General features: G+C 67.0%; 43 protein-coding genes (1 of these 43 running past the window's edge). 23 read left to right on the top strand and 20 right to left on the bottom strand.

The annotated features are described in order from the left end of the window. From pks2 to QRN63_RS24205, 4 genes are all read left to right on the top strand, one after another. Window positions 1-4,160: the 3' portion of a sulfolipid-1 biosynthesis phthioceranic/hydroxyphthioceranic acid synthase gene (gene pks2, locus QRN63_RS24220; RefSeq protein WP_502888188.1), read on the top strand. It extends 2,086 nt beyond the left edge of the window; 4,160 of the gene's 6,246 nt are visible here — the last part of the coding sequence; its start codon lies beyond the left edge, outside the window; it ends in the stop codon at window positions 4,158-4,160. Between the two features lie 63 nt (window positions 4,161-4,223). Further along, entirely contained in the window at window positions 4,224-5,693 is a 1,470-nt protein-coding gene (locus tag QRN63_RS24215; RefSeq protein WP_267317374.1) for a condensation domain-containing protein, read from the top strand. Window positions 5,694-5,696: 3 nt separating this feature from the next. Continuing rightward, entirely contained in the window at window positions 5,697-7,106 is a 1,410-nt protein-coding gene (locus QRN63_RS24210) for a hypothetical protein (RefSeq protein WP_285033496.1), read from the top strand. Window positions 7,107-7,162: 56 nt separating this feature from the next. Further along, on the top strand, window positions 7,163-8,575 hold the full coding sequence (locus QRN63_RS24205) for a condensation domain-containing protein (protein ID WP_285033495.1): 1,413 nt from the start codon (window positions 7,163-7,165) through the stop codon (window positions 8,573-8,575). Between the two features lie 21 nt (window positions 8,576-8,596). On the opposite strand, the gene QRN63_RS24200 is transcribed toward QRN63_RS24205, so the two are convergent. After that, window positions 8,597-9,835, bottom strand: a complete 1,239-nt coding sequence (locus QRN63_RS24200) for a glycosyltransferase (RefSeq protein ID WP_267317377.1) — start codon at window positions 9,833-9,835, stop codon at window positions 8,597-8,599. 93 nt (window positions 9,836-9,928) lie between these two features. On the opposite strand from QRN63_RS24200, the gene QRN63_RS24195 reads away from it, so the two are divergent. Together QRN63_RS24195 and QRN63_RS24190 are read left to right on the top strand one after the other, a co-directional pair. Next, a complete protein-coding gene (locus QRN63_RS24195) occupies window positions 9,929-13,252 on the top strand; it encodes an MMPL/RND family transporter (protein WP_267317378.1) in 3,324 nt (1,107 codons plus the stop codon). Between the two features lie 150 nt (window positions 13,253-13,402). Beyond that, on the top strand, window positions 13,403-14,242 hold the full coding sequence (locus QRN63_RS24190; RefSeq protein ID WP_285033494.1) for an FkbM family methyltransferase: 840 nt from the start codon (window positions 13,403-13,405) through the stop codon (window positions 14,240-14,242). A 60-nt stretch (window positions 14,243-14,302) separates the two neighbouring features. Here the strand turns inward: QRN63_RS24190 and QRN63_RS24185 are convergent, their stop codons facing one another. From QRN63_RS24185 to QRN63_RS24175, 3 genes are all read right to left on the bottom strand, one after another. Continuing rightward, window positions 14,303-16,042 (bottom strand): AMP-binding protein, encoded by a 1,740-nt coding sequence (locus QRN63_RS24185; protein ID WP_285033493.1) that lies wholly within the window; start codon window positions 16,040-16,042, stop codon window positions 14,303-14,305. A gap of 166 nt (window positions 16,043-16,208) precedes the next feature. Continuing rightward, window positions 16,209-16,943 (bottom strand): hypothetical protein, encoded by a 735-nt coding sequence (locus QRN63_RS24180; RefSeq protein ID WP_267317381.1) that lies wholly within the window; start codon window positions 16,941-16,943, stop codon window positions 16,209-16,211. Between the two features lie 45 nt (window positions 16,944-16,988). Continuing rightward, window positions 16,989-17,342 (bottom strand): XRE family transcriptional regulator, encoded by a 354-nt coding sequence (locus QRN63_RS24175; RefSeq protein ID WP_267317382.1) that lies wholly within the window; start codon window positions 17,340-17,342, stop codon window positions 16,989-16,991. Between the two features lie 134 nt (window positions 17,343-17,476). Here QRN63_RS24175 and QRN63_RS24170 point away from each other — a divergent pair, with 134 nt between their 5' ends. Beyond that, window positions 17,477-18,121: a hypothetical protein gene (locus QRN63_RS24170; protein WP_285033492.1), complete on the top strand. Its 645-nt coding sequence runs from the start codon at window positions 17,477-17,479 to the stop codon at window positions 18,119-18,121. A 292-nt stretch (window positions 18,122-18,413) separates the two neighbouring features. Continuing rightward, complete coding sequence (ileS, locus tag QRN63_RS24165) at window positions 18,414-21,560, top strand: isoleucine--tRNA ligase (RefSeq protein ID WP_285033491.1); 3,147 nt, start codon at window positions 18,414-18,416, stop codon at window positions 21,558-21,560. Window positions 21,561-21,566: 6 nt separating this feature from the next. On the opposite strand, the gene QRN63_RS24160 is transcribed toward ileS, so the two are convergent. The 4 genes from QRN63_RS24160 to QRN63_RS24145 form a co-directional block, all read right to left on the bottom strand. Further along, window positions 21,567-22,808 (bottom strand): mannosyltransferase, encoded by a 1,242-nt coding sequence (locus QRN63_RS24160; protein ID WP_285033490.1) that lies wholly within the window; start codon window positions 22,806-22,808, stop codon window positions 21,567-21,569. Continuing rightward, window positions 22,801-23,997: a mannosyltransferase gene (locus tag QRN63_RS24155; RefSeq protein ID WP_285033489.1), complete on the bottom strand. Its 1,197-nt coding sequence runs from the start codon at window positions 23,995-23,997 to the stop codon at window positions 22,801-22,803. Before QRN63_RS24155 ends, QRN63_RS24160 begins: the two co-directional genes overlap by 8 nt. Window positions 23,998-24,118: 121 nt before the next feature. After that, complete coding sequence (locus tag QRN63_RS24150) at window positions 24,119-24,862, bottom strand: GAP family protein (RefSeq protein ID WP_285033539.1); 744 nt, start codon at window positions 24,860-24,862, stop codon at window positions 24,119-24,121. A gap of 29 nt (window positions 24,863-24,891) precedes the next feature. After that, window positions 24,892-25,110 carry an RNA-binding S4 domain-containing protein gene (locus tag QRN63_RS24145; RefSeq protein ID WP_267317386.1) on the bottom strand — a complete coding sequence of 73 codons (219 nt, stop codon included), beginning with the start codon at window positions 25,108-25,110 and terminating at the stop codon, window positions 24,892-24,894. A gap of 60 nt (window positions 25,111-25,170) precedes the next feature. On the opposite strand from QRN63_RS24145, the gene QRN63_RS24140 reads away from it, so the two are divergent. Beyond that, the gene (locus QRN63_RS24140; RefSeq protein ID WP_502888187.1) at window positions 25,171-26,505 is read left to right on the top strand and encodes a DNA polymerase IV; all 1,335 of its coding nucleotides are present in this window, start codon (window positions 25,171-25,173) and stop codon (window positions 26,503-26,505) included. Window positions 26,506-26,507: 2 nt separating this feature from the next. Here QRN63_RS24140 and QRN63_RS24135 read toward each other — a convergent pair whose 3' ends face one another. Beyond that, window positions 26,508-28,484, bottom strand: a complete 1,977-nt coding sequence (locus QRN63_RS24135; RefSeq protein ID WP_350224471.1) for an acyltransferase family protein — start codon at window positions 28,482-28,484, stop codon at window positions 26,508-26,510. A 159-nt stretch (window positions 28,485-28,643) separates the two neighbouring features. Further along, window positions 28,644-29,567 carry an asparaginase gene (locus QRN63_RS24130; RefSeq protein ID WP_285033486.1) on the bottom strand — a complete coding sequence of 308 codons (924 nt, stop codon included), beginning with the start codon at window positions 29,565-29,567 and terminating at the stop codon, window positions 28,644-28,646. Window positions 29,568-29,747: 180 nt separating this feature from the next. On the opposite strand from QRN63_RS24130, the gene lspA reads away from it, so the two are divergent. From lspA to rarD, 3 genes are read left to right on the top strand one after another with little or no spacing between them, the layout of a single operon-like run. Further along, a complete protein-coding gene (gene lspA / locus QRN63_RS24125; RefSeq protein ID WP_285033538.1) occupies window positions 29,748-30,326 on the top strand; it encodes a signal peptidase II in 579 nt (192 codons plus the stop codon). Next, entirely contained in the window at window positions 30,323-31,246 is a 924-nt protein-coding gene (locus QRN63_RS24120) for an RluA family pseudouridine synthase (RefSeq protein ID WP_267317390.1), read from the top strand. Before lspA ends, QRN63_RS24120 begins: the two co-directional genes overlap by 4 nt. After that, on the top strand, window positions 31,243-32,175 hold the full coding sequence (gene rarD / locus QRN63_RS24115) for an EamA family transporter RarD (RefSeq protein ID WP_267317391.1): 933 nt from the start codon (window positions 31,243-31,245) through the stop codon (window positions 32,173-32,175). Before QRN63_RS24120 ends, rarD begins: the two co-directional genes overlap by 4 nt. Window positions 32,176-32,181: 6 nt before the next feature. On the opposite strand, the gene QRN63_RS24110 is transcribed toward rarD, so the two are convergent. Further along, entirely contained in the window at window positions 32,182-33,327 is a 1,146-nt protein-coding gene (locus tag QRN63_RS24110; RefSeq protein WP_285033485.1) for a polysaccharide pyruvyl transferase family protein, read from the bottom strand. Window positions 33,328-33,803: 476 nt separating this feature from the next. Here QRN63_RS24110 and QRN63_RS24105 point away from each other — a divergent pair, with 476 nt between their 5' ends. After that, window positions 33,804-35,225: a glycosyltransferase family protein gene (locus QRN63_RS24105; RefSeq protein ID WP_285033484.1), complete on the top strand. Its 1,422-nt coding sequence runs from the start codon at window positions 33,804-33,806 to the stop codon at window positions 35,223-35,225. A 26-nt stretch (window positions 35,226-35,251) separates the two neighbouring features. Here QRN63_RS24105 and QRN63_RS24100 read toward each other — a convergent pair whose 3' ends face one another. Beyond that, window positions 35,252-36,022 carry an FkbM family methyltransferase gene (locus QRN63_RS24100; RefSeq protein ID WP_285033483.1) on the bottom strand — a complete coding sequence of 257 codons (771 nt, stop codon included), beginning with the start codon at window positions 36,020-36,022 and terminating at the stop codon, window positions 35,252-35,254. Window positions 36,023-36,065: 43 nt separating this feature from the next. Continuing rightward, window positions 36,066-37,049, bottom strand: a complete 984-nt coding sequence (locus QRN63_RS24095; RefSeq protein WP_285033482.1) for a glycosyltransferase — start codon at window positions 37,047-37,049, stop codon at window positions 36,066-36,068. A gap of 786 nt (window positions 37,050-37,835) precedes the next feature. On the opposite strand from QRN63_RS24095, the gene QRN63_RS24090 reads away from it, so the two are divergent. Both QRN63_RS24090 and QRN63_RS24085 read left to right on the top strand, forming a co-directional pair. Then, window positions 37,836-39,152, top strand: coding sequence for a UDP-glucose dehydrogenase family protein (locus tag QRN63_RS24090; protein ID WP_267317395.1), 1,317 nt, complete (start codon window positions 37,836-37,838; stop codon window positions 39,150-39,152). Between the two features lie 49 nt (window positions 39,153-39,201). Continuing rightward, window positions 39,202-40,119 (top strand): glycosyltransferase family 2 protein, encoded by a 918-nt coding sequence (locus QRN63_RS24085; protein ID WP_267317396.1) that lies wholly within the window; start codon window positions 39,202-39,204, stop codon window positions 40,117-40,119. 4 nt (window positions 40,120-40,123) lie between these two features. Here QRN63_RS24085 and QRN63_RS24080 read toward each other — a convergent pair whose 3' ends face one another. Genes QRN63_RS24080 through QRN63_RS24070 form a run of 3 tightly spaced genes read right to left on the bottom strand, consistent with a single transcriptional unit; the run spans window position 40,124 to window position 42,581 of the window. Continuing rightward, entirely contained in the window at window positions 40,124-40,918 is a 795-nt protein-coding gene (locus tag QRN63_RS24080) for an ABC transporter permease (protein ID WP_285033481.1), read from the bottom strand. After that, the gene (locus QRN63_RS24075; RefSeq protein ID WP_267317398.1) at window positions 40,915-41,652 is read right to left on the bottom strand and encodes an ABC transporter permease; all 738 of its coding nucleotides are present in this window, start codon (window positions 41,650-41,652) and stop codon (window positions 40,915-40,917) included. Before QRN63_RS24075 ends, QRN63_RS24080 begins: the two co-directional genes overlap by 4 nt. Beyond that, entirely contained in the window at window positions 41,649-42,581 is a 933-nt protein-coding gene (locus tag QRN63_RS24070) for an efflux ABC transporter ATPase subunit, DrrA-related (RefSeq protein WP_267317399.1), read from the bottom strand. Before QRN63_RS24070 ends, QRN63_RS24075 begins: the two co-directional genes overlap by 4 nt. A gap of 456 nt (window positions 42,582-43,037) precedes the next feature. Between QRN63_RS24070 and QRN63_RS24065 the strand changes: the two genes are divergently transcribed. The 3 genes from QRN63_RS24065 (at window position 43,038) to fadD11 (ending at window position 49,364) form a co-directional block, all read left to right on the top strand. Continuing rightward, window positions 43,038-43,646 (top strand): TetR/AcrR family transcriptional regulator, encoded by a 609-nt coding sequence (locus QRN63_RS24065; protein WP_285033480.1) that lies wholly within the window; start codon window positions 43,038-43,040, stop codon window positions 43,644-43,646. A gap of 67 nt (window positions 43,647-43,713) precedes the next feature. Then, window positions 43,714-47,247, top strand: a complete 3,534-nt coding sequence (gene dnaE, locus QRN63_RS24060) for a DNA polymerase III subunit alpha (RefSeq protein ID WP_285033479.1) — start codon at window positions 43,714-43,716, stop codon at window positions 47,245-47,247. 293 nt (window positions 47,248-47,540) lie between these two features. Next, a complete protein-coding gene (gene fadD11 / locus QRN63_RS24055) occupies window positions 47,541-49,364 on the top strand; it encodes a fatty acid--CoA ligase FadD11 (protein WP_285033478.1) in 1,824 nt (607 codons plus the stop codon). 3 nt (window positions 49,365-49,367) lie between these two features. On the opposite strand, the gene QRN63_RS24050 is transcribed toward fadD11, so the two are convergent. Beyond that, window positions 49,368-50,066, bottom strand: coding sequence for a hypothetical protein (locus QRN63_RS24050; protein WP_285033477.1), 699 nt, complete (start codon window positions 50,064-50,066; stop codon window positions 49,368-49,370). Window positions 50,067-50,145: 79 nt separating this feature from the next. Between QRN63_RS24050 and QRN63_RS24045 the strand changes: the two genes are divergently transcribed. Then, the gene (locus tag QRN63_RS24045; RefSeq protein WP_285033476.1) at window positions 50,146-51,657 is read left to right on the top strand and encodes a carboxylesterase/lipase family protein; all 1,512 of its coding nucleotides are present in this window, start codon (window positions 50,146-50,148) and stop codon (window positions 51,655-51,657) included. A gap of 1 nt (window position 51,658) precedes the next feature. Here the strand turns inward: QRN63_RS24045 and QRN63_RS24040 are convergent, their stop codons facing one another. The 3 genes from QRN63_RS24040 to QRN63_RS24030 are packed head-to-tail and all read right to left on the bottom strand — an operon-like array spanning window position 51,659 to window position 53,904. After that, complete coding sequence (locus tag QRN63_RS24040) at window positions 51,659-52,132, bottom strand: RDD family protein (RefSeq protein ID WP_267317405.1); 474 nt, start codon at window positions 52,130-52,132, stop codon at window positions 51,659-51,661. Between the two features lie 9 nt (window positions 52,133-52,141). Beyond that, window positions 52,142-52,951 (bottom strand): serine hydrolase, encoded by an 810-nt coding sequence (locus tag QRN63_RS24035; protein WP_285033475.1) that lies wholly within the window; start codon window positions 52,949-52,951, stop codon window positions 52,142-52,144. A 38-nt stretch (window positions 52,952-52,989) separates the two neighbouring features. Next, window positions 52,990-53,904, bottom strand: coding sequence for a LysR family transcriptional regulator (locus QRN63_RS24030; protein ID WP_267317406.1), 915 nt, complete (start codon window positions 53,902-53,904; stop codon window positions 52,990-52,992). A gap of 85 nt (window positions 53,905-53,989) precedes the next feature. On the opposite strand from QRN63_RS24030, the gene QRN63_RS24025 reads away from it, so the two are divergent. The 4 genes from QRN63_RS24025 (at window position 53,990) to QRN63_RS24010 (ending at window position 57,589) form a co-directional block, all read left to right on the top strand. Further along, window positions 53,990-54,811 carry an acyl-CoA thioesterase domain-containing protein gene (locus QRN63_RS24025; RefSeq protein ID WP_267317407.1) on the top strand — a complete coding sequence of 274 codons (822 nt, stop codon included), beginning with the start codon at window positions 53,990-53,992 and terminating at the stop codon, window positions 54,809-54,811. Window positions 54,812-54,932: 121 nt separating this feature from the next. Next, window positions 54,933-55,184: a hypothetical protein gene (locus QRN63_RS24020; RefSeq protein ID WP_323848817.1), complete on the top strand. Its 252-nt coding sequence runs from the start codon at window positions 54,933-54,935 to the stop codon at window positions 55,182-55,184. Between the two features lie 139 nt (window positions 55,185-55,323). Further along, window positions 55,324-56,208, top strand: a complete 885-nt coding sequence (locus QRN63_RS24015) for an EamA family transporter (protein ID WP_285033474.1) — start codon at window positions 55,324-55,326, stop codon at window positions 56,206-56,208. Window positions 56,209-56,212: 4 nt separating this feature from the next. Further along, window positions 56,213-57,589, top strand: a complete 1,377-nt coding sequence (locus QRN63_RS24010; RefSeq protein ID WP_285033473.1) for a purine-cytosine permease family protein — start codon at window positions 56,213-56,215, stop codon at window positions 57,587-57,589. The last annotated feature ends 82 nt before the right edge of the window (window positions 57,590-57,671 follow it).

Genomic DNA, 57,671 nt, shown 5'->3' with positions numbered 1-57,671 from the left:
TGGTCAAGGACTGGGACGAGCGGGGCGTCATGGCCCGCGAGGTCGCTGTCGACGTCGCGTCGCACACCCCACAGGTCGACCCGATCCTGGACGAGCTCGCCGACGCCCTCGAGGACCTCGAGCCCGACGAGCCGACGGTGCCGTACTACTCGGCCACGCAGTACGACCCGCGTGACCCTGCGGACTACGACGCGGACTACTGGGTCGACAACCTGCGCCACACCGTGCGTTTCGGTGCTGCCGTGCAGGCCGCCCTCGACGACGGCTTCCGGGTGTTCATCGAGCTGGCCCCGCACCCGCTGCTGGTGCACGCCGTCAACCAGAACGCCACGCACCAGGACATCGGCATCGCGGCCCTCGCCGCAATGCGCCGCGAACAGGACGTGCCGAACGGTCTGCGCGACGTCGTCGCCGATCTGCACGCCGCCGGCGCCGCCATCGACTTCTCGGCCATCTACCCCGACGGCGTGCTGGTCGACGTGCCGCTGCCGACCTGGACCCGCAACCACCTGATCCTGACGCGGGATCCGCACGAGCAGGCCCCCGGCGGGGCGTCGCTGGCCGTGCACCCGCTGCTCGGCGCACATGTGCGGCTCCCGGAGGAGCCCGAGCGGCACGTCTGGCAGTCCGACGTGGGCACCGGCGTGCAGCCCTGGCTGGGTGACCACCAGGTGCACAACGTCGCGGCGCTGCCGGGTGCGGCGTACTGCGAGATGGCACTCGGCGCGGCCCGCGAGGTGCTGGGCGAGGCCTCCGAGGTGCGCAACGTGACCTTCGAGGCGATGCTGCTGCTCGAGGAGGAGACCGCAGTGTCGGCGGTCGCCACGGCGGTTCCGTCGGGCGATATCGACTTCCTCGTCGAGACCTACCAGGACGGCGAGCAGGTGCGCCGCGCCGCGGCGACGCTGCACGCTGTCGAGGATGACGCGGCCCGCCCGGCGTACAACTTGGCCAAGCTGGTCGCCGCCCACACCGAAGACGTCGACGGTGGCGACCTGCGGGCCTGGTTCGCCGATCGCGGCATCCAGTACGGCCCGGCGTTCTCCGGCCTGACGGCGGCCCACACCACCGCGGGCACCACGGTGCTCGCCGCGGTCGCGCTGCCCGGTGCCATCCGGTCGCAGCAGAGCGCCTACACCGTGCACCCGGCGCTGCTCGACGCCTGCTTCCAGGCGGTTGCCGCGCATCCCGATCTGCACGGCGACACCACCGGCGCGCTGATGCTGCCGCTGGGCGTCGGCAGGTTGCGGGCCTACGAGTCGACCCGCAACGCGCACTACTGCTACGTCAAGCTCGTCGGACTCTCGCCGACCGCTGTCGAGGCCGACATCGATGTGCTCGACGAGAACGGTGCGGTGCTGCTCGCGGTGAGCGGCCTGCGGCTCGGCACCGGCGTGTCGGAGGAGGGCCAGCGCGAGCGGCTCCTCAATGAGCGCTTGCTGAACATCGAGTGGCGCAGCCAGGATGCCCCGGTCGCCAACGTGGTCGATCCGGGCCGCTGGCTGTTGATCTCGGCGGCCGCCGACGCGGACAGCCTGACCGAGAAGCTGTCCGAGGTGCTGCAGTCCGACGAGGCCGACGTCTCCACCATGGCGTGGCCGGCCGATGCCGACCATGCGTCGAACCTCGAGTCGCTGCAGGCCACGCTGACGGCCAAGCCCTTCAAGGGCGTCGTCATCGTCACGGGTGCGCCCGAGGGTTCGGCCGCTTCGGCTTCCGCTGCCACCGCACAGCGCGGTGTGGCGCAGGTCGAGCAGCTCGTACACATCGTGCGGGGCCTGCCGGACGTGCCGGGTCAGCCGGCTCGGCTGTACGTACTCACTCGGGGCGCCCGCACCGTGGCGCCGGGCGACGTGGCCAACCTGGAGCAGGGCGGCATCCGCGGCTTCATGCGCGCCATCGGCATGGAGTACCCGGCGATGCGGCCGACGCAGATCGACCTGGACGTGCAGGCCGACGTCGCGCACGTCGCCGCCGAACTGCTGTCCGGTTCCGAAGAGGACGAGACCGCATGGCGGTCGGGCGAGTGGTTCACCGCGCGCCTGAACCTGAGCCAGTTGCAGCCCGAGGAACGCCGCACCACCGTCGTGCGGCCCGAGACCGACGGCGTGCAGCTTCAGATCAGGACACCCGGCGACCTGTCGTCGGCGGAGCTGGCGGCCTACGAGCGCGTCGCTCCGGGACCGGGTCAGATCGAGGTGTCGGTCGCCGCGTCGAACCTCAACTTCGCCGACGTGCTGGTCGCCTACGGCCGGTACCCGAGTTTCGAGGGCCGGCTGCCGCAGCCGGGCGCGGACTTCGCCGGTGTGGTCACCGCCGTCGGACCGGGCGTCACCGATCATCAGATCGGCGATCGGGTGGCGGGCATCTCGCTGACCGGCGCCTGGAAGACGTTCGTCACCTGCGATGCGAACCTGGCGGTGAAGATTCCGGACGACCTGCCCGAGGGCAGCGCGGCGGCGGTACCCAGTGCGCACGCCACCGCGTGGTACGGCCTGCACAACCTGGCCCGGATTCAGGCCGGCGACAAGGTGCTGATCCACTCCGGCACCGGTGGTGTGGGCCAGGCCGCCATCGCCATCGCCCGCGCCGCGGGTGCCGAGATCTACGCCACCGCGGGAAGCGACGACCGTCGGAACCTGTTGCGCAGCTGGGGAATTCAGCACGTCTACGATTCCCGCAGCACCGCCTTCGCCGAGGAGATCCGCCGCGACACCGACGGCTACGGCGTCGACGTCGTGCTGAACTCGCTGCCGGGTGCGGCGCAGAAGGCGGGCGTCGAACTGCTGACCTTCGGCGGGCGCTTCGTCGAGATCGGCAAGCGCGACATCTACGGCGACACCCGGATGGGCCTGTTCCCGTTCCGCCGGAACCTGTCGTTCTATGCGCTGGACCTGGCGCTGCTGACGCTGACCAACCCCGACATCACGCGCGGCATGCTGGAGACGATCTTCGGACAGATCGCCGAGGGCGTGCTGCCGGTGCCGGACACCACGCACTACCCGCTGAGCGAGGCAGGCACCGCCATCCGCGTGATGGGCGCGGCCGGCCACACCGGCAAGCTCGTGCTCGACATCCCGCACACCGGGGAGTTCGAGGCGGTGCTGTCGCCGGAGCAGGCTCCGGTGTACCGCGCGGACGGCTCCTACATCGTCACCGGTGGTCTGAGCGGCCTCGGCCTGTTCCTGGCCGAGAAGCTCGCCGCCGGCGGTTGCGGACGCATCGTGCTCAATGCGCGTTCGGAGCCGAGTGCGGCGACGGCGAAGGCCATCGAGGCCGTCAGGAGCAAGGGCGCCGAGGTCGAGGTGGTGCTGGGCGACATCGCTGCCGCCGACACCGCCGCGCGTCTGGTCGCCGCGGCCGAGTCGACCGGAAAGCCGCTGCGCGGCGTGCTGCACGGCGCCGCAGTGGTCGAGGACGCGACGTTGCCGAACATCACCGACGAGCTGATCGAGCGCGACTGGGCTCCGAAGGTGTACGGCGCGTGGTACCTGCACGAGGCGACCGCGGGGTCCGAGCTGGACTGGTTCTGCTCGTTCTCGTCGGCAGCCGCCATGGTGGGTTCGCCCGGACAGGGCGCCTACGCCGCGGCGAACAGCTGGCTGGACGCGTTCACCCAGTGGCGCCGTGCCCAGGGGCTGCCGGCGACGGCCATCGCCTGGGGTGCCTGGGCCAAGATCGGCGCCGGGCAGGGCATGGCGGCCGACGAGGCCATGGCGATCGATCCGGAGGACGGCGCATACGCGTTCGACGCGATCATCCGCCACGATCGCGCCTACGCGGGCTACGCGCCGGTGGCCGGCGCCGACTGGCTGGTGGCTTTCGCCCAGACGAGCAAGTTTGCGGAGTCGTTCGCCAACATCGGGCGCGGCGGAGCGGGCACCAGCGAATTCCTCGCGGAGTTCCACGCACTGTCGGAGGAGGAACGGCCGGCTCGGCTGAGGCGCCTGATTACCGACGCTATGTCTATGATACTTAGGCGATCTGTCGACCCCGACCGTCCGTTGGCCGAGTACGGCCTCGATTCGCTCGGGGCGCTGGAACTGCGGACCCGTATCGAAGCTGAGACGGGAGTCCGGATCGGTTCGTCGGACATCACGAATGTCCGCGCACTGGCAGAACGCCTGGGGGAGGCGATTTCGACGGCGATTTCGACATGACGGGTCAGAGTAGGGCGTCACAGGAGCCGCGCGCTGAATTCACCGAAGCACAGGAGAGTGAGCATGGTTGCGATTAGGACCATCCATGACTGGATGGGTTCCTCGGGTGTCCTGACTTCCTGGAACCCTTCCTCTGCGTCGCTCACCAAGCTGCGCAACGCACCGGTCAGTCCGGTGCCGGTCAGCTACCAGCAGAGCCAGCACATCCGCGCGTTCCGTTCGCACGAGAGCAACGGCACGGACATGGCCCGGCTGAACATCGCCGCATGGGACATGCCGGGCAAGTGCGACGTCCGGGCGATGACCCACGTCATCAACGCCTACGTACGCCGGCACGACACGTTCCACAGCTGGTTCGAGCTGACGGAAGACGACGTCGTCGTCCGCCGGACGGCGAAGAGCCCGCGCGACATCAAGCTGGTGGCGACCGAGCACGGTGAGATGAACGCCCAGCAGTGGCGTGACCACGTGCTCGCAACGCCCGATCCGCTGCAGTGGGACTGCTTCCACTTCGGCATCATCCAGCGCGACGACCACTTCACCTTCTACTTCAGCATCGACCACGTGCATACCGATGCGCTGCTGATGGGACTGGTGCTCGTCGAGATCCACCTGATGTACGCGGCCCTGGTCAGTGGTGCTCCGCCGATCCCGCTCGCCGACGCCGGCAGCTACGACGACTACTGCGTCAAGCAGGCGGAGTACACCTCGTCGCTGACGCTGGAGTCGCCGGAGGTCAAGGACTGGATCAAGTTCGCCGAGGCCAACGACGGCACCCTGCCGTGCTTCCCGCTGCCGCTCGGCGACCCGTCGGTGCCGTGCGGCGGCGAGATGCTGACCGTTCGGCTGATGGACAAGCATCAGTCGGAGCGGTTCGAGTCAGCCTGCCTGTCCGCGGGTGCCCGCGTGATCGGTGGCGTCATCGCGTGCGCGGCACTCGCCGAGCACGAGTTGACGGGCGAGCCGATCTACAACGTCATCACCCCGACCACGACGCGCCGCACCCCGGCCGAGTTCATGACCACGGGCTGGTTCACCGGCGTCGTGCCGATCAGCGTCCCCGTGGTGCCGGAGTCGTTCGGCGACACCGCCCGCGCCATGCAGAAGGCGTTCGACGCCGGCCTGGACCTCGCGCACGTCCCGTTCGAGCGGGTGCTGGAACTGGCCGAGGGCAAGGTGCCGGGCATCCGCAAGGCGGACCCGGGCGTGCCGATGGTGTCGTACCTCGACACCAATCTGCCGCCGCTGTCGCCGGCGATCATGAACGAATGGGAACGGCTCAACGGCCGTGTGTACAGCGATGCCCGCTCGGCGTACCAGATCGGCATCTGGGTGAACCGTTCCGAGAAGGAAACCTCGGTCACCATCGCCTACCCGGACAACCCCATCGCACGTGAATCGGTGGACAAGTACCTGCACGCGATGCGCGCGGTGTACCTACGTGTCGCCGACGGAGGTTCTGGTGCGGGACGTTCGGATGCCTTGCGCCACAACGGTTGCCGCAGCGAACTGATTCGAGCTGTGAAGGGCTGACCTGTGACGACCTCCACGCGCCCGTCGCGTGTGCCTTTGCTGCGCCGCTGGCTGGCTGACGGCGACGACGATCAGAGCCGGGTGCTCGACTACGTCGACCAGGCGATGTTCCTGGGCCTGCGGGCGACCGGTCAGGCTGCCGTCATGCAGTTCGGCTGGGTGTACGAACACCCGGTGGACATGGATGGTTTGCGCCGGTTCCACTACAACTTCGGTCACGGCCTCGGCGGCCGCCAGATCGAGCCGTCGATCCTGCCGTTCGGCCGGCACCGCTGGGTGTCGGCGCTCGGACCGCCGGCGCCGATCCGGATGTACGACACCGTGCGTCCCCGGTCGGAACTCGGCGACTTCCTCGACGAGCACGCACAGATCCCGGTCGATCCGGAATTCGGGCCGACCTGGCACATGGGTGTGCAGCCGTTGGACGACGGTGCCACCGTCGTCAGCCTGGTGGGTTCGCATTGCATCGCCGACGGTGGCGGCGCCATGCTGACGGTGTTCGAGTCGGTGACGGGCCAGCGACGTGACCTCGGTCTGCCGCAGCCGCACTCCCGGTCCCGATGGGGTGCGATGCGCGCAGATCTGCGCCAGACCTTCCGCGATCTGCCTGAACTCGGTCGTTCGATCAAGTCGGCGGCGAAGCAGGCCTACCAGAAGCGCAGCGAGCTGCGGCGCTCCGGAAAGTCCGCGGCGGCCCATCTGGATTCGGCCAGCGCCAAGGAAAACCTGGTGGTACCGGCGATCTTTGCGTTCATCGACGCCGCCGAATTCGATACTCGGGCCAAGGCGCTGGGCGGAAACAGCTACGCGTTGATCGCCGGTTTCGCCGCGAGGTTGTCCGAGCGGATGGGCCGGTACAGCGAGGCCGAAGGTGTGGTACCGCTGGTGGTGCCGATCAACGACCGCACGCTGGAGGACACCCGAGCCAACGCGGTGCTGATCGGCGACGCCCGGGTCAATCCGAAGGGCGTCACCGAAGACCTGACCGAAACGCGGATGGTCATCAAGGAAGCCCTCCGGAAGATGCGCGAGGAGCCCGACGAGAAGTTGGAGCTGCTGCCGCTCACACCGTTCATCCCGAAACGAGCAGTCACCCAGGCCGCTGACATCGCGGTCGGCTTCGGCGAGCTGCCGGTGTTCTGCTCGAACCTCGGGGTGCTGCCCGACGACCTGGCGCGCGTCGACGGCACCCAGGCCGAATACGTCATGGCTCGCGGGGTGGACGGCCAGGTGCCCCGCGGGGTGCTGGAGCACCGCAAGGGCATTCTGACCGTCATCTCGATGCAGATGATCGGCCGGGTTTCGATGGCCGTGATCGGCTACCAGCCCGGCGCCGAGAACACCAAGGCGACGCTGCGCGCGCACGTGGAAGCGACCCTGGCCGAGTTCGGCCTCTCCGCGGTATACGAATAATCCGCGTAATCCCCAGTCCCACAACCGAATAACCGAAGTGAAGGGCCAGGTCTATTTTGTCCACTGATACCCGGTCGAAGAGGATCGGCCGCGGCCGGTTCGGCACGCTGCCGCAGGAGCTGGACCGTCCGCAGGACCGTCTGGACTACATGGACGAGGCGACCTTCCTGTCGTACCGGGCCAGTGGCCGGGTGCAGGTGATGCTGGCGCTGTGGTTCTACGAAGGGCCGGTCGACATCGACGGTCTGCGCCGTTTCCACGCGAACTTCGGCCGGAGCCTGGCGGCCCGGCGCATCGAGCGCTCGCCGCTGCCGTTCGGGCGGGCCCGCTGGGTGGCCGCACCGGCCGTCGAGCGACTGCTCGACATCGCCGAAACCGCCCGTCCGCGTTCGGAACTGACCGACTGGCTGGAGGAACGGTCGCAGATTCCGATCGATCCGGAACACGGCCCCGGCTGGCACCTCGGCGTCCAGAAGTTCAGTGACGGTTCGACGGGTGTCGCGCTGGCGCTGTCGCACTGCCTGATCGACGGCACCGGTGCGGTGGCCGCGATCATGGAATCGGTGCTCGGACAGGGTCGCGATCTGGGTTACGCGCAACCGGGCTCGCGCACCCGCTGGCAGGGGATCCGCGCCGACCTGCGCCAGGCCCGGCGCGACTGGCCCGAGGTCCGCCGGACCGTGGTGGCCGCCGCGAAGATGCTCCACCGCAGGCGGCACGAAATCTCCCAATCGGGTGACACCCGGCCCGCGGCGACGGCAGGCAAGCCCGACGAGTATGTGCTGCTGCCGTTCGCCGGCACCCACATCGATGTCGAGCAGTGGGATGCCAAGTGCGCAACGCTCGGCGGCAACACCTACTCTCTGGCCGCGGCATTCGCCGCCCGGCTGGGGGTGCGGATGGAACGGCATCGCAAGCACGACAACAACATTGCCCTCATGGTGGCGGTCAACGACCGGACCTCCATGGACGACACCCGCGCCAACGCCATGGCGTTCGCCAACCTCACCGTCGACCCGACCCACGTGGCCAAGGACCTGACGGACCTGCGGGGCGCGCTGCGCACGTCGCTCTCGACGGCCAAGGAACAGCCGGACGAGTCGTTCATCCTGCTGCCGCTGACGCCGTTCATCCCGCTGCGCGCCGTGAACAAGACTGCCGACCTGGTGCTCGGTGACATGCCGGTCACGTGCTCCAACTTCGCCGAGCTGCCGGACCTGATGTGCCGGCCCGACGGCGTCAACCAGGCGACGTTCCTGAATTGCTGGGGCGTGGAACAGAAGGTCAAGCGGTCCGACATCGAGCGACCCGGCGGCCTGCTGGTGGTCGCATCCGGCCGCTACAACGGCCGGGTGAACCTCGGCATCGTCGGATATCAGGTGGGCGCCGCGAACACCCGGGCCGCACTGCGCGAACTCGTCCGGGAGACGCTCGACGAATTCGGCCTCACGCCGCTCACCATCTACTAGTGGGCAGGTCCGCCCGGGCCCCTAACGGGCCTGGGCGGCCTTCTCCAGCAGATCTGCGGTGCGCGCGACGCTGTCCGCGGGTTTCGTCATACGCGCGGCGGCGGCACGGACCCGGTCGGTGCACTCCGGCTGCAGCGCGGTGCGCAGCGCGGCCTTCAGCGATGCCGGCGTGGTCTTCGAGAAGCGGCGCGACGCGCCCAGGTGCAGCTTCTTGACCTGGCCGGCCCACACCGGCTGATCGGCACTGACCCAGAGCACGACCGTCGGTACCCCGGCGCGCAGCCCGGCGGCGGTGGTGCCGGCGCCGCCGTGATGGACCAGGGCCCGGCACAGTGGGAACACCGCGGCATGGTTGACCGCACCGACCAGCTTCACGTGGTCACCCAGTGCGGTGTCCGGCAGATTCCAGACGCCCGAGCTGATCAGCGCCCGCTCGCCGAGCTCGGCGCAGACCGCGTCGATCATCGCCACGGCGTCGGCGGGGGATTCCACCGGCATGCTGCCGAAGCCGAAATAGATGGGCGGCTTGCCATTTGCGATCCATGCCATCACGTCGGCGTCGGTGTCGGTCTGCAGCTCCATCGACATCGACCCGACCAGGGGCTTGGCATCGCCGTACTCGGCGGCGAGCCCGGGGAACAGCACCTCGTCGTAGGCCTGGATTTCGAGTGCCCCGCGGTCCTCGATGCGGCGGACGGCCCGCACGGTGGCCGGCGGCAGGCCCAGGGTGCGCCGCTGGATGTCCTCGGCTTCTTTGAGCATGCGCCAGTGGAACCATTCACCGACCGCGAAGCCGCGGCGGATCAGCGGCAGCGGCAGCGGTACCGGCAGTACCTGGCTGTTGGGACGGAACGGGAAGTAGTGCAGCGCGGCCAACGGGATGTCGAAATGCTCGGCGACGTTGGCGGCGACCTCCTGGTAGGTGGTCCCGGCGAGCAGCAGATCCGCGTCTGCGGCGACCTCCGTGAGGGTGGCACTCATGTCCTGCCAGCCCTGCGTCATGTAGTCCCGGAGTTCGCGGATCACGCTCACGGGGTTCTTGATGCTCAGATGGTCGCGAAAGATGTCCGCATCCAGTTGCTGCTGAGAATCCACGCCGTAGCTGGCGGGCTCGGGAAGACCTGCCGAAGCGACGAACGAAACCAGATTCGGCGGGACTGCCATGCGCACTTCGTGGCCACGGCGCAGCAATTCTCTGGCCACGGCACCGCTGGGCTCGATGTCTCCACGCGTGCCATGGATGGCGATAGCAAACTTCACAGGACGCCAAGCATAACGGTCTGCCGCTGATCTCCGCATTGCTGGCATGGGAATGGCAACGAGGACGCCCGGCACCCGAAGGCGCGGCGCAGGATGGATGACTTCGTCAGTGGCACACCCGATTACAGCACGGCGGCGCGCAAGCGGCTCTTCGGCGGCTTCGATATTGAGGTCGCGGTCGGTGCATCTGATCGGTTTGCGGCGTGTAGCCTGTCGGGGATGCTGAAACGTGCCAGGCCAAGCGGTGCTTTGGCACATGCGGGTTTCGCCGCCCTCGGCAAGTACGTGGTGCGGCGTCCCGTCGTGGTTCTGGCCGCCTGGGTCGGGTTGGCGGCCGTCCTTTTTCTCGCGCTGCCGACGCTGGTCGACGTGGCCGGCCGCCGCCCGCCGCCCTTCCTGCCCGACGACGCTCCGACGCTGATCGCCAGCAACGGCATGAAGAACGCCTTCCGCGAAGCCGACGCCGGCAACATCGCGGTCGTCCTGCTGACGAACGACCATGGCATCAGCAAGGACGACGAAGAGGTCTACCGCCGCCTCGTCGACAAGCTCAACGCCGACAAGACCAACGTCCGGTCGACGCAGGACTTCATCCACATCCCCGAGCTGCGCCAGGTGATGGCCAGCAAGGACGGCAAGGCGCTGCAGCTGCCCGTCAGCCTCGTCGGCAGCATGGGTACCGGGCCGGGTCAGAAGGCCTTCAGCAATGCCAAGAAGACCATCGAAGAAGTGGTCAAGGGTAGCGATCTCACGCTGAACATCGTGGGCGCTTCGGCGACGTTCCAGGACATCAATGAAATCGGCGCCCGCGATCAGCACATGATCGAGACGGCGACCGCCGTCCTGGTCTTCTCGATTCTGATGATCGTCTACCGAAGTCTGGTGGCGATGCTGTTGCCGCTGGTGACGATCGGCGTCTCGCTGATCGTCGCGCAGCAGTTGGTGGCCGGTCTGGGCCTGATGGGGCTCGCGGTCGGACCGCAGACCCTGGTGCTGATGACCGGCATGATGATGGGCGCCGGCACCGACTACGCCATATTCCTGTTCAGCCGATATCAGGAGTTCATCCGGCAGGGAGTGTCCAACGATCAGGCGCTGGTGTCTGCCCTGACCTCGATCGGTGAAGTCATCGCCGGCTCGGCCGGCACCGTCGCCATCACCTTCCTGGCCCTCTCGTTCGCCACTCTCGGGGTTTTCGCCACCATCGGGCCGGCGCTCGCGGTGACCGTGCTGATCGGTTTCTTCGCGTCGGTCACCATGCTGCCGGCGCTGATCGTCCTGGTCGGCCGGCGCGGCTGGATCAAGCCGCGCAAGGACATGACGGGCAAGTTCTGGCGCCGCTCGGGTGTCAACATCGTGCGCCGCCCGGTGACCCACCTGGCCGGCAGCCTCGCGGTGTTGCTGGTGCTCGCCGGCTGCGCGACCCTGGTCCGCTACAACTACGACAACCGCAAGGACCTCGACCCGAGCGCCGCCAGCAACATCGCCTACGAGGCCCTGAACAAGCACTTCCCGGTCAGCTCCACGATGCAGCAGTTCATCCTCATCCAGTCGCCGCGCGACCTCCGGGCTCCGAAGTCGCTCGCCGACATGGAGCAGATGGCGCAGCGCGTCGCCCAGCTGCCGCACATCGACGCCGTCCGCGGTATCACCCGTCCGACCGGCGACGTGCTGGAACAGGCCAAGGCGACCTACCAGGCCGGTGAGGTCGGCAGCAAGCTCAAGGACGCCTCGAACCTCATCAACGGGAACGACGCGCTGCTGCAGAAGCTGGTCGACGGCGAGTACCAGCTCGCCGATGCGCTGAACCAGATCCGCACACAGGTGCTCGGTGGGATCGGCCCGGTGCGGCAGATGCTGACCCAGATGTCGGCGCTGCAGAAGCAGTACGGCGGCTCGAAGACGCTGGACGATCTGGACAAATCGGCCAAGATGGTGTCCCAGATGACGTCCTTGGGCGACGCCGTGGGCGGGCAGCTGGTCCGCGTCGGGGACGTCTACAAGTGGTCCGGAAAAGCCCTCGAGACGCTGAATGCAACGCCGTTCTGCAACTACTACCCGGCGTGCAACGACCTGAAGATCGGGCTGCAGAACGTCAACGACGGCAACGACCCCGAGACCGTGCAGAAGGTCATCAACCTCGGCCACATGCTGCAGCAGTACAAGAGTGACCCCGGGATGGACGACAAGGTCCGCGGGATGGGCACCAACATCGAGAGCATCACCGGCCTGCTCAAGCAGCTGCGCCTGTACGACACCGCGGATCTCGAGCGGCGCCTCCAACAGGCGGTCGACGGCGTCAACCTGCTGGCCGATTCGAGCAAGCAGCTCGCCGACGGCGTGAAGTTGCTGGTCGACCAGGTCCGGGGGATGGGCGGTGGTCTGAACCAGGCGTCGTCGTTCCTGCTCGGTATGCGCCGCGACGCCAATACCCCGCAGATGGCCGGTTTCTACGTGCCACCGGAGATTCTGAGCCGCAACGAGTTCGAGAAGGCCGCGACGCTGTTCGTGTCCCCGGACGGCCACACGGTGCGTTACCTGGTGCAGACGGCGCTGAACCCGTTCGGTACGGAAGCCATGGACCAGACCAACGCGATCGTCAAGGCGGCCCAGACGGCGCTGCCCAACACGACGCTGTCGGACGCGAAGGTGTCGATGGTCGGCCTGTCCGCGGTGAACCGCGATATCCGCGACTACTACAACAGCGACATCCAGTACATCGTCATCGTGACGCTGATCGTGGTGTTCCTGATCCTGGTGCAGCTGCTGCGGTCCGTCGTGGCGCCGCTCTACCTGGTGCTGTCGGTGGTGCTGTCGTACGGTTCGGCGCTGGGCATCGGGGTGGTGTTCTTCCAGTTCATCTTGGGCTACGACATCTCGTGGAGCGTGCCCGGTATCGCGTTCCTGGTGCTGGTGGCGGTCGGCGCCGACTACAACCTGCTGCTGATATCCCGAATACGCGACGAGGCCAAATGGGGCGTCCGCTCGGCGATCGTGAAAACGGTCGCCGCGACCGGCGGTGTCATCACCTCTGCCGGCCTGATCTTCGCGGCGTCGATGCTCGCGATGACGGTCAGTAGCATTCTGGGCGCCGTGCAGCTCGGCTTCATCATCGGTATCGGCCTGCTGCTGGACACATTCATCGTCCGAACGGTGACGGTGCCGGCGACGGCGGCACTCCTCGGTGACGCGAACTGGTGGCCGTCCAAGTCACCGCGACGCAAGCGGGAAGAGGCCGAGGAAGCCGCGGCCCTGGCCGCCACCGAACGGCTGCTGGCCGAGCGGAAGGCCCGCCGTGAGTCGGACGAGGTCGAGCCGTGCCCGGAGTGCGGTTACGCGGCGACCTGTGACGCCTGCCAGATGACGACGGCCTTCGAGGCCGCCGGAGCGGTACAGCACCGCGGCTTCTTCGGCTGAGCCGATATCGAATTTCCGAGAAATTGAACTATCTCGTCAATAAACCTGGTTGAATTCCTGCTGTCCGGTGGGGGGATTCAGACGTCGATTTGTGCGAAGGGCCCGACGCGATCGCACCGCGACTCTGAAGAACAGGATATTCGATAACCGATGGATCTCCGGAAATTCGTTGACGCATTACGGCCACTCCCAGGATGGATCGGGGGTGGCATTCTCGATTGGTACCAGCTCGGGCTCAGAAAGCCGCGCGACGCGACGACCTATTACGGGGCCACCTTCCATTGCGACCCCGTCGACTCAATTCAGCGCAGCATCATCTACTACGGCGTGTGGGAACCGGCCATTTCCCGGATCATCGAAAGCAGTCTCGCGCCGGGCGATCTGTTCGTCGACATCGGCGCGAACATCGGCTACGACACCATGCTCGCGGCGACGCGCGCCGACGTCGTCGCGATCGAGGCGGCACCCCACATTTACCGGAAACTGCTGCACAACCTGGACCGCAACCCGGAACTCGCCGGCCGTGTCCGGCCGGTGAATCTTGCGGTATCCGACCGTGTGGGCGAACTCGACCTGTACGACTTCGGCCCCCGCAACATCGGCGCCACCACCACGTTGCCGTCGCGCCACGGAAAGAAATGCGCCACGGTCGCGGCGGCGCCGTTGCTGGATATCCTGTCGGCCGAAGAATTGGCACGTGTGCGGCTGATCAAGATGGACGTCGAAGGTGCTGAAACGACCATTCTCAACGACGTTTTCGACCACATCGATGCGTTTCCCGAGAATATGAGCATCATTTTCGAGGCCAATCCCGAAGACGACCAATCCGCATTCGATGTGCTGTTCAAACGAATTCAGCAAAACTTCGCGGCCTACGAAGTGGAGAACGGCTACAGCAATGCCTGGTACCTGAAATGGCGAGAACACCCGCTCACCGAGATTCGAACAGCCCCGGTGCGCCGAACCGATATTCTCCTGACCCGCGCATAGCGCGAGCGTCGCCCACCTCGGGTCCCGGGCTGCGTCACGCGGCCCGGGAACCGAGGCGGATCACGCGTCCAGACGCGCCAGTTCACCCTTGCGGTAGAGCTCGGTGCAGGCCTGCCGGCGGATCTTGCCGCTCGTGGTGATCGGGATCGAGCCCCGGCCCACCAGCACCAGGTCGGCGGCGTTCACGCCGTGCACCTGCGAGATGGCCGAGGTGATGTCGTGCTTGACCTGTGCCAGGTTCTCGCGTACCTCGTCCTCGGTCTCGCCGCGCTTCTTCATCTCGATGACGACGGCGAACTGCTCGACACCGTCCTCCTCGAAGCCCACGGCGGCGGTGCGTCCACCCGAGACCGCGCTGACGGTCGCCTCGATGTCGTCGGGGTACAGGTTGCGGCCACGGATGATCAGGAGGTCCTTGATCCGGCCGATGATGAACAGCGAACCCTCGGAGATGAAGCCGAGGTCGCCGGTGCGCAGCCAGTACTCCGCCGGGGTGCCCTCGGGAGCGCCCTCGAGCACGCCGCGGAAGGTCTTCTCGGTCTCCTCGGGCTTGTTCCAGTACCCGGCACACACGTTCTCACCGTGCGTCCAGATCTCACCGACGGTGCCCTCGGCGGCCTCGCGGCGGGTCTCCGGGTCGACGATGCGAACCAGGGGCGAGGGGGAGAAGCCGTAGCTCACCAGTGGGCTGCCGGACTCGACGCGCTCGACGATGCCGTCGGCCAGCTTCTCGGTGTCGAATTCCACGACCGTCGGCGGCTCGCCGGACTCGCGGGATGCCACGTAGAGGGTGGCCTCGGCCAGGCCGTAGCTCGGCCGGATGGCCTTGCCCGGCAGGCCGAACTTGGCGAAGCGCTGGATGTAGCGCTTGACGGTGGTCGGCTGCACGCGCTCGGCGCCGCTGAAGACCGTCAGGACGGTGCTCAGATCCTTGCCTGCCATGTCTTCGTCGGTGGTTCGCGCGGCGGCCAGGTCGAAGGCGAAGTTCGGCGCTGCGGTGATGACGTTCTTGTGGCTGCCCATCAGTTGCACCCAGCGGGCGGGCTTGACCAGGAACGAGATGGGGCTGGTCATCACGGTGTGCCAGCCGCCGAGGATCGGCGTGCACACGCCGAGCAGCAGGCCCATGTCGTGGTACAGCGGCAGCCACGTCACCACGGTGCTTCCCGGAGGCGCGACCTTGCCCCACTCGGAGAAGAAGACCGCGATCATCTGCTCGTAGTTGGCCGAGACGTTGCGGTGCGACACCATCACGCCGGCGGCGGTGCGGGTCGAGCCCGAGGTGTACTGCAGGTAAGCAGTCTCGGGGCGAACTTCGCGGCGCGAGAACGGCTTACGACGGGTCTCGAGGTCCAGTTCGTCGACGGCCAGCACGACGGGGCTGCGGCCGTCGTCGCCCGGCGTCGCGTACTGCGCGACGGCGTCCTTGCTGGCCGCCGTGGTCAGGGCGACGACGGGCTGCGCATCCTTCATGACCGAGATGACGCGCTCGTCGTGGTGACCCATGATCGGCTGGGTCAGCGGCACGGCGATCATGCCGGCCTCGAGGGCGCCGAGGAATCCGACGACGTATTCGAGGCACTGCGGGGCGACGATCACCACACGGTCACCGATCTCACCGTGCTGGCGCAGTTCATGGGCCACGGCGACGCTCTGCTGGTACAGCTGAGCCCAGGTGAGCGTCTTCGCTACACCTTCGGGGTCGGTGTCGTAGTCCATGAACGTGAAAGCCAGGTCGTTGGGTTGCAGGCTGGCGCGCTCGCGCAGGACGGCCGGCAGAGACGACTCGATCACGGACACTTCCTCCTCGGGGGTATACGGGCAGGGGTGAAGGCCGGGTGTCGTCGAAGGCGCTGGAACACAGTCAAACTGACACCGGGTGCCGGATAGCAGAGTAAGGCATCCGCGCAGATTTTGACGTATCAGGCTTTTTGCTGACGGGTCTCCGAAGGTCCGCGGCGGAGCCTCAGCGAGCGGCCTTCGAGAACCACTTGGTCTTGATCAGCCAGGAGTGCGCGGACGCCAGCGCGAAGACCCCGCCACACATGCAGGCGAACACCCACACGAACTTTCCGTCTTCGAGGGGCTGCAGCTCCGGCACCAGCGAGGTCAGGATGCGCGTGGCGCAGGCCAGGAGGCCGCTGCCGGTGGCGAACAGGTAGATGTTGGCGATGCGCCGCGAGTCTTCGTTCTTGCGCAGCACCAGTAGCGCGCGGCCGCCGAACACCAGCAGGTAGGTCAAAGTGCCGCACAGCACCAGCCAGTAGGCCGCCAGCCAGCCGTCGGTCGGCATGGTGAACAGGTCGGGGGAGTACTCGCGCCCGGCGACGCTCATCGAGAACAGGGCCAGCAGGATCGGGATGCACAGGGTTGCGGGCCGCTCGATGTACTGCGTGAACATCTTCTGCATCACCGAGTCGTCGGCCAGGCGGCCGATGGCGTTGTAGACGATCGCAGAGGCAGCCACGATGTAGCAGTCGTGGCCGAGGTAGGCAGGCAGGTTCCAGACGCCGGTCAGCGAGTGGATGGCGCGGCCCAAGGTGTCGGCGGCCATCGGGGACATCAGGAGGACGGCCGCGGCCTGCAGCGCGATGTTCAGGGTCGCGGCCACCTCCCAGCGGCAGGACCACGTGACGCGACGGATCCAGAGACTCCACGCCATACAGGCGAGAGTGATGGTGATGAGAAATGTGAGAGCCATGGTTGAAGCCTTTGCCGGCGCCTGCGAACGCTCAGATTTTACTTGTCAGAGCGGCGGTGCATCAGCACGTCGCGTCATTTCCGCCAATTTCGTGGCGCGTTTGGGAACCGCCGGCGCCGCCGTGGCAACCGCGAGGGGTGCCGACTGGATGTAGCTGATGACCTCGTCGTGGCTCATCAGGCCGAACCGAACTTGCAGGTCGGGGTAGCTCAGCCGGAAGTGATCGGCCACCAGGCGGAGTTCTTCCGCGTTGGGATAGTCGGCCTCTTTGATGCGCCGGTAGTACGTACTGCTCGACGTTCCGAGCGCACCGTAGATCTCCCTCGCTTCGACGTCACCGTCGAAGATGTAGTCGAGCAGCGCCTTGAGCTGTCTGCCGTTCTGGTCTGTTCGGGGCACTCTGCCACGATAGACCCTTCCCCCCTGTGGTTGCTAGCAACTGTTTTTGCGACACATAAGCCGTAATTGACATGGGCGTCACAGTTTCGGGAGCTATGTCCCAAATTTGGGAATCGTGTTGTAGTGTGCATCACATGACTCTTGCGTATGCCGGTGAGTTCGACGCCGTTCTCCCTTCTGCTGCTGCGGCGACAATGCATGTCGCCGACTACGAGTTCGGCGGCTTCGACACCGCCGGTACTGCGGTCGACATGCGGCGCCTCGAGGCACCGCTGTCGCCGGTGATCACCGCCGAGCTTCAGGGCGCTGTCGAATACCTGGGGGTCGACACCGAGGTGTTGCTGATCGCGGCGCTCGGCCGTGCGATCGAACGGGTGATCGGGCCCGGCCGAGCCGCGGTCGACGTGGCCGCAGCGAAGGAACGCACCGGCGGCGGACTGGCCGTGATCCGCCGGCTCGAGGTGGCCGCGGTCTCGGCGTCCGACGTCGATGCCACCGCGATGGTGCAGGCGGTCCGCGCCGCCCTGGCGGCCGCCGCCGCCGACCCGAACGACGTTGCCGACGTGCTGCTCAGTTACAACATGTCCGCGATCGACGGCGAGCACCCGGGCCCGGCGCACACGCTGGAAGTCCGCGCGTTCCACGCCGACGACGCGTTGCACGTCGACTGGTGGTACGCCCGGCACCAGTTCGAGCCCTACACCGTCGAAGAACTCGCCGAGCAGTTCGCCTACGCCGTCATCGAGCTCGCCTCGGAGGCCATGCCGGTCGCGGAGTAGTCCGGAGTGATCGGCACGGGCCCGCGCCCGTTAGAATCGCTGCATTCGCATCGATCCGGCCATCACCGGGGAGCATTCGGAAGAACGGCCGGGGCCATCAGGGCTGCGACTCAGTAGAACCGAACGGGTAGGCCCGTCATCGCCTGCAGTTGAGCGGCGCACGTGCGCGACCTTCAGTGGTCGGCCGTGCGCAAGCGGGGTGGTACCGCGGCGCTCGCGTCCAGACGCGAGATCGTCGTCCCCGTGCCTGGACTGAGCACCTGTTTGGTGCTGACGGCACTGGAGACCTGACGTGAGCGCGTACCCCAAGACCGCCAGCGGCACACCGAATTTCCCCGACCTCGAAACCGAGGTCCTGGAATTCTGGGCCCGCGACGACACCTTCCGCGCCAGCATCGCGCGCCGCGACGACGCCCCCGAATACGTCTTCTACGACGGCCCGCCATTCGCCAACGGCCTGCCGCACTACGGCCACCTGCTGACCGGCTACGTCAAGGACATCGTTCCCCGCTACCGCACCATGCGCGGGTACAAGGTCGAGCGCCGGTTCGGCTGGGACACCCACGGCCTGCCCGCCGAGCTCGAGGTGCAGCGCCAGCTCGGCATCTCCGACAAGGCTCAGATCGAGGCGATGGGTATCGGCGCGTTCAACGACGCCTGCCGGGCCTCGGTCATGAAGTACTCCAACGAATGGCAGTCCTACGTGACGCGCCAGGCGCGTTGGGTCGACTTCGACAACGACTACAAGACGCTGGACCTGACGTTCATGGAGTCGGTGATCTGGGCGTTCAAGCAGCTGTGGGACAAGGGCCTGGCCTACGAGGGCAACCGCGTGCTGCCGTACTGCTGGAACGACGAGACGCCGCTGTCCAACCACGAGCTGCGGATGGACGACGACGTCTACCAGAGCCGCCAGGACCCGGCGCTGACCGTCGGGTTCGTCGCGACCGACGGCCCGGTCGCCGGTGCCCGCCTGCTGGTCTGGACGACGACGCCCTGGACGCTGCCGTCCAACCAGGCCGTGGCCGTGCACCCCGACGTCACGTACGTACAGGTGGTGGGTCCCGACGAGCAGAACTACGTGCTGGCCGAGCCGCGCCTGGCGGCCTACGCGCGCGAGTTCGGCGAGGAGCCGGTGGTCGTCGGCAGCTACCTCGGCGCCGAACTGCTGGGCACGCACTACCTGCCGCCGTTCGCGTTCTTCGTCGACAGTGACAAGGCGCAGAACGCCTTCCAGGTGCTGCAGGGGGATTTCGTCACCACCGAGGACGGCACCGGCATCGTCCACATGGCGCCGGCCTACGGCGAGGACGACAAGGCCACGTGTGACGCTGCCGGGATCGTCGCGGTCACGCCGGTGGACTCGACCGGCCGGTTCGACTCGACCGTGCCCGACTATCAGGGTCAGCAGGTCTTCGAGGCCAACCCCCAGATCATCAAGGATCTCAAGAACGGCACCGGCCCGGCGGCGGTCAACGCACCGGTGCTGCTGCGCCACGAGACCTACGAGCACTCGTACCCGCACTGCTGGCGGTGCCGTAATCCGCTGATCTACCGCGCGGTGTCGTCGTGGTTCGTCAAGGTCACCGAGTTCCGGGACCGGATGGTCGAGCTGAACCAGCAGATCACCTGGTACCCCGAGCATGTGAAGGACGGCCAGTTCGGCAAATGGCTGTCGAACGCGCGCGACTGGTCGATCTCGCGAAACCGCTACTGGGGCAGCCCGATTCCGGTGTGGAAGTCCGACGATCCGGCGTACCCGCGCATCGACGTCTACGGCAGTCTCGACGAGCTGGAGCGCGACTTCGGTGTCCGGCCCGACAACCTGCACCGGCCCTACATCGACGAGCTGACCCGGCCCAACCCCGACGACCCGACCGGCAAGTCGACCATGCGCCGCATCGAGGACGTCTTCGACGTCTGGTTCGACTCGGGCTCGATGCCCTACGCGCAGGTGCACTACCCGTTCGAGAACGCCGACTGGTTCGACGGCAGTGCATCCGAAACCGCCCATTTCCCGGGCGATTTCATCGTCGAGTACATCGGCCAGACGCGCGGCTGGTTCTACACCATGCACGTGCTGGCGACTGCGCTGTTCGACCGTCCGGCCTTCAAGACCTGCGTGGCGCACGGCATCGTGCTGGGCAACGACGGCCAGAAGATGAGCAAGTCGCTGCGCAACTACCCGGACGTGTCCGAGGTGTTCGACCGCGACGGTTCGGACGCCATGCGCTGGTTCCTGATGGCCTCGCCGATCCTGCGGGGCGGCAACCTGATCGTCACCGAGCAGGGCATCCGCGACGGCGTCCGGCAGGTGCTGCTGCCGGTGTGGAACGCGTACTCCTTCCTGGCGCTGTACGCGCCGAAGAAGGGCACGTGGCGCACGGATTCGACGCATGTGCTGGACCGCTACATCCTGGCCAAGCTCGCCGACCTGCGGGACACCCTGACCGAATCGCTCGACGCCTGCGACATCTCGGGCGCCTGCGAGCAGCTGCGCCAGTTCGCCGAGGCGCTCACCAATTGGTATGTGCGACGGTCGCGTTCACGGTTCTGGGACGAGGACGCCGACGCCATCGACACGCTGCACACCGTGCTTGAGGTGACCTGTCGGCTGGCCGCGCCGCTGCTGCCGCTGACCACCGAGAAGATGTGGCAGGGGCTGACCGACGAGCGTTCGGTTCATCTGACCGACTGGCCCGAGGCGGGCGTGGTTCCGGCCGACCCGGAGCTGGTCGCCGCGATGGACCGCGTGCGCGAGGTGTGCTCGGCCGGCTCGTCACTGCGCAAGGCCAAGAAGCTGCGGGTGCGGCTGCCGTTGCCGAAACTGACTGTGGCGGTGGACAACCCGTCGGCCCTCGCGCCTTTCAAGGATCTCATCGCCGACGAGCTCAACGTCAAGGCCGTCGAACTGACCGACGACATCGACGCCTACGGCAAGTTCGAACTGACCGTCAACGCGCGCGTCGCGGGTCCGCGCATCGGCAAGGACGTGCAGGCCGCGATCAAGGCCGTCAAGGCCGGTGCGGGCGTCGTCAACGCCGACGGCACGCTGACCGCCGGTCCCGCCGTGCTGTTGCCGGCGGAGTACAGCTCGAAACTCGTTGCGGCAGAGCCGGAATTCACGGCGGCGCTGCCCGAGGGCGCGGGCCTGGTGGTGCTCGACGCTGCCGTCACTCCCGAGCTGGAAGCCGAGGGCTGGGCCAAGGACCGCATCCGCGAACTGCAGGACCTGCGCAAGGCCACGGGGCTCGACGTGTCCGACCGGATCACCGTGACGTTCGCGGTCCCAGCCGACAAGCAGGAGTGGGCGAACACCCATGCCGACCTGATCGCCGGCGAGATCCTCGCCACCGGATTCACCGTCGTGGATACGGCCGAGCTGGCCGACGGCGCCGACGTCGGTGACGGTGTGCGCGCCGCGATCGCCAAGGCCTGAGCCGGATCAGCGCCCCGCGAACGTGCCGGCTTGCTCTTCAGCGTGCACGTTCGCGGGCCGCAGTCGACGGCCGGTGAACGCGATCCAACCGAAGGTCACCACTGCGGCCACGACGTACACCAACCCGGCCCAGGCCAGGTACCAGGGCCGACTGAACTGCCACACGCTCGGTTCGGCGAGGGCGAGTGCGCTGGGCAGGCCGAGCGCGGTGATGGCCACCCAGGTCCAACCGAGCGGGCGTGCTCCCGGCTTGTCCCGCCAGCGGCCGCAGAACAGCCAGAGGATCAGCGGCACCAGCCAGATCCAGTGATGGACCCACGAAATCGGTGACGCCAGCAGGCCGAACAGTTCAACGACCAGCAGCGACCCCAATGTGTCGCGAGGTGCTGCGTCCGCGCCCAGTGCGCGCCACGCCAGCGCCGCCAGTACGGCCGTTGCGGTGATCGCTGCCAATACCAGCGCGTTGTGGCCGGCATCATGGCCCAGGATTCGGGCGATGGCGCCACTCCAGGATTGATTGATCGCGGTGCCCACCGGTACCGCAAAACGACCGATCAGGCCGGTGAAATAGAAGTGTGTCTCGCTCGGAAAGGCCAGCGCCGACACTGCCAATGTGGCGAGGAAAACCAGTCCCGCCGATACCGCAGCCGCCCAGCGGCGCACTCCGACGAAGTAGAAACCGGCGATCGCCGGAGTCAGCTTCACACCGGTGGCCAGCCCCACCAGCAGTCCCGATACCCACCACCGTTTGCTGTACACGGCGTAGAGCACCGAAAGCGTCAAAAACACGCCGAGCTGACCCATGTTCAGACACACACGTACCGGCTCGAGCCAGATCAGGCCCGCTGTCCACAACATCGCCTCGCGGTGATTGCCACCACCGATCAGCAACTGGCTGATCCGTACGATTCCGTAGACCGCCGCCAGAATCGCGAGTTGCCAGAGGATTCCGGTCATCGCGAACGGCAGCAGGCTCAGCGGATAGAACAGCATCGCCGCAAAGGGCGGGTAGATGAACGGGAGCGGCTCGGTCGGCGTCTGACCCTGCATGGGTGACTGGCCGGCGTAGGTGAACGTGTACAAGGTGTTCGGCTGCTCCAGCGCGGCGCCGCCCATCACGTACACGTGCAGATCGACGACGTTCGGCGGGCTGGGGATGCTCACCGCGAGCAGGGCTGCGGCGCTGAGGAAAAGCAGCACGGGCGCCAGCCACCTGTGGCGGTCGATCTGCGTCTTCACGTTAGGCACGCCGACCGGTCCTGACCATCCAGATCATGGTCGCCAGCGCCGCGAAGATGTACACCAACTCGGCCCAAGCCAGGTACCAGGGGCGGCTGACCTGCCAGATGTTCGGCTGGGCGAACGAGAGCAGGCTCGGGACGCTGAGCACCATGAGTGCCACCCAGCCCCAGCCCAGGAACCGGGCACCCGGCTTGTCGTGCCAGGGACCGTAGAGCAGCCAGATCATGAGCGGCAGTACCCATACCCAGTGATGGGTCCAGGACACCGGTTCGGCCAGCAACCCGAACAATTGCACCACCAGTAGCGAACCGAGTCGGTCGTGCTCGCCCCCCAGGGCCCGGAACGCCAGTACCGCGAGCACCGCGGTGGCCACGATCGCGCCGATGACCGCGGGCGACATGCCGACGTCGTGACCCGCGATTCGGGACAGTCCGCCTTGCCAGGACTGGTTCCACGACGAACCCACGGGCAGCGACTTTCCGGCCTCGGCCATCTGGTGCGGGAAGTAGCGCCGGGTCTCGTCGGGCAGGAACAGATACGACAGCCCGACGGTCCCGAAGAACACCACGGCCGCGAACAGGGCAGCGGCCCAGCGTCGAATGCCGACGAAGTAGAAGCCGGTGATCGCAGGTGTCAGCTTGATGCCGGCGCCCACGCCGATCAGCAACCCGGACAGCCACCACCGCGAGTCATAGGCGGCGTACAGCACGGCGAGCATCAGAAAGATGCCGATCTGCCCGGACTGGATGCTGCTGCTGGGCGCCTCCATCCAGAGCGCCCCCGCGGTCCACAGCATGGCGGCGCGCTGGCTGCCACCGCCGATGAACTTCTGGCTGAGTCTGACCGTCCCGTACAGAGCGGCGATCAGTGCGACCTGCCAGGCGAGCGCGACGAGCCAGAACGGCGCAAAGTGCAAGGGCGCGAACACGATTGCCGCGAACGGTGGATAGGTGAACGGTAGGTGTTCGCCCTTTGTCGGGTCGACGTAGAAGAAGTCGTACAAGCCGTCAGGGTGCCCCACTGTCGCACCCCCGAGCACGTACACCCGAAGATCGAAGAAGGCGTCACCCTTGACCAGGTAATAGCCCATCGTCGAGGCCACCCGCAGCGTTGCGCTGACGGCGAGGATCAGCGGCGCCAGAGTTTGCCAACGCGACAGCTCCGGACGCGTTGTCGAGATGGGCCCGGCGGTCACCGGCCGACTATATCGATCGGGTATTCGATCGTCCTCGTGAAACTGCTGGGAGCCGTCACACCCGTCGGCGCGATTCTCAGCGAACTCAAAGTTGCCACACAGCACCATGATTCCCTTCGGGCTACGACAGCGAGCCCGAGAACACCAGATATAGACCCAACAGCGTCAACGCTGTCGCCATCACCCAGATCCGCCGCGCCCGTAGCCAATTCGGCACGTGCGCCAGGTACTGCTGTGTCTTGGCGGGCGCTATCAGATAGCAGAGCAATGGGATTTCGGCGAACGCGAACGACACCAAGGCATACGTCACCACCGCCGCGACCTGGGTGGACTTGCACTGGCCGGACGCCAGGATCACCCCGAGTGCGCCGATCAATTCGACGTGCGGTCCGGGGCCGGCCCACAGGCCGGCCACGAACGACATCCACAACGACTGACTCCGCATCAGCTGACGTGCCCGGGTCGTCAACCACGCCGTCAGGGACGCGGGTGTCGTCGGCGCCTCCGGTTCGATCTCTTGCTCGAGTTCCCCGGCTGAGCCGGCACTTCCGACTGACACTGCCACCGGCACCGGAGTCTTGGTGCCGGCCCGGAGCAGCAGCGCCACCGCGACCACCAGCACCAGGCCGCCGATCACCAGCTTGGCGTCGGCCGCATCGATGGCGTCGGTCGTCGAGTTCATGTCGGCGATGAGCCGCTTGGTGGTGCCGTGGAGCAGGTAGACGGCGCTGAGGCCCACGGCCAGGCTCGAAGTGAGACCGCCCAGGCAGAACACGAACAGCGCCGGGATGGGGCGGTTGCGCATCACGACGAAAACCGCCACTCCAAGTCGGACTGGATCCCACATCGCCATTACGGCAAACATCACTACGGTGGCCCACACGGGCCGGGACGCTACTGGTCGTAGCTGGCAACCCTCGCTCGGTTACCTGCGAATGTCACCACATCGCCGGGCTTGAGCTGCCGACCGCGGCGGGTCTCGAGCTCGCCGTTGACTTCGACCATGCCCTCGGCGATCACCGCCTTGGCATCGGCGCCGCTGTCGATCAGCGAGGCCAGCTTGAGGAATTGGCCCAGCCGGATCGACTCGTCGCGGATCGGCACGTCGTTCATGCCGAGAAGGGTAGCCACCTAGCATTGGCCACTGTGGATCGCTGGGTCATACACCTCGACATGGACGCGTTTTTCGCGTCGGTCGAGCAGCTGACCCGGCCCACCCTGCGGGACCGTCCGGTGCTGGTCGGTGGCCTCGGTGGCCGTGGCGTGGTCGCCGGTGCGAGCTATCAGGCCCGCAAGTTCGGTGCCCGCTCAGCGATGCCGATGCATCAAGCGCGGCGATTGGTCGGCGCGGGTGCCGTGGTGCTGCCGCCGCGCGGTGCGGTGTACTCGGTGGCCAGCCGACGGGCGTTGGATGCGGTGCGCGCCCGGGTGCCGGTGCTCGAGCAACTGTCGTTCGACGAGGCGTTCGGTGAGCCGGGCGAGCTGGTCGGCGCCAGCCAGGACGCGGCCCGGCAGTTCTGTGAGGACCTACGGGCCGCGGTGCGTGCCGAAACCGGGTTGGTGGCGTCGGTCGGCGCGGGATCGGGCAAGCAGGTCGCCAAGATCGCGTCGGGGCTGGCCAAGCCCGACGGGGTCCGGATAATCAGCGGCGACGAGCAGGGAGCGCTCCTGGCGGCGCTGCCGGTCCGCAAGCTGTGGGGGATCGGGCCGGTCGCCGAGGAGAAGCTGCACCGGCTGGGTATCGAGACGGTCGGTGCGCTGGCGGCGCTGAGCGATGCCGAGGCCGCCGACGTCCTCGGTGGCACTGTCGGCCCGGCGTTGCACCGGCTGGCCCGAGGCATCGACGACCGGCCCGTGGTCGAGCGTGCCGAGGCCAAACAGATCAGCGCCGAGTCCACGTTCCAGGTCGACCTGACCACCCTGGAGCAGTTGCGCGAGAAGATCGGGCCCATTGCCGAGCACGCGCATCGTCGGCTGCAGCGTGACGGCCGCGGCGCCCGCACGGTGACGGTGAAGCTGAAGAAATCCGACATGAGTACGTTGACCCGTTCGGCCACGTTGCCGTACGCGACCACGGACCCGTCGACCTTGGCGGCGACAGCCCGCCGGCTGCTGCTGGACCCGGTCGAGATCGGTCCGATTCGCCTTGTGGGCGTTGGGTTTTCGGGCCTGACCGACGCCCGGCAGGAGTCCCTGTTCCCGGAGCTGGAGATGGTGGACGATCCCGAGGTCGCGACCTCGGCGGGTGCGGCCGGCCCGCAGAGTGCCGCCCCTGCCGAATCCCCGTGGCGCGTCGGCGATGATGTCCAGCACCCGGACCACGGCCACGGTTGGGTGCAGGGCGCCGGACACGGCGTCATGACGGTGCGATTCGAGACCCGGGCCAGCGGCCCCGGGGTGGCCCGCACCGTCGCGGCCGACGACCCGGACATCACCCGCGCCGACCCCGTCGACAGCCTGGATTGGCAGGACTACCTGGCGCAGTTGCCGACCGACGACGGCGCCTGACGCTAGCCCCGGTGGGGTTGCGCGGCGGGGTGCTCGTCGCCCGGGCCCAGGAGGGACATCACATCGGCGCCGACGATCGGGGCGAGTGCTGCGCTCATATTCACGGTGAGGTGGTGGCCGTCGCGGTAGACCAGGGTGTCGCCGAGGATGCTGGGGCATACGGTCGCGTTGCAGAGGTAGTCGCTGTAGTCCAGATAGGTGAAGGCACCGGCCGTGGCGAGGTCCTGCTCGGCCTTGCGCACCCGCGCGTCCAATGCTTTGGCCCGCGGCAGCGCACACCGCTGCGCATCGTCGGGGAACAGGGCCAGACAGAACGACGGTGGGACACCGGTCGAAGGCGTGTCGGCCAGTACCGCGACGCGGGACTGCGACGGGAGTTGGCTGACGGTGTCTGTCAGGGCCTCACTCCAGCGCGCTGTCGCGTCGGGTTCGTCCTGCAGGTAACTGGACCCCCACCCGCCGAGCAGGATCAGTGCCGGGTTGGCAGCGGAGACACTGGCCAGCACTTTTGCGCGCCACTCGTCGCATCGTGGGTAGTTGATGACGTGAATCTGGGCCGAGGGGCAGTGACTCTTGGTTCGATTGTCGAGACGGATCAGGCCCTTGTCGGCCATCGCGGAAAGCGCCGGATACCAGTGCGCCGCATGGGAATCGCCGAACAGGACGACCAGTGGTGCGCCGGGGTCGGTGCCCACGACGCAGCCGGCCGGATCGGTGGACCATTGCGTGCGGTGGCAGCCGTTGGCGTAGATGACGGGCTCGCCACCGGCGCCGTCGGCAAGCGGTGGCGTGAGGTTGCTCGGAACGTATGGGGTGCCCGCGGGATTCAGGCTCAGCGGCGCGTGTGCCGCGGTGCGACCTGCGTCCAACGGCGGGTTGTAGGCGACTGCGACCGCGAGTACCACCGCGCTGACGGCCGCCATGGCACCCGCCGTCACGGCCAGCGTTCGGCGGGGCCGCGCCGAATTCAGCCACGTCAGCTGCTGGCCCGGTTGCTCGACGTACCGGTAGAGCAACCACGCCAGCGGGACGCACGCCGCGACGATCGCTACGCGCAGCCACATCGGCGAGGTGTGCATGTAGCCGGTCGCGGCGACGGGAAGTACGAGCAGGGGCCAGTGCACGAGGTACAGCGAGTACGAGATGTCGCCGATCCAGGTGAGCGGGCGCAGGCTCAGGAGTGCGGCGGGGCCCCAGCGCACCGGGCCGGCGGCGATCAGCAGTGCCGCGCCGAGCACCGGCACCGCCACGGCGTCGCCCGGGTACTCGGTGGCGGTGGAGAACAGCACGCCGCTGCCCACGATCGCGGCCAGCCCGGCCCAGCCGGCGGCGGCGCCGACCCGGTCGCCGAATACGCGGCCACGGGTCAGCAGGACGAGCGCGACGAGGCCGCCCACGCCGAACTCCCAGATCCGCGCGAACAGGATGAAGAACGCGTTCGGCTGGGAGAAACCGGTCAACCACACGCACAGCGCGAACGATGCCGCGACGACCGCGCCGATGGCCACCACCCGGCGGGTACGCAGCGTGAACAGACCGAACAGCCCGACGAGCAACGCCGGCCACAGCAGGTAGAACTGTTCTTCCACACCGAGCGACCAGTAGTGCATGAACAGCGACGGTGTCTTGTCGGCGAGGTAGTCGGTCGCACGATAGGCGAACAGGACGTTCGGCACGTAGAACGTCGCGGCGATGGCGTCCTTGACGACGTACCCGAACTGCAGTGGAGACACCCAGCATGCAGCCGCGGCCACGGTGGCGACGATGACGGTCAGGGCGGCGGGCAGCAGCCGGCGCACCCGCCGGGCGTAGAACGCGCCGTACCGGATGTGGCCGCGCTCGTTCAGCTCGCTCAACAGATGCGTGCTGATGAGGAATCCGGAGATCACGAAGAAGACGTCGACGCCGACGTAGCCGCCCCCGAATCCGGTGATCTCCGCGTGGAACAGCACCACCAGGGCCACCGCGATCGCGCGCATGCCCTGAATATCGAGCCGTTTCTGCTGTTTGCGTCGGCTAACGGGCGCCGTCGATTCCAATGTCATCCCCCGGGGAGTTTTGAGTGGGGAAAATTATCATCGGTTCGTCAATTTGATGCGCGTCGACGGGCAAGTCGTCCACTCAGTGGGACAGTTTCGCTAAACCCATTCAGCGAACAGATCGGCGACCGGTATGTCGGCGGCGAGTGCCGCCATCAGCAGCACCCGGGCCTGGGCGGCGCGCAAGCCGCCCGCCGACACCGCGCCGGCGTCCAGCAACGCCCGCCCGGGTCCGTAGCCCGATGTGACACGCGCGCCGGGCACCCTAGTCGCAATCGCCACCGCGACGCCGGCGGTGCACAGCCGCCGCACCCCGGCGACCACCTTGGCGCCGGCATTGCCCGAGCCGAGCGATTCGAGCACCAGGCCGTCGGCACCGGCCGCCGCAAACGCGTCCATGGCCACGGCGTCGCTGCCGGCATACGCGGCGACGACGTCCACCCGCGGCGCCGACGCCGCCGACAACGCGCCGAGGCGCGGCTGCTTTTTGGCGGCGCCGGGAACGAACGAGCCGTCGCTGATCGACCCGACCGCGGTGCCGAGCAAACCGTGCCCGGCCTTGGTCAGGCCCAGCGGCTGCCACACCTGGCCGGCCATGCTGACCAGCACTCCGAGCTCGCGGGCGGACGGACTGGCGGCCACGGTGATCGCGTCCCGCAGATTGGCCGGGCCGTCGGCGTCGGGTGCGTCGCTGCTGCGCATGGCGCCGGTCAGGACCACCGGCACGGCGCCGTCGTACGTGACATCGAGCCACAACGAGGTCTCTTCCATGGTGTCGGTGCCGTGCGTGATGACGATGCCGTCGGCATCCCCGGCGGCCCGCACCGCGGCTCCGATCCGGTCCCAGTCGGCCGGGGTCAGTTCGGAGCTGTCGACCGACATGAGGTCGACGGTGTCGACCTGGACTCCGGCGCCCAGGTCATGGACCAGGTCGGTGGCGCTGCGTGTCGGCCGGGCTATTCCGTGTTGGTCGGTGCTGGTGGCGATGGTGCCTCCGGTGGCGATCACGACGACGCGAGTCATGGGCGAAATTGTTCCTCACGGCGTCTTTGGGATGATGGGGGAGTGACTGATGAATCCACGGAGCCGGAGGCGACCTCGGGCACCGGGCCGGAGACGGCTGAGAAGGCCAGGCCGGAGACGGCTGAGAAGGCCAGGCCGGAGACGGCTGAGAAGGCCGGGCCGGAGACGGCTGAATCTCCGGTGACCGCGCCACCTCAGGCCCGGCCCGTCCCGCGGCGGCTGCGGTTGTTGCTGATGGTCGCGGCGCTGGTGCTGGGGCTGGATGTGTTGACCAAGGTGCTGGCGGTGAAGCTGCTGGTGCCCGGTCAGCCGGTCGAGATCATCGGCGACACCATCACCTGGACGCTGGTCCGCAATTCCGGGGCAGCCTTTTCGATGGCGACCGGTTACACGTGGGTGCTGACGCTGATCGCCACCGGTGTGGTGGCGGGCATCATCTGGATGGGGCGGCGCCTGGTGTCGCTGTGGTGGGCGCTGGGCCTGGGCATGATCCTCGGTGGCGCGGTGGGCAACCTGATGGACCGGTTCTTCCGCTCGCCGGCGCCGCTGCGCGGGCATGTGGTCGATTTCCTGTCGGTCGGCTGGTGGCCGGTGTTCAACCTCGCCGATTCCGCGGTGGTGTGTGGCGCGGTGCTGCTGGTCGGCCTGTCGATGTTCGGCATCGATTTCGACACCGAAGGCACGCCACCGCAACAGGATTCGTCAACACCGCCGGAGCCGGCCACCACGGTCGCCGACGACGCTGAAACCGGCCGATGAGTAGCCGTTCGATGCCGGTCCCCGAAGGACTGGCCGGGATGCGGGTGGACGCGGGCCTGGCCCGCTTGCTGGGGCTGTCGCGCACCGCGGTCGCCACGATCGCCGAAGACGGTGGCGTCGATATCGACGGGGCGCCGGCGGCGAAGTCGGACAAGCTGGTGGCAGGTTCCTGGCTGGAGGTCCGCCTGCCCGAGGCACCCGCGCCCTTGGAGAACACGCCGCAGGACATCGAGGGTATGGCGATCCTCTATTCCGACGATGACATCGTGGCCGTGGACAAGCCGGCCGGGGTGGCGGCACACGCTTCGCTGGGCTGGACCGGCCCGACCGTCCTTGGCGGGCTGGCTGCGGCCGGCTTCCGCATCAGCACGTCGGGTATCCACGAGCGGCAGGGCATCGTGCACCGGTTGGATGCCGGCACGTCCGGCGTGATGGTGGTGGCGCTGTCCGAGCGGGCGTACACCGTGCTCAAGCGGGCGTTCAAGCACCGCACCGTGGACAAGCGCTACCACGCGCTGGTGCAGGGCCACCCGGATCCGTCGAGCGGCACCATCGACGCGCCGATCGGCCGGGCCCGGGGCAATGACTGGAAGTTCGCCGTCACCGAGGGTGGCCGGCACAGCGTCACGCACTACGACACGATCGAGGCGTTCGTCGCGGCAAGTCTGCTCGATGTGCATCTGGAGACGGGCCGTACCCACCAGATCCGCGTGCATTTCTCCGCGCTGCACCACCCGTGTTGCGGCGACCTGACCTATGGCGCCGATCCGACGCTGGCGAAGAGGCTCGGACTCGAGCGGCAGTGGCTGCATGCGCGCTCGCTGGGGTTCGCCCACCCGGCCGACGGCAGGTGGATCGAGATCACCAGTGAGTACCCGGCGGAATTGCAGCACGCTCTGGATGTGTTGCATCGGCAGTGACCACTACCGCGACGGCCACTTCCAACCAGAACCGGGGATTGCTGCTCGGGCTCGGCGCCTATGGCTCGTGGGGTCTGTTTCCCGCGTTCTTCCCGTTGCTGAAGCCGGCGAGTGCCTTCGAGGTGCTGGCCCACCGCATCGTGTGGACGGTGCTGTTGATGTTCGTGGTGCTGGCCGTCGGCCGCCGCCTCGGTGACCTGCGCCGGCTGTCGGGCCGGACCTGGGGCCTGCTGGTGTGCGCGTCGGCGTTGATCTCGCTGAACTGGGGCATCTACATCTACGCCGTCAGCAACGGCCATGTGGTCGACGCGGCGCTGGGCTATTTCATCAACCCGCTGGTGAGCGTGGCGCTGGGGGTCGCGCTGTTCGGCGAACGGCTGAATCGCGCACAGGCCGCGGCGCTGGCCATCGCCGGGGTCGCGGTGGTCGTGCTGGCCGTGCAGGCCGGGGAAATCCCGGCGATCGGCCTCGGTGTAGCGGTGTCGTTCGGGGTGTACGGCGCGGTCAAGAAGGTGGTGCGTGCCGACCCGCGGGTGAGTGTCGGCGTCGAGGCCGGGGTGGCCGCTCCGTTCGCAGTGGCCTACCTCGTCGTGCTCACGGTTGCCGGACAGGCGACGGTGCCCGCGCTGGGCGCGGGCCACACGCTCCTGATGATGCTGTGCGGCCCGGTGACGGCGCTGCCGTTGTTGATGTTCGCCGGTGCGGCGCAACGGCTTCCATTGGTCACCATGGGTCTGCTGCAGTACCTGACGCCGGCGCTGCAGATGGCGTGGGGCGTGGTCGTCGGGCATGAGCCGATGCCGGTGGGCCGGTGGGCCGGCTTCATCCTGATCTGGCTGGCGCTCGCGGTCTTCACTGGTGACGCGGTGTTGCGGGGTCGTCGTGCGGCGGTGGCGAAAGCTCCGGAGAAGGACCCCGTCGCGACGTAGCGAGCGTCAGGACGCCGCGGCGTGACGGAATTCGCCGACGGCGTTCGCTGCCGGGACGGGGCGGCCGTCGACGAAGCCGCGCAGCGTACTGCGGAGCTGGTCCAGGTGGGCGCGCGCCGTGACGATGCGGCGACTGACGGACGACGGGTCGCCCAGCATGGAGTCGAGATAGTCGTTGATGGCGGTGGGCTGGTCGGCCGGCAGGTCGAAGCCGCCGGGCTTGAGCGTGCGGAGTGCCTTCTCGGTCGAGCCACTCGAAATCGCCAGTGGGACGGCGCCTTCGGTCGCGCCCACGATCAACGCATGAATCCGGTCGCTGGCGACGATGGCTGATTCCCGGTGCAGCGCGCGCACCTTCTTCTCCCACTCGGCGTGTGACTCTTCGCCGAACAGCAGCGGTTCGGTTCCCGGATGCAGCACCCAGGCGAGTTTCGCCATGGCTTCGCGATCGCGGCGGACCTGGCTGTACACCTGGATTCGCAGGCCACGGGACGTGGCGATGTCCCGCAGGAGGCGAATCTTGTTCTCGTCGAGCAGGTCCCGGTTTCCGCGCATGGTGACAGCGAGGATTGTGCGTTCGCCGGCCGGGACGCCCAGGCCTTCGAGCAGGGGATCGGGGCCCTCACCGAATGCCCAATCGGGCGCGACGTCGCCGATGCCGAACGCGTCGGCTGTTCTGGGATCCCGCCAGGCGACGAGCGACATCTTGCGCCGGGCGTAGCGTTCCATCCGCGGCGCGGGGATGGCGGTATCCGAGGACATCCGGACGCCGGCGCCGACCTGGACGGTGGTGCCGCCGCGGGGACGTGACAGCAGCGCGCAGATCGCCGTCCACCAGCCCCAGAACCGTCCGGTGCGGGCGGGCAGGACCAGTTCGCCCGCCGGCATCACCATGAGGGTCCGGCCGGTCAGGGCGCTCGTGGCATAGCGGCTGAACCAGCCGATAGCCGTGTCGTGCACCACTTCGTCACCGCACAGCCGCAGTGCCGTGAGATACCGCTCGTCATTCGTATCCGGCATGAGCCTCCGGCCGACAAGGACGTGCACCCGGGCGTCGTCGATTCCGTGGAAAGTCCGGAGCAGCCCGCGTCTGAGGATCGAGTCGCCGATGTTGTCGCTCTGTCCCCAGGTGGACACAAAAACGCGTGCCAATCCACTGCCCCCTTCGACATCCCCGGTGCCGGAAAATCTTCGTCCCTGTGAGGATGTTCAGGACCCTAACAGGTAGCTGTCAGCTTCAACGGACCTTGCGAACATTCTGGCCGGAGGGCTGCGCGCGCCTGCTGGGACCTTTGCCGGTCTTGGCGTGAAAAAGGCCTTCCGCGCCTGGTCAGAGGGGTACTGTCCGGTCTTGGAGATCGGGTCATTCCGGGGGAAGGCTATCGGGGGATGGCAATGTGAGCACGATCGTCGAGCATGGACATCGACGGGCTGACCGCTTGTTCGGGAAATTTGCGGCATATCGGCTGACGCCCACGGTGGTGGTCTGGCTGGTCGGGATATTGATCGTGCTCTTTCTGGTGCGCGCAATGTTGGCGACTTCGTTATCGCACGATGACGGGATCACCATGTTGTCTGCGACCTGTAATCAGGGCCGCTACGCGCAGTCCATTCCTACTGGACGGTGGGTGTCGGTTCAGGTCTGGCAGGACTATTGGAGCCTGCACGATCCGGGATGTTTCGACCGGATTCGCGCCGACCTGGCGCATTCCGACATTCATCCGCCGCTGTATTTCTGGCTACTGCATATCTGGTTGTCGGTTTTCGGTGTGTCGATACCGGCTGCGGTGATGCTGAACGTAGTGATTCTCACCATTACGGCGCACGTGCTCTATGCAGTGTGCGGGGTGCTTGAGGTACCGAGCTCGTTGCGTGGTGTCGTCATTGCGACCTGGGCGCTCACGATGGCGGCCAGAGCGAGCGCATTCGCAGTCCGTCAGTATGCGTTGCTCGGATTGTGGTCGGCGTTGCTGTTGTTGCTTGTCGCCTTGTGGTTCACGCGGCACAGATGCGTATATCTGTTGGCGCTCGCGCCCGTCATCGCGTCGGGGCTGCTCACTCAATACTTGTTCGTTATTCCGGCCGGGGCGGCGTCGGTGCTCATCGGTGTCGCGATCGTGGCCCGCCGGCGGTATTGGGAGTTGGCCCTTTTGGTCGCGGTCGGCATCGTTGCCGTCAGCGTGTTCGGCCTGGGTAGCCCAGGTTTTTGGGAATCCTTCCACCGCGGCGGTGAGCAGGCGCAGCACTTTTCGTGGTCCATGCTGGCGATACGGATCGTTGCCGTCCTCCGCCCGGCGTACGAGACGTTTCTGCCACTCGATCCCGCATATCAGGCGTACGGCGTCAAAGTCGGCGCCATGGTCGGTGGTGGCCTGACGCTGGCTCTCGTCACCCCGATTCTGTGGATCGCCGCAAGGTGGTTGATGCGTGTCCGCGGCGGGTGGCATCAATTGATTCCGACTGCGCCGGCAGTGCCATTGCTGCTGTTCCTCGGTTGTTGGCTGAGCGTCATCGTGCTGTATCTCTTTTTCATCATGCCGGTGCATTCCATGAGCCCGCTGCATCTGGGATTCATCGCCCCATTTCTCTTTGTCGGACTTGCGGTGGCAGCTCGGCAGTCGCGCGTGGTGATCGCGGTGTTGTCGATGCTCCTGGTTTTCCAACTCTGCGGGGTGACGGTGGCGACTCTGCAGTCCGGCTATCGCTACACGCAGAGAACCGCGCTGGTTCCGGGGGCAGACGCGGCGATCATCATCGATTCCGATCGGCGTGGAGTCGTACCCGCTGCATTGTGGTCGATTCCACCCGGGGCCGTGACATACGTCGCCAGTCAGGACGAATTACTCCAACATTTTCCGGACCTTTCCGGCATTGCCGGCCGAATGGCGTTCTACGTGAGCAGAGTATTGCCCGCCGATCCGTACGGAAATTCGATCCTCAAACGCAATCGGATCCTGAAGGCGTTCGCTGATCGCGGCTACCGGCCTACGCGTTCGGCAACCGACCCGGAACTCGGTGGTGCCGACGTGTACCGACTGATGCGCGGATAGACCCCCGCGCCACGAAGACGAGCCGGTCAGCGGCCGCTGAACACCTGCCGGATGCTCGCCAGCTGCGCGGCGTTGTCCGAGTGAATGAAGATGAAGTTGTTCACATAGTCAGGGGAGCGTTTTCCGCCGACCGACTTTGCCGCTTCCGGCCGCTGCAGTGCTGCGGTGTCGAATTCGGCCACCTGCCGGAGCGCGCCCCGGTGCAGGAAATAGCCGCGGTATCCCATCGTGTCGAAAAACTCGAAGGTCTGTGCGACGCCCCCGGCGTTGTGCCGTTCCTCGCATTCGACAATGCATGTCGGCTTCGCTGTTTCCAACGTGCGTACGCCACCGCGGAGGACGGCCGACTCGTGGCCTTCCACGTCGATCTTCATCACGCCGAGTCGCTTCAATTCGAGTTCGTCGATGGTCGTCGTCGGAACGGTGATGGTGCGTAGATCGAATCCCGGATTGGCGTCTTGCTGAAGTGAACTGCGGGTGAGGACATCGCGACCGCGGCGGGTGGGGATATGAAATGTGGTCTCGCCAATTCGGTCGGACAATGCCACCGGCAGAACCCGATTATCCGGCTTGATTATCCGGCGCAGACTGGACGCCATGACCGGGTGCGCCTCGACGGCGATTACTTTGCGGAAGCGATTCAGTGCGTAGTACGAATAGACGCCCGCATTCGCGCCGACGTCGAGAAAATCGTGGCTTGAATCCCTGAGTACCGCAAGGAGTCTGAGTTCGGGTTCACCTTTGCGCAACTCCCAGTTGACGAGTTGGCGGGCGCGCAGGGCCGATGCGGAGAACATATTTGCTGTTTTTTGCATTCCTTGACGGGACTCAGAACGTGTTTCAGTGGCTGCCGGGCTGGCCGCGGAACACCGCTGCGGTGCGAGCGGCGGCCTCGCCCCAGTTGCTGTAATTGCCGGCCCAATTCCGCATCGACTCGCGGTCGACGCTGCCGGCCTTCTCACGTGCTTCGGCGAGGCCCGCGGCCAGTCCGTCGACGCCGAGTTCGACCGGGTACAGGCGTTGTCCGCCGGCCAGGTCGACGAGGTGGTTGACCTCGGGCCCGATGACGGGGCAACCCATGCTCAGCGCCAGCAGCGCACTGCCCGACGTGAAGAATCCCCGGTGCGCGATGACGGCGCCGTCTGCCGCGGCGAAGTACAGCGGAACCTCGGACTTCGGAATGCGTTTGGCGCATAAGAGGATTCGTGGGTCTTCCCGCGCGAGGGCGAGGTCGGCCGACACGTCCCCCTGGGGATTGCCGGCCAGGATCAGGCGGTCCGGGTCCCGGGCGACCTTCTGGAAGGCGTGGATGATGTCGCTGATGCCCTTGTAGGGGCGCAGCAATCCGAACGACAGTGCGACGAAGCCGTCAGCGGGCAGGCCCAGTTTGGCACGCGCTTCGAGCTGCGACGGCGGCGCCGGGTGCGAATCGATGTAGTGCGGGTGCCGCACCACGGTGCACGGCCCCGTGTAGCCAAACTCCGCCGCGAGCGTCTCCTGGGCGCTGGGGAAGTGGATGAATACGTGGTCGACGAGCGCGAGCAGTTCCTTGCGGATGCTGCGGCCCAGTTCGGGATGCGGATCGTCGTGTGGCACGAGGTTGTGCGCCGTCCAGGCGATGCGCACACCGCGCCGCTTCAGCATTTGCAATTGCCGGTTGAATGCCGCGGCGCGCGCTTCGTATATCCACCGCACGTGGCTGGTGTGCGCTTCGGTGGACCAGTGCAGATGCAGCCAATCGCCGCTGCGCAGCCGAGCGGATTCGATACTCAGAATATGTGGCGCTGAAACATCCAGGCCTTCAGCGCGTAACCCATCGATCATGTTGGGCAAATAGGGGTTGTCCAACCAGTGTGGCCATACCGCCACCCGAATGGGTTTTGTTTCTTTGGCGGCAGGTGCATCCAGAGTTGGCTGTGCAGGCCGGGTAAGCGAACGAGCCATGCAGCGGACTCTACAGTTCCCTGCCCCGAATCTGCCATATAACTGCGAATTACAAGAGACGCGGAAATTTCGTTTGTTCACCAAAGCAAACGGTCATCCCGGCCGTAGCAGGCGACGCGCAGGAGTTTTTCAGGTTTCGGCGATGGCGAATGGTATCCGGCCGGGCCAGAAGGGTTTCACGGCCGCAATTCTGACGCGGACAACAATTGTGTTGCCCCGCATATCTCCGGCAAATAACGGTCCGCGTAGTCAATTGTCTGGTGTGCGGCTGATCGACAATCGTGGCTACCGAATGGTGTGCGTTTCAGTCCGATAATCGGCGCAATCGCATTTGCGGCACCGCCACAGCAACGTCAAGGCGCACGGATTCGCGGCCGACGCCGTTGATTGAGCAAATCCCGGTGCCGCATGCCCGGATTCCGGTCCCTGGCGCCGGCCGCAACGCCGGAAGTCGCGAGCGCCGTCGCCCGGCATGGCCGACGCTCAGTTCGCGGCGTCTCGTCGAATCCCCGGCGGCGCGGTGTGGTGTACTTAGCTGCGACGGCTGCTGCTCTCGAATAATTCCGGGTCCGTGCGTCCCGACTGTGCGTGGAGCGCGCTGAAATGATCCACCGGCGACCCCTCGGTGGCTCGGAATGTAACTGCGACGACGTGGAGTTCGGCTATATGAGATTGAGCGTGATTGGAACGGGCTACCTGGGTGCCGTTCACGCCGCTTGCATGGCGCATATCGGGCACGAGGTCGTCGCGTACGACACCGACGCATCGAAGATCGCGGCCTTGTCGGCCGGTACCTCGCCGTTCTACGAGCCCGGGTTCGACGAGCTGCTCGCCACGGTGCTCGCGACCGGACGGCTGCGTTTCACCCAGTCTGCCGAGGAAGCGGTGTCCGGCGCCGCGGTGCACTTCGTCTGCGTGGGGACCCCGCAGTTGGCCGGCTCGGACGCCGCGAACATCGCATACGTCGACAGCGCCTTCCGCGCCGTCGTCGCCCACGCGGACTGTGACGGCTTGATCGTCGGAAAGTCCACCGTTCCGGTCGGCACCGCCCAGCGCCTCGCCGCGGAGGTCGCCAAGACGTCGTCAGGCCTCGAGGTCGCGTGGAATCCGGAGTTCCTCCGGGAGGGCAAGGCGATCGAGGACACCTTGCAGCCGGACCGCCTGGTGTTCGGCGTGACCTCCGAATACGCCGAGAAGACGCTGCAAGAGGTGTACGGCGCCCTGCTCGACGGCGGCACGCCCTATCTGACGGCGGACCTCCCGACGTCGGAACTGGTGAAGGTCGCCGCCAATGCTTTTCTGGCAACCAAGATTTCGTTCATCAACGCCATGGCCGAGGTGTGCGAGATCGTCGACGCCGACGTCACGGTGCTCAGCCGCGCGCTCGGGTACGACGATCGCATCGGCAAGCGCTTCCTGAATGCCGGGCTGGGTTTCGGCGGCGGCTGCCTGCCCAAGGACATCCGCGCGTTCAGCGCCCGGGCGGGCGAGCTGGGCGCCTCGGACGCGCTGCGGTTCCTGCACGAGGTGGACAAGATCAACCTGCGCCGCCGCGAGAAGGCCGTGTCGGTCGCCCGTGCGGTCGTCGGGGGGGAGTTCCTCGGCCAGAGCATCGCCGTCCTGGGCGCCGCGTTCAAGCCCAACAGCGACGACGTCCGTGACTCGCCGGCACTGAACGTGGCTGCCGCGATGCACCTGAAGGGCGCCGACGTCCGCGTCCACGATCCCAAGGCGATCGACAACGCCAAGGCCCGGTTCCCGACGCTCGGCTACTTCGACAGCGCCGAGGACGCTTGCCGCAACGCGGATCTGATCGTGCTGGCGACGGAGTGGGACGAGTACACCAACATCGATCCCGAGGCGTTCCGCGCGGTGGTGAAGGAGCCACGCCTCCTGGACACCCGGAACGTCATCGACCGCGAGAGCTGGTCGCGTGCCGGGTGGCAGGTGTACTCGCTCGGCCGCGGCGGACTGCACGTCTGATCTGCGGCCGCGCCGCTGCTCGACGAACTTGCGATAGGGGGATTGATCCATGGCGGGTCAGACGATCGAAGTCATCATTCCGGTCCGCGACATGGGAGATCACCTTCCGCGGCTGCTCCAGCCGTTGCTCGATCAGTTGTCCGACGGCGACCGGGTGACGGTGGTCGACGACGCATCGGTCGACGACACCGCGGCGGTCGCGCGGTCGTTGGGCGCCAATGTCGTGACGCTGACGAACAGCCGGGGTCCGTACTACGCGCGGCAGGTCGCCGCGAGCCGGTCGGACGCCGACATTCTGCTCTTCATCGACGGGCGCTGCCGGCCGCTGCCCGGTCTGCTCGACGCGCACCGGGCCCTGCAGGCGCAACCGGGAGTTGCGTTGTCCTGCACCAATGTTCGCACTTTGTCGGGGCCCACCGTGGCTGCCCGGATGGCTGCCAAGATGCAGCCGTTCATGCTGCCCCGCAGTGGCGGGGCGATGAAGGCCGTCGTCGGGATGGTGCCGCCGCGGCCCGATTACTACCCGACCTGCAATCTCGGTATCGACCGGATCGCCTTCGAGAAGGTGGACGGGTTCCGGGCGATGCGCGGCGGCGGCGACCTCGATATCTGCTGGCGGATTCAGGACCAGTCGCTCGGCACGATCGCCACCGACACCCGGGTGCTGATGGAGTGGGAGCCGCGGACCGCGATCCGCGATCTGGCCAGCCAGTGGAAGCGCTACGGCAACAGCAACGCATATATCCGCTGGGCGCACAGCAATGACCTGCTCAGCACGGGCAGCCATGTGCCGGCGCGTGTCTCACCGGCGGCGGCGTGGACGACGATGCGTGCCGAGCTGCGCCGTCCGGTGTCGGAGCTGGCAGCGACCGCCATCCTCGGAATCGCTTTCCAGTACGGCTATTTCGCCGCGCAGCTGAAGCGCAGGGAGTTCGAGATGCCGGTGCATTTCGACGTGTCCCAGTAGCGGCTCAACCGTCTACTTTGCCGCCCTCGACTGCCGCGCGGTACGAACGCACCGCCATCGGGACGACGACCGCCGCGATCGCCACGAGCCACAGCGCCGCCACGGCGAGGGGCTGCCAGAACGCGCCGCCGTTGGACAGCGCCCGCATGGCCGCGGCCGCCGGCGCGATCGGCTGGTAGTCGGCAATCGGGCGCAGCGCGGCCGGAATCTTGGCCGGCGGGATCAACGTCGCGAACGCCAGGCCCATGCACGCGGTGTTGGTCCACGTGAGGATCATCCGGCCCTGTGGCCGCAGGGCCAGGGTGATCACGATGGTCGCGAACACCAGCACGATGGCGACGGGGATCAACAGATAGACCAGCAGCGCGAGCCAGCTCCCCGTGAAGCGGAAGCCCATCAGGTAGCCGGCTGCCACCACGAACGCCGACGCCGCAAAGGTGCGCAGGCCCTCGGCCAGCAGTGCGCCGGTCAGGGGAGACGTCCGCCGAACCGGCATGATCCACAGCCGCGTGAGCAGCCCGCTGTCGCGATCGTGGGGTACGGCCAGACCGGCGCCGATCGCGCCCGACATGGCGCCGGCCAGCGTGCACACGGGGATCAGGACATCCAGTCCGCTGTTGCCGGTGAGGCGCACCATCGACTTGCCGACCAGGATGCCGTAGATGAGCAGCAGGAGGGTCGGGAACACCAGGGCCTGCACGGGCACCATGGGGTACCGGCGCCACTGGATGAACAGCCGCCCGGCGAAGATCCAACTCTCGGTGAGGCGTGAATGTTGGTGCTGCGAGGTCGGATTCACGATGATCGCTCCTGAAGTCGGACGGCGGCAGCGCCGAAGACGACCAACAGCCCGACGGTCCACGCGACGCCGGCGCCGAGGATGCCGGTATCGATGTGACCGCTGGTGAATCCGCGCAGCGCGTCGGTGATCAGCGAAACCGGTTGGTAGCGCACGAAACCGTGCAGCCACGTGGGAAATGCCTCGACGGGAGCCAGCCCGGTCGACAGCATCACCAGGAAGAGCTGGGGGATGAGCAGCAGCTGGCTGGCCACCTCGGCGCGCCCGGCCTTGGAGCCGGTGGCGTCGGCGCCGAAAGACACGGCCAGGGTCAGGGTCAGGGCCAGGACGATGAAGGCTGCCGCGTGACCGATTCCGGTGGTCATCCGGAAGCCGAGCAGGTACGCGGCCAGTACCGACGCGACCAACGCCAGCAGACCGCGGATGAGGCAATAGGCCATGCGGGCCATGAGCGGCGCATAGGGAGAAATGGGGAGCGTGCGCATCCGGGAGCCGAGGCCGCTGGCTTTGTCTCCGGCGGCCCGATCGGTCGTGGTCAGCGCACCGAACAACATCGCCTGAACCACGACCGCGGGCAGGATGTACTGCACGTAGCTCATATCGCCGGTGGCGATGACCCCGCCGAGCATGAACGTCAGGCCGATCAGCGTGGAAACCGGCACCAGTGCGGCGAAGACGAGGTCCAGCCAGCCCTTGCGGAGGATGCGGGCCGTCAGGAGTCCGAATGCCGTCACTTCGACTTGACCGGGGTGGTGAGGTGCAGGAACACTTCGTCGAGCGAGGGGCGACGTAGCGAGATGTCGATGAGTTCGACGCCGATCTCGTCCATCCGGCGGAAGACCTCGGTCAGGGTTGCGACGCCGCCCGGCGCCGGCACCGACACCGTCGTCGCGTCGGTATCGACCTCGATCTCTTCGAAGTCGGCCAGGGCCGTGGCGATGCGAGGCAGGTCATCGGGGTTGAGCGGGGTCATTTCGCAGTAGCTCGACCCCGTCTGGCGTTTGAGTTCGTCGGCCGTCCCGCGGGCGACGATCTGACCGCCGTTGAGGATGACGATGGAATCGCTGAGGATGTCGGCTTCTTCCAGATACTGCGTCGTCAGCAGGACGGTGATGCCCTGCGCCTTCATGGAGGACACCAGATTCCAGACATCGCGGCGGCTGCGTGGGTCCAGGCCGGTGGTCGGCTCATCGAGGAACAGCACCTTCGGCGGGACGACGAGGGACACCGCGATGTCGATCCGTCGGCGCATACCGCCGGAGTACCCGCTCACCTGGCGGTCCGCGGCGTGCCCCATGTCGAACTGGGTGATGAGTTCGTCGGCCCGGCTGCGGGCCTCGCCGCGCCGCAGGCCGCGCAGGCGCCCGAACAGGACGAGGTTCTCCCGTCCGGTCAGCCGGAGATCGAGGGCGGCGTCCTGCCCGGTGACGCCGATGGACTGACGCACCTTGGCAGGTTCCTTTGCCACGTCGTAGCCGGCCACGATGGCCCGGCCCGAGCTCGGCTTGAGCAAGGTGGACAGGATTTTGACCGTCGTCGTCTTGCCGGCGCCGTTGTGTCCCAGCAACGCACACACCGAACCCGTGGGGACGGAAAAGCTCACGTCGCGGAGTGCGGGAACAGACCCGCCAAAAGTCTTGGCGACGTTAATGAGCTCGATCACGGACTCATACGATACAGAGAGCGACAGCGCATTCAATTCGCACAGCGCATGCCGTGATGTGGACATCATCACTATGCGGCGCCCGGCGCGGGCCCCATGCAGACCCCGATTCGGTTGCCGAATCTCTACGTTGGCGACAAATTTCCAGGCAAACAGATAGCGGTGCTGGCCGCCGCCACGGAACGGGTCGCCGATGGGCCGCCGGACAGGGTGCCGTCTGTGCCGGTCATCGGACGAACCGGCCCCGCGGACGGGTCCCGCGACGCCCACCGGGTGACCGTTGGCGAGGTTGCGGTTGACCGCGTACCAGCAATGTCTTAGAGTTTGCTGAATTCGTAAATATCCCTTTCTGTGCGAGGACGTGGCATGGTGCATCTCGATGTTCTCCCAGTGAAGGCAACACGCCGCCGGGGTCGCCCGGCGGGTACTGATTCGGCGCAGACGCGGGCGCGCATCTTGAGCGCCGCGCGCGAGGTGATCGCGATCCGTGGCTACCATGCCACCACGATTCAGGCCATCGCCGAGATCGCCGAGTTGAGCCGTCCCACGCTGCATTACCACTTCCAGACGCGCGAGGACATCTACCACTGCCTGCTGAACGAGATCGCCACGACGATCGACCTCTGCATCGCCCGTGCCGGCGCGGAATCGACTCTTCCAGCACAGATTTCGGCTCTCGTCACCGAATTCCGCAACGCCGGTGTCCACGAACCGGGCAGTGTGGCACTGCTCGTGAGTTCCTATCTGGAGGCCGACCGGCTGCCGGCCCCGCGCCGGGATGCGAAGGCGGCCGTCCGCAAATTCATGGACCAGGCCGTGCGGGACGCCGTGGCGCGCGGCGAGTTGCCTGCCGGGACGGCTGTGGCCCCTGTTGCCGATCTGTTGTACACCATGGTGTGGGGGCTCGGGTTCTATGCCGGGCTGGTGGCCGACCAGGACCGCGTCGAGGCGGTAACTAAGCAACTGCAACAGGTGTTGCACAAGGGGTTGCTGGTAGGTCCCGTGGCAACAGCGGCCGGGTCCACCACGGACGCCGTGCCCGCGGCCGCCGCGGCTTCGTCGTAGTCCAGCCGACGACACAGCGCCCGACACGCCGAGAGGTGTCGGTGGCCCGTTTTAGACTGGCAGCCCTATGAGCCAGTTCGTGCACCTCCACAATCACACCGAGTACTCGATGCTGGACGGTGCGGCGAAGGTCAAGCCGATGGTGCAGGAAGCCATCCGGTTGGGCATGCCGGCGATCGGCATGACCGACCACGGAAACATGTTCGGCGCCAGCGAGTTCTACAACACCGCCACCAAAGAGGGCATCAAGCCGATCATCGGCATCGAGGCGTACATCGCGCCGGCGTCGCGCTTCAACACCAAGCGCGTCACGTGGGGTGACCCGAGCCAGAAGAGCGACGACGTCTCGGGTAGTGGTTCGTACACCCACATGACGATGGTCGCCGAGAACGCGACCGGCCTGCGCAACCTGTTCAAGCTGTCATCGCTGGCGTCGTTCGAGGGGCAGCTCGGTAAGTGGTCCCGCATGGACGCCGAGATCATCGCCGAACATTCCGCGGGCATCATCGCGACCACCGGCTGCCCGTCGGGTGAAGTACAGACCCGGTTGCGGCTCGGCCACGAGAAAGAGGCCGTCGAGGCCGCCGCGAAGTGGCAGGAGATCTTCGGCAAGGAGAACTTCTTCCTCGAGCTGATGGACCACGGCATCGAGATCGAGCGGCGGGTTCGCGAGGGCCTGCTGGATATCGGCAAGAAGCTGGGCATCCCGCCGCTGGCCACCAATGACTGCCACTACGTCACGCGTGAGGCGTCGCACAACCACGAGGCGCTGCTGTGTATCCAGACCGGCAAGACGCTGTCCGACCCCACGCGGTTCAAGTTCGACGGTGACGGCTACTACCTCAAGTCGGCCGAGGACATGCGGGCCATGTGGGATCACCAGGTGCCCGGTGCCTGCGATTCGACGTTGCTGATCGCCGAGCGCGTCGAGTCCTACGCCGACGTCTGGAAGTTCCACGACCGGATGCCGATCTTCCCGGTACCCGAGGGCGAGACGCAGGCCACCTGGCTGCGTAAAGAGGTGCTGCGTGGCCTGGACCGGCGCTTCCCGGCCGGCCCGCCCCAGGAGTACCTCGACCGGGCGGAATACGAGATCAGCGTCATCGTGCAGATGGGCTTCCCGGCGTACTTCCTCGTCGTCGGCGACCTCATCAGCCACGCGCGCGAAGTCGGTATCTGGGTCGGCCCGGGCCGAGGTTCGGCGGCAGGTTCGCTGGTCGCGTGGGCGATGGGCATCACCAACATCGACCCCATCCCGCACGGTCTGCTGTTCGAGCGCTTCCTCAACCCCGAGCGCGTGTCGATGCCCGATATCGATATCGACTTCGACGACCGCCGCCGCGGCGAGATGGTGCGCTACGCCAGCGAGAAGTGGGGCAGTGACCGCGTCGCTCAGGTCATCACCTTCGGTACCATCAAAACCAAAGCCGCGCTGAAGGATTCGGCCCGAGTCCACTACGGGCAGCCGGGCTTCGCCATCGCCGACCGGATCACCAAGGCGCTACCGCCGCCGATCATGGCCAAGGACATCTCGGTGGCGGGAATCACCGACCCCACCCACGAGCGGTACAAGGAAGCCGCCGAGGTCCGCGCGCTCATCGACACCGACCCGGACGTCCGCACCATCTACGAGACCGCCCGCGGGCTGGAGGGCCTGGTCCGCAACGCGGGTGTGCACGCCTGCGCGGTGATCATGAGCTCCGAGCCGCTCATCGACGCCATCCCGATGTGGAAGCGCGCCCAGGACGGCGCCATTATCACCGGCTGGGACTACCCGTCGTGTGAGGCCATCGGCCTGCTGAAGATGGACTTCCTGGGCCTGCGCAACCTCACCGTCATCGGGGACGCGCTGGAGAACATCAAGGCCAACCGTGGCATCGATCTGGACCTCGACCACCTGAGCCTGGACGATCCGAAAACCTACGAGCTGCTGGCACGCGGCGACACGCTCGGGGTGTTCCAGCTCGACGGTTCCGCGATGCGCGATCTGCTGAAACTGATGCGGCCGACCGGCTTCGAGGACATCGTGGCCGTCCTGGCGCTGTACCGGCCGGGTCCGATGGGTGTGGATGCGCACACCGACTACGCGAAGCGCAAGAACGGGCTGCAGGAGATCAAGCCCATCCACCCGGAGCTCGAAGAGCCGCTGCGCGACATTCTTTCCGAGACTTACGGTCTGATCGTCTACCAAGAGCAGATCATGCACATCGCGCAGAAGGTCGCGGGCTACTCGCTCGGCCAAGCAGACCTGCTGCGTCGCGCGATGGGTAAGAAGAAGAAGGAAATCCTCGACGAGGCCTACGGCGGATTCGCCGACGGCATGAAACAGAACGGCTTCTCGCAGGCGGCGATCACCGCGCTGTGGGACACGGTGCTGCCGTTCGCCGGCTACGCGTTCAACAAGTCGCACGCCGCCGGGTATGGCCTGGTGTCGTTCTGGACCGCGTACCTCAAGGCCAACTATCCGGCCGAGTACATGGCGGGTCTGCTGACCTCGGTCGGTGACGACAAGGACAAGGCCGCGATATACCTGGCGGACTGCCGCCGCCTGGGCATCACGGTGCTGCCGCCGGATGTCAACGAGTCGGTGCACAACTTCGCCTCGGTCGGCAAGGACATCCGCTACGGACTGGGTGGTGTGCGCAACGTCGGCGCCAACGTGGTGCAGTCCATCATCGCGGCCCGCACCGACAAGGGTAAGTACACCGATTTCTCCGACTACCTGAGCAAGATCGACATCACGGCCTGCAACAAGCGGGTCACCGAATCTCTGGTCAAGGCAGGCGCTTTCGACTCGCTGGGCCATGCCCGCAAGGGCCTGTTCCTGGTGCACGCCGATGCGGTCGACTCGGTGCTCGGCACCAAGAAGGCCGAGGCCATGGGCCAGTTCGATCTCTTCGGCGGCGGTGACGCCGGGGATGCCGGAGATGCGGCGTTCACCATAAAGGTGCCCGACGACGAGTGGGACGACAAGCACAAGCTCGCCCTGGAGCGCGAGATGCTGGGCCTGTACGTTTCCGGCCATCCGCTCAACGGCGTCGCGCACCTGCTCAATGCGCAGGTGGACACCCAGATCACGGCCATCCTCGAGGGCGTTGTCGCCAACGACACCCAGGTCCGCATCGGCGGCATCTTGGCGGGGGTGGTACGACGGGTCAACAAGCAGGGATTGCCCTGGGCCTCAGCGCAATTGGAAGACCTCAACGGTTCGGTGACGGTGAACTTCTTCCCGAAGACCTACGCCGTGTTCGGTGCCGACATCATGGACGACGCCATCGTGCTGGTGAGTGGCAAGGCCCGGGTCGAAGACGAGCGGGTGTCCATCTTCGCCAGCGACCTTGTGGTGCCTGACTTTTCGAATGCGCAGGCCGATCGTCCGCTCGCGGTGAGCCTGCCGACCCGGCAGTGCACGCCGGAGAAGGTCAGTGCACTCAAGCAGGTGTTGGCCCACCACCCGGGCACCTCTCAGGTGCATCTGCGGCTCATCAGTGGGGACCGGATCACCACCCTGGAACTGGACCAGACGTTGCGCGTGACACCGTCGTCGGCGTTGATGGGGGATTTGAAGGCGCTGCTGGGGCCGGGCTGCCTCGGCGGATAGTGTCAGTTCAGAAGCGGTAGCGCAGGATCTGGGCCTTCCGCGCGTAGACGGTCAGCAGGGCGGTCCGTTCCACCGGTGTCAGCGACGTGACAGCTATTCCCATCGTTCCGACCATACGCCACCATCGCCGCTGAACGTTCAGCCCAAAATGTTTAGCGCCCTGCGGATTTCGCGTGGCGTCGCCATGGACCGTGCCGGTCCGTCGGCGACCGCGTTCACGTGAGTTAGCGAACCACCGTGAAAACGCCGGCGATGTGCTTCGATCAGGAGGCCCATCGAGGAGGGACACCGGAATGTCTGAAGCGCAGCGTCCGACCACTTTGTGTGAAGCGTTCCAGCGGACAGCGTCGATCGATCCGGACGCCGTCGCACTCCGTACCGCGGGCGGCGGGCCGGCCCTCACCTGGGCGCAGTACTCCGAACAGGTGCGTGCGGTGGCCGCCGGGCTCAGCGGGCTCGGGGTGGCCCGCGGCGACACGGTGTCCCTGATGATGGCCAACCGGGTGGAGTTCTATCCGCTGGAGGTCGGCGCGCAACACGTCGGCGCCACCTCGTTCTCGGTGTACAACACGTTGCCCCCGGCGGACCTGGCGCATGTCTTCGGCAATGCCGGCACCAAAGTCGTGATGTGCGAGGCGCAATTCGTCGATCGCATTCGCGCCAGCGGCGCGCCGATCGAACACATCGTGGTCATCGACGGAGCGATCGACGGGACCATCGGCGTCGAAGAGCTGCTCGCGTGCGCGCCGGTGGACTTCGACTTCGACGCCACCTGGCGTGCGGTCCAGCCCGACGACATCGTCACGCTCATCTACACCTCGGGCACCACCGGCAAGCCGAAGGGTGTGGAGATGACCCACGCCAACATCCTGTTCGAGGCGTTCGCCGTCGATGACGTCCTGGGCATCCGGTTCGGAGACCGCGGCACGTCCTACCTGCCGACGGCCCACATCGCCGATCGCCTGACCGGACTGTACTTCCAGGAGGTGTTCGGCACCCAGCTCACCACCGTTGCGGACGTCCGCGCGATCGCCGCGGCGTTGCCCGAGGTCCGGCCGACGGTCTGGGGAGGGGTGCCGCGCGTGTGGGAAAAGCTCAAGGCCGCAGTCGAATTCGCGGTCGCCAACGAGCCCGACGAGATGAAACGGGCGGCGCTGCAGTGGGCGCTGTCGGTCGGTGCAAAGAAGGCCGCGGCGCTGCTCGCGCACCAGCCGGTGCCCGACGACGTCGCAGCCGAATGGGCCACCGCCGACGACCTGGTGCTGTCCAAACTGCGTGGACGCCTGGGTCTGGACCAGGTGCGGTGGGCCGTCTCCGGCGCGGCGCCGATCCCGGTGCAGACTCTCGGTTTCTTCGTCGGGCTCGGGCTGCCGATGACCGAATTGTGGGGTATGTCGGAGTTGAGTTGCATTGCCACCGTGAGTCATCCGCGCGACACCAAGCTCGGTACCGTCGGGCGGCCGCTACCCGGCGTCGAATGTCGGCTGGCCGATGACGGCGAGCTCCTGGTGCGGGCGCCGCTGGTCATGAAGGGTTACCGGAAGGAACCTGCCAAGACCGCGGAGGCGCTCGACGCGGACGGCTGGTTGCACACCGGTGACGTCGGCCGGATCGACGACGAGGGCTACCTGACCATCGTCGACCGCAAGAAGGAACTGATCATCAACGCGGCCGGCAAGAACATGTCACCGGCCAACATCGAGAAGTCCATCAAGGCGGCCTGTCCGCTGATCGGCGTGGTCATGGCAATCGGCGACGGGCGGCCGTACAACACCGCTCTCATCGTGCTCGACGCCGAGTCCGCGGGCCCGTACGCCGCGCAGCGCGGCCTTGCCGACGCGTCACCCGCGGCGCTGGCCACCGATCCCGAACTGGTCGCGCAGATCGCCGCCGGTGTGGCGCAAGGCAATACCGAGTTGTCGCGCGTCGAGCAGATCAAGCGATTCTCGGTGTTGCCGACATTCTGGGAGCCAGGGGGAGACGAGATCACGTTGACCATGAAGCTCAAACGGCGTCCCGTCGTCGAGAAGTACGCCGCCGAGATCGAGGCGCTCTACGAAGCGGAGCCGGGACCGACCGTCCACGAACCGAAAGCGACTGTCGCCGCGGCGGATTGACCGTCAGGCAGTGGTGCAGGCGAACTTCAGCCCGACGCCTTCGGGTGCCGGGAGCACCGGCGTCAGGCACCCGAAGGTCTGGATGCCGGCGTTGCTGAACCGGACCGCGGTGCGGCGCGCGTAGTTCACGCAGACCGGTCCGGTGGCGTCGGCGCGGCATTGGTAGTCGCCGAACCGCAGGCTCTGCCCGTCTTTCAGTTTGGGTCCGGTGCCGGTGTTGAATCGCCCCGGATCCCCGTGCACAGAACCGACTTCCGCGGTGGGACCCTCGAAATCGACCCAGCCACCGACCCAGTGGCCGTAGGTGTCGGCCGGCTGCGGTGGTGGGGACGTCAGGTGCATCAGGCACGCCAGCGCACCGTTGAAGTTCTTGTCGGTGATGCAGTTGGCTCCCGAGGCCGTGGTGAAGGCGATGTCGGTGCCCAAATCCGTGGGCGTGCCGTCGCGTGTCGCGGTATGGAACCCGGCCGGGTCGGCCGGGGGGCCGGCCTCGACCCAGGCGATCACGTCGGCGACGGGCGCACCTGCCGGCGGCGGTGTGGTGGGCGCGGCCTTCGGCGCCGGAGCCGGGGGCCGACTCGACGGGGCGGTGGCCGAGAGCGACGGCTCGGAGATCGCCACGCCGGGCTGTCCGTGCTGGTCCGAACCGGCGGCACAACCCGCAACCAGGGCACATGCCGCGAGGGCCACCGGAAGTCGCATGCCCGCCAGGGTAACCGGCAGCACCGCAACACGCGGTTCAGGCACCCCGATGATTACAGATCTTCGATAGTGTTCAGTTATGCACGAACGTACCGTCCGCGTGACTATCGACAGCGGAACCATCGAGGGCTTCACCCGCGACGGTGTGCACCGCTGGCGTTCCGTGCCGTACGCGCGTCCGCCGGTGGGGCCGTGGCGCTACCGGGCCCCGCAGCCCGTGCAGCCCTGGCGCGGCGTGCGCTACTGCCACGGATTCACCTATTGCGCGCCCCAGGAGCGCAAATACACGATGCTGAGCGTCGGGAAGTACCAGCCGATGGGCGAGGACTGTCTGACTCTCAACGTGGTGACGCCCGAGCAGCACACCGGCGATCCGCTGCCCGTGATGTTCTTCATCCACGGCGGTGGCTACATCATGGGCAGTTCCGCGACGCCCATCTACGACGGCGCCGCGCTGGCCCGGCGCGGCTGCATCTTCGTCTCGGCCAACTACCGGCTGGGCGCGCTCGGCTGCTTCGACGTGTCGACGCTGGCCACCGCCGAGCATCCGCTCGATGACAACCTGTTCTTGCGCGACCTGGTGGCGGCGCTGAAGTGGGTGCAGACCAACATCGCGGTGTTCGGCGGCGATCCGGACAACGTGACCATCTTCGGGGAGAGTGCCGGCGCCCACGCCGTGGCGACCCTGCTGGCCGTGCCGCAGGCGAAAAACCTTTTCCACCAGGCGATTGCGGAGAGCCCGGCCAGCGGCATGGTGCGTTCGTCGGATGCGGCCGCGCAGTTCGCGAAGCAGTTCGCCGAACAGCTGGGCGCCGGCGAGCGGGACGGCGCCGCCGCGCTGATGTCGGCCAAACCGGCTGAGCTGCTGGCTGCGCTGGACCGCGTCATCCATGGCGCCGTGGCCGATATGCCGGGTGCCTTCCCGGCCGGGCCGGCGTGCGGCACCGAGTTCCTCCCGGAGGATCCGATCGTCGCGATGCGCGAGGGACGGGCCCACCAGGTGCCGCTGATCGTGGGTAGCAATGCCGACGAGGGCCGCCTGTTCACCAAGTTCATGCAGCTGCTGCCCACCAACGAGGCCATGATCGAACGCATCCTGGCCCATGTCCCGGCCGAGCAGCGCGCCCGGATCACCGGGGCCTATCCGGGTTACCCACAATCCACCGACGCCTGTGTCAAGCTCGGCGGCGACTTCGCGTTCGGCACCGCGTCCTGGGAGATCGCCGGGGCGCACATGCGGCACGCGCCCACCTACGCCTACCGGTACGACTACGCGCCGCCGGCACTGCATTGGACGGGGCTGGGTGCCACACACGCCACCGAACTGCTCGCGGTCTTCGACGTGTACCGGACCCCTCTGGGTTCGGTACTGACCGCTGCCATGGACCGGAAGTCGGCACTGCGGATCAGCAACGACGTCCAGAACCGGTGGCGGGCGTTCGCCCGGACGGGCGTCCCCGGCGAGGGCTGGCCGCAGTACGACGCCGACGATCGCGCCGTGCTCGTATTCGACCGCAAGACCCGTGTCGAATACGACCCCCGCGCCCAGCAGCGTCAAGCCTGGGAGGGCTTTTCGCTGGTCAACGGCTGACCTACTTCTTGACCACCTGGGTGCCGCCGGCCAGTTCGTCGTGCCGGCCCTGCTTGCAGGGGCTGGAGTTGATGGTGACGGCGATGAAGATGTACGCGATGAACGCCAGCAGCCCACCGATCCACGGGATGATGGGGAGCAGCGTGAACGAGTTGCGGATGGCCGATTGCTTGAAATCGGGCTTCGCCATGCCGTGGGGACCCCGCACACTCAGGCCCAGCAGCATCTTGCCGGGCGTCGCGCCGGCCAGTACCTCGAACAGCACGAAGTACAGGAAGGTGCCCAGCCCGGAGAACAGACCGGTCACCATGACGTCGGACATCGAGCCGATCGAGAAGGCGCCGAAGAAGGCCAGGACTCCGACGATCAAACCGTCGATGAACCGCGCGAAGAATCGGGGCAGCAGGTCGCCGGGATGCACCGGGGTGGGTGCGCCGTAAGCGCCTGAGGTGGGGTAGTTCTCGCCATAGGTCATGGCGTCAATTTACTGCCGATCGGCCAGCAATATCTGGCTTAGCCGGGTAGTCGTGGCCTGGCCGTCCGCATTGCCGCCGGCGCCGTTCAAGGCGTTCATGACGGCGAGCGTGAAACGTTGTCCAGGCCCGGCGAATCCGACGGTGTTGGTCACCCAGCCGCCCTGCTCGTCGGACCAGCCGTCCTTGTTGCCGGGCGCCATGTTCGGGCCGGCGCCCCAGACGCCCCACTGCTGGATCGGGTCGACGTGCTGCATGGCATTGACGATCCAGGCCGTCTCGTTGGGCCGTAGCCGGGTCAGCATGTAGTTGACCATCTGATCCAGATCGTCGGTGGTCGACTTCTGAAAACCCCAGTAGGGGAACATGTCTCCGAACCCCCGTTGTGGCTGGACCCGCGTCATGCCGAAATGCGGGAAGTCGTTGTTGAAGATCGTGTGGTCTGGGCCGCCGTACCGGGTCCACAGCGTGTCGGCGGCGTCGTTGTCCGACGTGTGCAACATCTTGCCCATGAGGGCGATGTCGTTGTCGGTGAGTCGCAGCAGCCCGGCGCTCTGCCGGGCGAACAGGTCCACGACGATGCCGAGTTTGATGGTCGAGGCCGTCCACACCATGTCCCCGGCGTGCGAATTGCGGTACACCGCACCGGTTTTGCGGTCGCGGAGCACGTAGCCGACGGTGCCCGGCCGGGTCGCGAGGTAGGCGTCGGCCGCCGCGACGCGCTGCTGCGCGTCACAGGCGCCCGTGCATTCGGCGCGGGCGGCGGGCTGCGCGGTCCCGGTCAGCAGTGTCGCGACCAGTGCCGCCCTGAGCAGTTTCACGCCGGTAGCCTCCCAGATCTCGGTCGATTTCATTCGGTTCAGACCGCCTCTGGCCGCGGCCACGTCGGCAGCGGTACCGGCCCGTCGCCCGGGCGCAGCCGGTCGAGCACCGCCCGCAGCGGTGGCCAATTGGTGCGGCCCTTGCGGGTGACGGCGTAGGCGGTGTGGATCACCGTCGGCCCGGCCAGGGGGACGACCTTGATGCCCGCGCTGGTAGGCCGTTCCAGCGGCAGCAGTCCGACGCCGTATCCCGCGACGATGAGGTCCTCGACCAGTTCCAGGCTGTCGATCTGATGGGCGATGCGCGGGGTGAATCCGCTCAGCGCGCCCAGGGTGCGAACGGCATCCTCGTCAGCGGTGTTGCGGGAGTTGACGATCCAGGTCCGGTCCGCGTACTCGGACAGTTCGGCCGGTCCGTTCGCCTCGTCGGCCGGCAGGCCCAGCCCCCACGGAATCGACCACAGCGCAAAGCCTTCCAGGAGCGGGCTGGGGGAGGCCGGTGCCAGGTTGTAGTCGTAGGTCAGCGCCAGGTCCAGGTCGTCGTCGGTGAGCAACGCGAAGGCTTCGATGGGCTCGTATTCGCTGATGGCAACGTCGATTCCGGGGTGTTCCCGGGTCAGTTCGGCCAGGATGGGCAGCAGCGAGACGCGGATGCCGGTGGCGAAGCCGCCGACACGCAGCGTGCCGACCGGTTCGGCACCGGAATCCAGGTCCAGGCGCGCCGCGTCGACGGCGGCGAGAATGGTCACCGCATGGTCGGCCAGGCGCTGTCCGGCGGGCGTCAGCCTGACCCGCCGGCCTTCCGGTTCGATCAGCTGGGTCCCGGTTTCCTTGGCGAGCGCGGCGATCTGTTGTGACACCGTCGACGTCGTCAGATTGAGGTTCTCGGCGACGGCCCGCATCGATCCCAGGCGCGACAGCGCCAGCAGGAGGCGCAGCCGACGGGTGTCCATTCCACCATTGTCCAGAGAATCTGCACGATTCTGCGTGATCTGGCCCGAAGTTATGAATATTTAGCCAATGTGCGACGATCCGAAAATGACCGCACGCCCCGCCCACTTCATCCCGATCGACGCCGACCGGGTTCAGCCGACCCGATTCGCCCAGAGCCTGTGGGGCGAAGACCACCTCAACGGTCCGGCAGTGGTGGGGTTGGCGGCCCACGCGCTGGAGGCCGCGTTCGGATTGCCCGACTTTCTGCCGGCCCGGCTCACGGTCGACCTGTTCCGCGCCGCGCGGGGAGTGCCGACGACGACCGAGGTGAAGTTGGTTCGTGACGGACGGCGGGTGCGCAACTCCGAGTGCGACGTGGTGCAGAACGGCGTGACTGTCGCGAGGGCCACTCTGGTGCAGTACCGGCTCGCCGAGGCGCCCCCTGGTGAGGAGTGGTTCGGCACAACCGATTTCGAGCCGCCGGCGGCGATCGATGGTGGCCTGGCGCCGTACATCAGCAGTGACGGTGTCGGCTGGACGCGGACCATCGCCGAGCATCAGAACGCCGGTCGTAAGCGCTACGTCAACCAGCCTATCGACGTCATCGAAGGCGAGGTCAACACGCCGTTCGTCCGGGCTGCCGTAGCGGCCGAGGGCACCAGCATGGTCACGAATCTGGGCACCGCGGGCATCGGCTACATCAACGGCGACCTCACGGTGGCGTTGACACGGCTGCCGCAGGATGACTGGGTCGGCGTCGAGGCCGAGACGCACTGGGCGGCCCACGGCATCGCGGTCGGCGCCACCACGCTGTATGACAGCGCCGGGCCGATCGGCACCGGCCTGACCACTGCGGTCAGCAATCCCGCCGCGCAGATCGACTTCGGCCACAGCCGGTTCCCCGATCGGATCAGGCGCGAGCTCTAGCGCGTCCGATTGTGAAGTGCTGCTGAAGGTTTAGCGTTGGGACACATGCGGTAACCAACCACTGTCCGAGCAATCCGTGGGGGACACCCCGCCATCATCTGATTGGAGGATCGCGATGAGGATGAAGAAAACAGCTGTCACCACTGCCGTTGCCGGTGCACTGTTCGCCGGCGCCGCAGGTGTCGGCACAGGCGTCGCCGGGGCCACCGTGGCACCGGTTCCGCCTCCTGGACCCACCGTGACGGCGCCGCCGGCCTGGGCACCCCCGAAGCCGGCTGACCCGATGTGGGCGATGGGCAATGCCCAGGTCTGGGACGCCGGATGGAACCACTGGGGCGTCTGGGTGAACGGCACGTTTGTCCCGACGTTCTGATCGGTTCGGTCTCTGATCCAGACCACGAAGGGGCCGTTGTTGCAGTTGTTGCAGCAACGGCTTCATTCATGAATTGCGAACGATATGTCCACGATTATCACGTGGACATGAACGTTCGGGCTCCCGTTCAATACAACGTATGACCACCGCAGCGGCGCGAAACGGCGCACTCATGACCGTCGCGTCCATGATGTCGGTGCAGCTGGGTGCTGCCCTCGCAGTGAAGCTGATGGACGGTATCGGCCCGGCCGGCGTGGCGTGGCTCCGCCTGGCCTGGGCGGGCGTGCTGATGCTGCTGTTCGTGCGGCCGCGGCCGGCATCGTTCACCCGGTCGGCGTTCATGTCATGCGTCATGCTCGGCATCACCACCGCCGGGTTCACGCTGCTGTTCATGGTGGCGGTCTCCCGCATCCCGCTCGGCACCGCCAGTGCCCTGGAATACCTTGGCCCCCTTGCCATCGCGGTGGCGAAGGGCCGCGGGCGCGGCCGTCTGCTGTTTCCGGCGATGGCCGGCACCGGCGTCGTGCTGCTGACCCAGCCGTGGGCTGCTGCCGTCGATCCTGTCGGGGTGTTGGCCGCGCTGGCTTCGGCGGTCTGCCTCGCTGCCTACATTCTGCTGACCCAGCGCGTGGGTGACGAGGTCACGGGCATCACGGGTCTGGCGGTATCCATGCCGGTCGCCGGGCTCGTCGTCACCATGGTGGCCGGGCCGTCGGTCATCGGTCATCTGACGCCGCACCTGCTGCTCGCAGGCCTGGGCCTGGCCATCCTGCTGCCGGCCATCCCGTTCACGCTGGAGATGCTGGCGCTGCGCCGCCTCACCGCGGCGGCGTTCGGCACATTGATGAGCCTCGAGCCGGCATTCGCCATGACGCTCGGATTGCTCATCCTGCATCAGGTGCCGGCGCTGCCCGCCGTCGCCGGTATCGCACTCGTCGTGCTGGCCGGTTTCGGCGCTGCTCGTAGTGGCGCGCGACCCGTGGCCGGGGCGGGTCACCGGGAACCGGCCCTCGTGGTCGAATAGGGGCATGACGCCACCGGCCACCGCGCTCACCGCCTCGCCGTTCACCGGCCGCACCCCCAGCCGTGCCGGGGACATGTCGGTGGAAACCCATGGCATCGCCCCGGTTCCGGCCGACCGCCGGTACGGCGCGCCCGGCCGGCTGTTCACGGTGTGGTTCGCACCGCAGATCAACATGACGTGCGTCTTCACCGGTGCGATGATCGGTGCGCTGGGTCTGGGGTTCTGGCTGGCGGTGCTGGCCATGGTCGTCGGCACGGTGCTCGGGTCGCTGGTGGTCGGCTACCTCTCCACGCTGGGTCCGCGCACCGGCACGGCGCAACTGCCCGGCGCCCGAATGGCTTTCGGTGGTCTGATCGCGGTTCCCGCTGTTCTGCAATGGCTCTCGTCGGTGGCATGGGACGCACTGGTCGGGCTGTTCGGTGGCGAAGCGCTGGCGGTGCTTCTCGGTATCCCCTTCTGGGCGGCCGTACTGATCGTGCTGGGCGTGCAGGGTGCGGTCGGGTTCATCGGCTACGAGCTGATCCATCGACTGCAGGCCGTGCTCACCGTGGTGCTGTTCGTGACGTTCGTCGTGTTCGCGGTCAAACTCGTTGCCGGACACCAGATCGTGGCGCCGGCCACGGCTCATGGTGCCGATCTCGCCGGCGCTTTCGTGCTGGCGGTGACGATCGCGCTGAGCCTGGCCGTGTCGTGGGCGAGCTATGCCGCCGACTTCAGCCGTTACCTCCCGGTGGACTCGGCGCCGCGCAAGGTTTTCGCGTTCAGCTTCGCCGGCTTGGCCACCGCGTACGTGTTCGTCGAGACCATCGGCATCGCCGCGGGCAGTCTCATCACCGACCAGACCGCCGAGGGCGTGCGGTCCGTGATGGGCGGGGGAGCACTGGGTGCCATCGCGTTGGCCGTCATCGCGCTGGCGTCGGTCGGCTCGGGCGTGATGAACGACTACAGCGGTTCCCTTGCCCTGCAGACGCTGGGCGTACGCGTGCGGCGGCCGGTGTCCTCATTGGTGGTGACGGCGCTGGCGTTCGGTCTGATCCTCTGGCTCCACACCGGCGACACCGCAACGCGATTCACCAATGTGCTGCTCCTGAGCAGCTACTGGATCCCGGCCTTCGCGGCCATCGTGATCGTCGACTGGCGCCACCGCAGCCGCGGCCGGCAGACCGTGAATCCCGCGGCGGAGACGACGCCGCGCGCCGACGCCGTTGTCGCGCTCGTCGCGTTCGCCGTGGCCTACGGCGCTGCGGTCCCGTTCATGAACACCACGCTGCTGCAGGGGCCCGTCGCCGTCGCGTGGCATGGTGCCGACGTCGCGTACTTCGTGAATTTCTTTGTCGCGCTGGTGGTTTACGGCGCCTACCGGAGCCGGCGCTCCTCGTGACTGTGAGCCGTGTGCAGGTAATTCCGGCTTCGATTCAAGGGTCTAGTGCAACAGCTCCTACCTGGGGAGTTGTTGCATGCGT

Source organism: Mycolicibacterium sp. lyk4-40-TYG-92 (assembly GCF_030209435.1).
Lineage (GTDB): Bacteria > Actinomycetota > Actinomycetes > Mycobacteriales > Mycobacteriaceae > Mycobacterium.
This window is presented reverse-complemented; position numbering and strand designations above follow the sequence as displayed.

Excerpts from the sequence above, each read along its gene's own strand:
- QRN63_RS24135 (WP_350224471.1), bottom strand. The coding sequence starts at position 28,484 with ATGCGCGCGATCGCGGTGGCCCTGGTGGTGCTGTTCCACGCGGAGATC.
- QRN63_RS24120 (WP_267317390.1), top strand. The coding sequence starts at position 30,323 with ATGAGTAGCCGTTCGATGCCGGTCCCCGAAGGACTGGCCGGGATGCGG.
- QRN63_RS24145 (WP_267317386.1), bottom strand. The coding sequence starts at position 25,110 with ATGAACGACGTGCCGATCCGCGACGAGTCGATCCGGCTGGGCCAATTC.
- QRN63_RS24180 (WP_267317381.1), bottom strand. The coding sequence starts at position 16,943 with ATGGCTCTCACATTTCTCATCACCATCACTCTCGCCTGTATGGCGTGG.
- QRN63_RS24170 (WP_285033492.1), top strand. The coding sequence starts at position 17,477 with ATGACTCTTGCGTATGCCGGTGAGTTCGACGCCGTTCTCCCTTCTGCT.
- QRN63_RS24010 (WP_285033473.1), top strand. The coding sequence starts at position 56,213 with ATGACGCCACCGGCCACCGCGCTCACCGCCTCGCCGTTCACCGGCCGC.
- QRN63_RS24100 (WP_285033483.1), bottom strand. The coding sequence starts at position 36,022 with ATGTTCTCCGCATCGGCCCTGCGCGCCCGCCAACTCGTCAACTGGGAG.
- QRN63_RS24190 (WP_285033494.1), top strand. The coding sequence starts at position 13,403 with ATGGATCTCCGGAAATTCGTTGACGCATTACGGCCACTCCCAGGATGG.
- dnaE (WP_285033479.1), top strand. The coding sequence starts at position 43,714 with ATGAGCCAGTTCGTGCACCTCCACAATCACACCGAGTACTCGATGCTG.
- QRN63_RS24050 (WP_285033477.1), bottom strand. The coding sequence starts at position 50,066 with ATGCGACTTCCGGTGGCCCTCGCGGCATGTGCCCTGGTTGCGGGTTGT.
- fadD11 (WP_285033478.1), top strand. The coding sequence starts at position 47,541 with ATGTCTGAAGCGCAGCGTCCGACCACTTTGTGTGAAGCGTTCCAGCGG.
- QRN63_RS24045 (WP_285033476.1), top strand. The coding sequence starts at position 50,146 with ATGCACGAACGTACCGTCCGCGTGACTATCGACAGCGGAACCATCGAG.
- QRN63_RS24140 (WP_502888187.1), top strand. The coding sequence starts at position 25,171 with ATGGACGCGTTTTTCGCGTCGGTCGAGCAGCTGACCCGGCCCACCCTG.
- QRN63_RS24150 (WP_285033539.1), bottom strand. The coding sequence starts at position 24,862 with ATGTTTGCCGTAATGGCGATGTGGGATCCAGTCCGACTTGGAGTGGCG.
- QRN63_RS24090 (WP_267317395.1), top strand. The coding sequence starts at position 37,836 with ATGAGATTGAGCGTGATTGGAACGGGCTACCTGGGTGCCGTTCACGCC.
- QRN63_RS24015 (WP_285033474.1), top strand. The coding sequence starts at position 55,324 with ATGACCACCGCAGCGGCGCGAAACGGCGCACTCATGACCGTCGCGTCC.
- QRN63_RS24095 (WP_285033482.1), bottom strand. The coding sequence starts at position 37,049 with ATGATCGATGGGTTACGCGCTGAAGGCCTGGATGTTTCAGCGCCACAT.
- QRN63_RS24030 (WP_267317406.1), bottom strand. The coding sequence starts at position 53,904 with ATGGACACCCGTCGGCTGCGCCTCCTGCTGGCGCTGTCGCGCCTGGGA.
- QRN63_RS24025 (WP_267317407.1), top strand. The coding sequence starts at position 53,990 with ATGACCGCACGCCCCGCCCACTTCATCCCGATCGACGCCGACCGGGTT.
- QRN63_RS24195 (WP_267317378.1), top strand. The coding sequence starts at position 9,929 with ATGGATGACTTCGTCAGTGGCACACCCGATTACAGCACGGCGGCGCGC.
- QRN63_RS24130 (WP_285033486.1), bottom strand. The coding sequence starts at position 29,567 with ATGACTCGCGTCGTCGTGATCGCCACCGGAGGCACCATCGCCACCAGC.
- QRN63_RS24215 (WP_267317374.1), top strand. The coding sequence starts at position 4,224 with ATGGTTGCGATTAGGACCATCCATGACTGGATGGGTTCCTCGGGTGTC.
- QRN63_RS24085 (WP_267317396.1), top strand. The coding sequence starts at position 39,202 with ATGGCGGGTCAGACGATCGAAGTCATCATTCCGGTCCGCGACATGGGA.
- QRN63_RS24040 (WP_267317405.1), bottom strand. The coding sequence starts at position 52,132 with ATGACCTATGGCGAGAACTACCCCACCTCAGGCGCTTACGGCGCACCC.
- QRN63_RS24020 (WP_323848817.1), top strand. The coding sequence starts at position 54,933 with ATGAAGAAAACAGCTGTCACCACTGCCGTTGCCGGTGCACTGTTCGCC.